The sequence below is a fragment of the Achromobacter sp. K91 genome (genome assembly GCF_003576205.1).
Classification (GTDB): domain Bacteria; phylum Pseudomonadota; class Gammaproteobacteria; order Burkholderiales; family Burkholderiaceae_B; genus Achromobacter; species Achromobacter aegrifaciens.
Genome location: NZ_QWFB01000042.1, coordinates 1 through 56,836, shown reverse-complemented (window position 1 = coordinate 56,836; position 56,836 = coordinate 1). Strand labels below are relative to the sequence as shown.

The 56,836-nt window shown below is 66.7% G+C and carries 51 protein-coding genes, 6 tRNA genes and 1 pseudogene (1 of these 58 cut by a window edge); 31 read left to right on the top strand and 27 right to left on the bottom strand.

What is annotated here, in order from left to right:
- From DXK93_RS21425 to tkt, 4 genes are all read right to left on the bottom strand, one after another.
- A protein-coding gene (locus DXK93_RS21425; RefSeq protein ID WP_082400760.1) for a SulP family inorganic anion transporter crosses the window boundary here: on the bottom strand, positions 1–411 show its start. It extends 1,278 nt beyond the left edge of the window; the window shows 411 of its 1,689 coding nt (coding positions 1–411); its start codon is at positions 409–411; the stop codon falls past the left edge of the window.
- A 157-nt stretch (positions 412–568) separates the two neighbouring features.
- Entirely contained in the window at positions 569–1,765 is a 1,197-nt protein-coding gene (locus tag DXK93_RS21420) for a phosphoglycerate kinase (RefSeq protein WP_119451049.1), read from the bottom strand.
- Between the two features lie 92 nt (positions 1,766–1,857).
- Positions 1,858–2,868: a type I glyceraldehyde-3-phosphate dehydrogenase gene (gene gap / locus DXK93_RS21415; RefSeq protein WP_013395726.1), complete on the bottom strand. Its 1,011-nt coding sequence runs from the start codon at positions 2,866–2,868 to the stop codon at positions 1,858–1,860.
- Between the two features lie 14 nt (positions 2,869–2,882).
- Complete coding sequence (gene tkt, locus DXK93_RS21410; protein ID WP_119451048.1) at positions 2,883–4,919, bottom strand: transketolase; 2,037 nt, start codon at positions 4,917–4,919, stop codon at positions 2,883–2,885.
- Between the two features lie 265 nt (positions 4,920–5,184).
- Here tkt and DXK93_RS21400 point away from each other — a divergent pair, with 265 nt between their 5' ends.
- A complete protein-coding gene (locus DXK93_RS21400) occupies positions 5,185–5,916 on the top strand; it encodes a 16S rRNA (uracil(1498)-N(3))-methyltransferase (protein ID WP_054451533.1) in 732 nt (243 codons plus the stop codon).
- A gap of 10 nt (positions 5,917–5,926) precedes the next feature.
- On the opposite strand, the gene DXK93_RS21395 is transcribed toward DXK93_RS21400, so the two are convergent.
- The 4 genes from DXK93_RS21395 to DXK93_RS21380 all read right to left on the bottom strand — a co-directional run bounded on the left by DXK93_RS21395 (position 5,927) and on the right by DXK93_RS21380 (position 10,922).
- Positions 5,927–6,394, bottom strand: a complete 468-nt coding sequence (locus DXK93_RS21395) for a barstar family protein (protein ID WP_054451534.1) — start codon at positions 6,392–6,394, stop codon at positions 5,927–5,929.
- The gene (locus DXK93_RS21390) at positions 6,391–7,623 is read right to left on the bottom strand and encodes a patatin-like phospholipase family protein (RefSeq protein ID WP_082400761.1); all 1,233 of its coding nucleotides are present in this window, start codon (positions 7,621–7,623) and stop codon (positions 6,391–6,393) included. The genes DXK93_RS21395 and DXK93_RS21390 overlap by 4 nt, the downstream gene beginning before the upstream one ends.
- Entirely contained in the window at positions 7,604–9,892 is a 2,289-nt protein-coding gene (locus DXK93_RS21385) for an NADP-dependent malic enzyme (protein ID WP_119451047.1), read from the bottom strand. Before DXK93_RS21385 ends, DXK93_RS21390 begins: the two co-directional genes overlap by 20 nt.
- Positions 9,893–10,034: 142 nt before the next feature.
- A complete protein-coding gene (locus tag DXK93_RS21380; protein ID WP_119451046.1) occupies positions 10,035–10,922 on the bottom strand; it encodes an FAD-binding protein in 888 nt (295 codons plus the stop codon).
- A gap of 42 nt (positions 10,923–10,964) precedes the next feature.
- On the opposite strand from DXK93_RS21380, the gene DXK93_RS21375 reads away from it, so the two are divergent.
- Positions 10,965–12,125 (top strand): pyridoxal phosphate-dependent aminotransferase, encoded by a 1,161-nt coding sequence (locus DXK93_RS21375; RefSeq protein WP_054451536.1) that lies wholly within the window; start codon positions 10,965–10,967, stop codon positions 12,123–12,125.
- Between the two features lie 72 nt (positions 12,126–12,197).
- Here the strand turns inward: DXK93_RS21375 and DXK93_RS21370 are convergent, their stop codons facing one another.
- Positions 12,198–13,016 carry a lytic transglycosylase domain-containing protein gene (locus DXK93_RS21370; RefSeq protein WP_054451537.1) on the bottom strand — a complete coding sequence of 273 codons (819 nt, stop codon included), beginning with the start codon at positions 13,014–13,016 and terminating at the stop codon, positions 12,198–12,200.
- An 81-nt stretch (positions 13,017–13,097) separates the two neighbouring features.
- Here DXK93_RS21370 and ubiD point away from each other — a divergent pair, with 81 nt between their 5' ends.
- Complete coding sequence (gene ubiD / locus DXK93_RS21365; RefSeq protein ID WP_119451045.1) at positions 13,098–14,642, top strand: 4-hydroxy-3-polyprenylbenzoate decarboxylase; 1,545 nt, start codon at positions 13,098–13,100, stop codon at positions 14,640–14,642.
- Between the two features lie 43 nt (positions 14,643–14,685).
- Here ubiD and DXK93_RS21360 read toward each other — a convergent pair whose 3' ends face one another.
- From DXK93_RS21360 to DXK93_RS21315, 10 genes and pseudogenes are all read right to left on the bottom strand, one after another.
- Positions 14,686–15,699: a CAAX protease gene (locus DXK93_RS21360; RefSeq protein WP_233564584.1), complete on the bottom strand. Its 1,014-nt coding sequence runs from the start codon at positions 15,697–15,699 to the stop codon at positions 14,686–14,688.
- A 172-nt stretch (positions 15,700–15,871) separates the two neighbouring features.
- Positions 15,872–16,240, bottom strand: coding sequence for a hypothetical protein (locus DXK93_RS21355; protein ID WP_054451539.1), 369 nt, complete (start codon positions 16,238–16,240; stop codon positions 15,872–15,874).
- 3 nt (positions 16,241–16,243) lie between these two features.
- The gene (locus DXK93_RS21350) at positions 16,244–16,660 is read right to left on the bottom strand and encodes a phage holin family protein (protein WP_054451540.1); all 417 of its coding nucleotides are present in this window, start codon (positions 16,658–16,660) and stop codon (positions 16,244–16,246) included.
- Between the two features lie 69 nt (positions 16,661–16,729).
- Positions 16,730–17,047, bottom strand: a complete 318-nt coding sequence (locus DXK93_RS21345; RefSeq protein WP_013395739.1) for a YqjD family protein — start codon at positions 17,045–17,047, stop codon at positions 16,730–16,732.
- 83 nt (positions 17,048–17,130) lie between these two features.
- Entirely contained in the window at positions 17,131–17,856 is a 726-nt protein-coding gene (locus DXK93_RS21340; protein WP_082400762.1) for a hypothetical protein, read from the bottom strand.
- 128 nt (positions 17,857–17,984) lie between these two features.
- Entirely contained in the window at positions 17,985–20,714 is a 2,730-nt protein-coding gene (locus DXK93_RS21335; RefSeq protein ID WP_199728320.1) for a nitrate reductase, read from the bottom strand.
- 21 nt (positions 20,715–20,735) lie between these two features.
- Positions 20,736–21,938, bottom strand: a pseudogene (locus DXK93_RS21330) (NAD(P)/FAD-dependent oxidoreductase); the annotation flags it as partial.
- An 8-nt stretch (positions 21,939–21,946) separates the two neighbouring features.
- Complete coding sequence (locus DXK93_RS21325) at positions 21,947–22,822, bottom strand: ABC transporter ATP-binding protein (protein ID WP_119451043.1); 876 nt, start codon at positions 22,820–22,822, stop codon at positions 21,947–21,949.
- A 4-nt stretch (positions 22,823–22,826) separates the two neighbouring features.
- Positions 22,827–23,657 (bottom strand): nitrate ABC transporter permease, encoded by an 831-nt coding sequence (gene ntrB, locus DXK93_RS21320; protein ID WP_119451042.1) that lies wholly within the window; start codon positions 23,655–23,657, stop codon positions 22,827–22,829.
- Between the two features lie 24 nt (positions 23,658–23,681).
- Positions 23,682–24,983 carry a CmpA/NrtA family ABC transporter substrate-binding protein gene (locus tag DXK93_RS21315; RefSeq protein ID WP_054451544.1) on the bottom strand — a complete coding sequence of 434 codons (1,302 nt, stop codon included), beginning with the start codon at positions 24,981–24,983 and terminating at the stop codon, positions 23,682–23,684.
- A gap of 367 nt (positions 24,984–25,350) precedes the next feature.
- Here DXK93_RS21315 and DXK93_RS21310 point away from each other — a divergent pair, with 367 nt between their 5' ends.
- Entirely contained in the window at positions 25,351–25,962 is a 612-nt protein-coding gene (locus DXK93_RS21310) for an ANTAR domain-containing response regulator (RefSeq protein WP_225588907.1), read from the top strand.
- A 103-nt stretch (positions 25,963–26,065) separates the two neighbouring features.
- Positions 26,066–27,481, top strand: coding sequence for a siroheme synthase CysG (cysG, locus tag DXK93_RS21305; protein WP_119451041.1), 1,416 nt, complete (start codon positions 26,066–26,068; stop codon positions 27,479–27,481).
- Positions 27,482–27,551: 70 nt separating this feature from the next.
- Here cysG and upp read toward each other — a convergent pair whose 3' ends face one another.
- The 3 genes from upp to DXK93_RS21290 all read right to left on the bottom strand — a co-directional run bounded on the left by upp (position 27,552) and on the right by DXK93_RS21290 (position 31,146).
- Entirely contained in the window at positions 27,552–28,190 is a 639-nt protein-coding gene (upp, locus tag DXK93_RS21300; protein ID WP_054451547.1) for a uracil phosphoribosyltransferase, read from the bottom strand.
- A gap of 186 nt (positions 28,191–28,376) precedes the next feature.
- Positions 28,377–29,801 carry a D-alanyl-D-alanine carboxypeptidase/D-alanyl-D-alanine-endopeptidase gene (gene dacB / locus DXK93_RS21295; protein ID WP_370127277.1) on the bottom strand — a complete coding sequence of 475 codons (1,425 nt, stop codon included), beginning with the start codon at positions 29,799–29,801 and terminating at the stop codon, positions 28,377–28,379.
- A gap of 187 nt (positions 29,802–29,988) precedes the next feature.
- On the bottom strand, positions 29,989–31,146 hold the full coding sequence (locus tag DXK93_RS21290; RefSeq protein WP_119451039.1) for an ABC transporter substrate-binding protein: 1,158 nt from the start codon (positions 31,144–31,146) through the stop codon (positions 29,989–29,991).
- Positions 31,147–31,381: 235 nt separating this feature from the next.
- Between DXK93_RS21290 and DXK93_RS21285 the strand changes: the two genes are divergently transcribed.
- The 6 genes from DXK93_RS21285 (at position 31,382) to secF (ending at position 37,963) form a co-directional block, all read left to right on the top strand.
- Positions 31,382–32,197 (top strand): IclR family transcriptional regulator, encoded by an 816-nt coding sequence (locus tag DXK93_RS21285; protein ID WP_054451550.1) that lies wholly within the window; start codon positions 31,382–31,384, stop codon positions 32,195–32,197.
- A gap of 134 nt (positions 32,198–32,331) precedes the next feature.
- Positions 32,332–33,390 carry a tRNA preQ1(34) S-adenosylmethionine ribosyltransferase-isomerase QueA gene (queA, locus tag DXK93_RS21280; RefSeq protein WP_119451038.1) on the top strand — a complete coding sequence of 353 codons (1,059 nt, stop codon included), beginning with the start codon at positions 32,332–32,334 and terminating at the stop codon, positions 33,388–33,390.
- Positions 33,387–34,523: a tRNA guanosine(34) transglycosylase Tgt gene (tgt, locus tag DXK93_RS21275; protein WP_054451552.1), complete on the top strand. Its 1,137-nt coding sequence runs from the start codon at positions 33,387–33,389 to the stop codon at positions 34,521–34,523. Before queA ends, tgt begins: the two co-directional genes overlap by 4 nt.
- Positions 34,524–34,637: 114 nt before the next feature.
- The gene (gene yajC, locus DXK93_RS21270) at positions 34,638–34,982 is read left to right on the top strand and encodes a preprotein translocase subunit YajC (RefSeq protein ID WP_054451553.1); all 345 of its coding nucleotides are present in this window, start codon (positions 34,638–34,640) and stop codon (positions 34,980–34,982) included.
- 111 nt (positions 34,983–35,093) lie between these two features.
- Positions 35,094–36,974: a protein translocase subunit SecD gene (gene secD / locus DXK93_RS21265; RefSeq protein ID WP_054451554.1), complete on the top strand. Its 1,881-nt coding sequence runs from the start codon at positions 35,094–35,096 to the stop codon at positions 36,972–36,974.
- A gap of 53 nt (positions 36,975–37,027) precedes the next feature.
- The gene (gene secF, locus DXK93_RS21260; protein ID WP_054451555.1) at positions 37,028–37,963 is read left to right on the top strand and encodes a protein translocase subunit SecF; all 936 of its coding nucleotides are present in this window, start codon (positions 37,028–37,030) and stop codon (positions 37,961–37,963) included.
- A gap of 46 nt (positions 37,964–38,009) precedes the next feature.
- Here the strand turns inward: secF and DXK93_RS21255 are convergent, their stop codons facing one another.
- On the bottom strand, positions 38,010–38,345 hold the full coding sequence (locus DXK93_RS21255; protein ID WP_147400259.1) for a hypothetical protein: 336 nt from the start codon (positions 38,343–38,345) through the stop codon (positions 38,010–38,012).
- 120 nt (positions 38,346–38,465) lie between these two features.
- On the opposite strand from DXK93_RS21255, the gene DXK93_RS21250 reads away from it, so the two are divergent.
- From DXK93_RS21250 to DXK93_RS21230, 5 genes are all read left to right on the top strand, one after another.
- Positions 38,466–38,780: a helix-turn-helix transcriptional regulator gene (locus tag DXK93_RS21250; protein ID WP_054451557.1), complete on the top strand. Its 315-nt coding sequence runs from the start codon at positions 38,466–38,468 to the stop codon at positions 38,778–38,780.
- On the top strand, positions 38,777–39,136 hold the full coding sequence (locus DXK93_RS21245) for an SRPBCC domain-containing protein (protein ID WP_054451558.1): 360 nt from the start codon (positions 38,777–38,779) through the stop codon (positions 39,134–39,136). Before DXK93_RS21250 ends, DXK93_RS21245 begins: the two co-directional genes overlap by 4 nt.
- Positions 39,137–39,180: 44 nt before the next feature.
- Positions 39,181–39,786, top strand: a complete 606-nt coding sequence (locus DXK93_RS21240; RefSeq protein WP_054451559.1) for an ATP-dependent Clp protease proteolytic subunit — start codon at positions 39,181–39,183, stop codon at positions 39,784–39,786.
- Between the two features lie 70 nt (positions 39,787–39,856).
- Complete coding sequence (locus DXK93_RS21235; protein ID WP_054451560.1) at positions 39,857–40,534, top strand: VOC family protein; 678 nt, start codon at positions 39,857–39,859, stop codon at positions 40,532–40,534.
- 51 nt (positions 40,535–40,585) lie between these two features.
- Positions 40,586–41,296 (top strand): alanyl-tRNA editing protein, encoded by a 711-nt coding sequence (locus DXK93_RS21230; RefSeq protein WP_119451036.1) that lies wholly within the window; start codon positions 40,586–40,588, stop codon positions 41,294–41,296.
- A gap of 338 nt (positions 41,297–41,634) precedes the next feature.
- Here DXK93_RS21230 and DXK93_RS21225 read toward each other — a convergent pair whose 3' ends face one another.
- On the bottom strand, positions 41,635–42,396 hold the full coding sequence (locus DXK93_RS21225; RefSeq protein WP_119451035.1) for a phosphatase PAP2 family protein: 762 nt from the start codon (positions 42,394–42,396) through the stop codon (positions 41,635–41,637).
- A gap of 171 nt (positions 42,397–42,567) precedes the next feature.
- Here DXK93_RS21225 and miaB point away from each other — a divergent pair, with 171 nt between their 5' ends.
- From miaB to lnt, 5 genes are all read left to right on the top strand, one after another.
- Complete coding sequence (gene miaB / locus DXK93_RS21220) at positions 42,568–44,001, top strand: tRNA (N6-isopentenyl adenosine(37)-C2)-methylthiotransferase MiaB (RefSeq protein WP_054451562.1); 1,434 nt, start codon at positions 42,568–42,570, stop codon at positions 43,999–44,001.
- Complete coding sequence (locus DXK93_RS21215; RefSeq protein ID WP_054451563.1) at positions 43,998–45,023, top strand: PhoH family protein; 1,026 nt, start codon at positions 43,998–44,000, stop codon at positions 45,021–45,023. The genes miaB and DXK93_RS21215 overlap by 4 nt, the downstream gene beginning before the upstream one ends.
- Positions 45,013–45,486: an rRNA maturation RNase YbeY gene (gene ybeY / locus DXK93_RS21210; RefSeq protein WP_119451034.1), complete on the top strand. Its 474-nt coding sequence runs from the start codon at positions 45,013–45,015 to the stop codon at positions 45,484–45,486. The genes DXK93_RS21215 and ybeY overlap by 11 nt, the downstream gene beginning before the upstream one ends.
- Positions 45,487–45,723: 237 nt before the next feature.
- Positions 45,724–46,614: an HlyC/CorC family transporter gene (locus tag DXK93_RS21205; protein ID WP_054451565.1), complete on the top strand. Its 891-nt coding sequence runs from the start codon at positions 45,724–45,726 to the stop codon at positions 46,612–46,614.
- The gene (gene lnt / locus DXK93_RS21200) at positions 46,611–48,239 is read left to right on the top strand and encodes an apolipoprotein N-acyltransferase (protein WP_119451033.1); all 1,629 of its coding nucleotides are present in this window, start codon (positions 46,611–46,613) and stop codon (positions 48,237–48,239) included. The genes DXK93_RS21205 and lnt overlap by 4 nt, the downstream gene beginning before the upstream one ends.
- 7 nt (positions 48,240–48,246) lie before the next feature.
- Here the strand turns inward: lnt and DXK93_RS21195 are convergent, their stop codons facing one another.
- Positions 48,247–49,302 carry an aldo/keto reductase gene (locus DXK93_RS21195; protein WP_119451032.1) on the bottom strand — a complete coding sequence of 352 codons (1,056 nt, stop codon included), beginning with the start codon at positions 49,300–49,302 and terminating at the stop codon, positions 48,247–48,249.
- A 353-nt stretch (positions 49,303–49,655) separates the two neighbouring features.
- Here DXK93_RS21195 and DXK93_RS21190 point away from each other — a divergent pair.
- The 9 genes from DXK93_RS21190 (at position 49,656) to DXK93_RS21150 (ending at position 54,274) form a co-directional block, all read left to right on the top strand.
- Positions 49,656–49,731: transfer RNA gene (locus tag DXK93_RS21190), tRNA-Ala, on the top strand.
- 39 nt (positions 49,732–49,770) lie between these two features.
- A tRNA-Glu gene (locus tag DXK93_RS21185) sits at positions 49,771–49,846 on the top strand.
- A gap of 64 nt (positions 49,847–49,910) precedes the next feature.
- Positions 49,911–49,987, top strand: a tRNA-Asp gene (locus tag DXK93_RS21180).
- Between the two features lie 102 nt (positions 49,988–50,089).
- Positions 50,090–50,165 (top strand) — tRNA-Ala (locus DXK93_RS21175).
- A 39-nt stretch (positions 50,166–50,204) separates the two neighbouring features.
- Positions 50,205–50,280 (top strand) — tRNA-Glu (locus DXK93_RS21170).
- A 71-nt stretch (positions 50,281–50,351) separates the two neighbouring features.
- A tRNA-Asp gene (locus DXK93_RS21165) sits at positions 50,352–50,428 on the top strand.
- 215 nt (positions 50,429–50,643) lie between these two features.
- Positions 50,644–52,137 (top strand): PAS domain S-box protein, encoded by a 1,494-nt coding sequence (locus DXK93_RS21160; RefSeq protein ID WP_119451031.1) that lies wholly within the window; start codon positions 50,644–50,646, stop codon positions 52,135–52,137.
- 245 nt (positions 52,138–52,382) lie between these two features.
- On the top strand, positions 52,383–53,402 hold the full coding sequence (gene bioB, locus DXK93_RS21155) for a biotin synthase BioB (RefSeq protein WP_054452235.1): 1,020 nt from the start codon (positions 52,383–52,385) through the stop codon (positions 53,400–53,402).
- Positions 53,399–54,274, top strand: a complete 876-nt coding sequence (locus tag DXK93_RS21150) for an EamA family transporter (RefSeq protein WP_054451569.1) — start codon at positions 53,399–53,401, stop codon at positions 54,272–54,274. Before bioB ends, DXK93_RS21150 begins: the two co-directional genes overlap by 4 nt.
- Positions 54,275–54,290: 16 nt before the next feature.
- Here the strand turns inward: DXK93_RS21150 and DXK93_RS21145 are convergent, their stop codons facing one another.
- A complete protein-coding gene (locus DXK93_RS21145; protein WP_054451570.1) occupies positions 54,291–55,673 on the bottom strand; it encodes an MFS transporter in 1,383 nt (460 codons plus the stop codon).
- 86 nt (positions 55,674–55,759) lie between these two features.
- Positions 55,760–56,263: a peroxiredoxin gene (locus tag DXK93_RS21140; protein WP_054451571.1), complete on the bottom strand. Its 504-nt coding sequence runs from the start codon at positions 56,261–56,263 to the stop codon at positions 55,760–55,762.
- Between the two features lie 245 nt (positions 56,264–56,508).
- Between DXK93_RS21140 and DXK93_RS21135 the strand changes: the two genes are divergently transcribed.
- Positions 56,509–56,836, top strand: a 328-nt coding sequence (locus DXK93_RS21135) for a hypothetical protein (protein ID WP_119451030.1), incomplete at its 3' end; no start/stop codon positions are given.

The following is a 56,836-nucleotide window of genomic DNA, read 5'->3' as shown; positions in this document are numbered from 1 at the left end:
GTAACCGATCAGCACCGGCCGCGACAGCAGGTTGGCCAGCACGCCCAGCCGCAGGGCGCGCGCGATCAGGCAGCCCACCCCCACCGTCAGGGCGATGCCGGTGGCGGCCACCAGCCGGTCTTCCGGCGTGGTCAGCGCCATGCCGGTCAGGGTGGCGGCGATCAGGGTGCAGGTGGCAGTATCGGGCCCGACGATCAAGGTGCGCGACGAGCCGAACAAGGCATAGCCCAGCATCCCGGCGATCGCCGCCCACAGGCCCGCCACCGGCGGCACGCCCATCATGGCGGCATAGGCCAGGCCCACCGGGAGCGCCACCGCCGCCACGCTCAGGCCGGCGGTGATGTCACGCCGCGCCGATTCCCGGGTGATGCCGCGGAAATTGTTGAGGCCGGGAATGAAGCGTAGGTTCATGGTGCTGCGGAGAAATCGGGGATGAAGCGAGCCCGGGGCGCGCCGGTTTGCGCCAAGGCTACACCAAGCCGGCCAAACCTGGGCAGCCTGGATCAAGGCGCCGGCATAAAAAAAGCCGCCCCATCGGGGCGGCTTCGGCCTTGCATGGCAAGACGTATTACTTGGCGTAGCGGGCTTCCAGCACGGCCACGGCAGGCAGGGTCTTGCCTTCCAGGAATTCCAGGAAAGCGCCGCCGCCGGTCGAGATATAGCCCACCTGCTCGCCGATGCCGTACTTGGCAATGGCGGCCAGGGTGTCGCCGCCGCCGGCGATCGAGAAGCCTTCCGATTCGGCGATCGCCCGCGCCACCACTTCGGTGCCGTTGGCGAACTGGTCGAATTCGAACACGCCGACCGGGCCGTTCCACACGATCGTGCCGGCCTGCTTCAGGATCTCGGCCAGTTGCGCCGCGGTCTTGGGACCGATGTCCAGGATCATGTCGTCGTCGGCCACGTCTTCGGCCGCCTTGACGGTGGCTTCGGCGTCGGCGCCAAAGGACTTGGCGCACACCACGTCCACCGGAATCGGCACGGCCGCGCCGCGCTGCTTCATGATGTCGATCACGGCGCGCGCCTGGTCGACCTGATCGGGTTCAGCCAGCGACTTGCCGATGGACAGGCCGGCAGCCAGCATGAAGGTGTTGGCGATGCCGCCGCCCACGACCAGCTGGTCGACCTTGTCGGCCAGCGATTGCAGGATCGACAACTTGGTCGACACCTTGGAGCCGCCCACGATGGCGACCAGCGGACGCTTGGGCTCGTGCAACGCGCGGCCCAGGGCTTCCAGTTCGGCGGCCAGCAGCGGGCCGGCGCAGGCCACGGGTGCGAAACGCGCGATGCCGTGGGTGGTGGCTTCGGCGCGGTGGGCGGTGCCGAACGCATCGTTGACGTAGACGTCGCACAGCGCGGCCATCTTCTTGGACAGCGTTTCGTCGTCTTTCTTTTCGCCGACGTTGACGCGGCAGTTTTCCAGCAGCACGACCTGGCCGTGATCGACCTGGACGCCGTCGACCCAGTCGCGCACCAGCTGCACAGGCATGCCCAGCAGTTCGGACAGGCGCTGGCCGACCTTGGCCAGCGAATCGGCTTCGGTCAGCACGCCTTCCTTGGGACGGCCCAGGTGGGAGGTGACCATGACGGCGGCGCCGGCGTCCAGCGCCATGCGGATGCCGGGCACCGAGGCGCGGATGCGGGTGTCTTCGCTGATGCGGCCGGCGTCGTCGAACGGCACGTTGAGATCGGCGCGGATGAACACGCGCTTGCCGGACAGGGCGCCGGACTTGGCCAGCGCGGACAGAGTGTTGACCTTGGACATATTTGGATTCCTACGATGGGCGTACAAAGGGGACGAACCCATTTTCCGCATACGCGGAAAACAAATCCGTCCCCTCTAGCTAGCCGTGTTGCTTACTTGGCCGACATCAGCGCGACGGTGGTGTCGAGCATGCGGTTCGAGAAGCCCCACTCGTTGTCGTACCAGGACGAGACCTTGACCAGGCGGCCCGAAACCTTGGTCAGCGACGCGTCAACGGTGCTGGAGGCCGGGTTGTGGTTGTAGTCGACCGAAACCAGGGGCTCGGTGTTGTAGTCCAGGATGCCCTTGAGCTCGCCTTCCGAGGCGGCCTTCAGGATGCCGTTCACTTCTTCGGCGGTCGTGTCGCGGCTGGCCACGAACGACAGGTCGACCAGCGACACATTGATGGTCGGGACGCGGATGGCGTAGCCGTCCAGCTTGCCGTTCAGTTCCGGCAGCACCAGGCCCACGGCGGCGGCAGCGCCGGTCTTCGTGGGGATCATGCTCATGGTGGCCGAACGCGCGCGGCGCAGGTCTTCGTGGTAGACGTCGGTCAGGACCTGGTCGTTGGTGTAGGCGTGGACGGTGGTCATCAGGCCGTTTTCCAGGCCCAGCTTGTCGTTCAGCGGCTTGACCAGCGGGGCCAGGCAGTTGGTGGTGCACGAAGCGTTGGAGATGACGGTGTCGGTGGCCTTCAGCACGCCGTGGTTCACGCCGTACACGATGGTGGCGTCAACGTCCTTGCCGCCGGGGGCCGAGATGATGACTTTCTTGGCGCCGCCCTTGATGTGCGCGCCGGCCTTTTCCTTGGTCGTGAAGAAGCCCGTGCACTCCAGCACCACGTCGACCTTCAGCTCGCCCCAGGGCAGCTCGGCCGGGTTGCGGTTGGCCAGCACGCGGATCTTGTCGCCGTTGACGACCATGAAGTCGCCGTCGACTTCGACGGTGCCCGGGAACTTGCCGTGGGCGGTGTCGTAGCGCGTCAGGTGCGCGTTGGTCTTGGGATCGCCCAGGTCATTGATGGCGACGATTTCGATATCGTGCTTCTTGCCACCTTCGTAGTGGGCACGCAGGATGTTGCGGCCGATGCGACCGTAACCGTTGATGGCGACGCGAATGGTCATGACTAAGCTCCTTTTTACAAAACTTGCTTGACGGTCTCGGCCACCTTGTCGGCGGTCAGCCCGAAGAACTTGAACAGTGCGCCGGCCGGCGCGGATTCACCGTAGCGGTCGATGCCGACGACGGCACCTTCCAGGCCCACGTACTTGTGCCAGAAGGCGGTAACCCCGGCTTCGACGGCCACCCGCGGCAGGCCCTTGGGCAGCACGGATTGCTTCCAGGCGGCGTCCTGGCGGTCGAACACGTCGGTGCTGGGCATGGAGACCACGCGCACGGCGATGCCGTCCTTGGCCAGCTGCGCCTGCGCGTCCAGCGCGATGGCGACTTCCGAGCCGGTGGCGATGATGACTGCGCGGGCGCCTTCGGCATCGCGCAGCACATAGCCGCCGCGGGCGATGGCCTCGACGGTGGCGGCGTCGCGCTGCACGAACGGCAGGTTCTGGCGCGACAGCAACAGGGCCGTCGGGCCGCCGTCGTGCACGTCCATGCCGATGCTGGTCGGGCGCGTCACGGCCGCGTTCCAGGCCACGGCGGTTTCAGCCGTATCGCAAGGACGCCACAGCGACAGGTTGGGGATCAGTCGCAGGCTGGCTGCGTGCTCGATCGACTGGTGGGTCGGGCCGTCTTCGCCCAGGCCGATGGAATCGTGGGTGAACACGTGGACCACGCGCTGCTTCATCAGCGCGGCCATGCGGATGGCGTTGCGCGAGTAGTCGGAGAACGTCAGGAACGTGCCGCCGAACGGCAGGTAGCCGCCGTGCAGGGCCACGCCGTTCATGATGGCGGCCATGCCGAATTCGCGCACGCCGTAGTTGATGTGGCGGCCGAACTGGATGCCCTTGTCGCCGGCGCGGACGGCGGCAACGCCCTTCCAGTCGGTGAAGTTGGAACCGGTCAGGTCGGCCGAGCCGCCCAGCATTTCCGGCAGCAGCGGCGCCAGCGCGGTGATGGCGAACTGCGACGCCTTGCGGGTGGCGACGGTTTCGGCCTTTTCCAGCGTGGCGTCCAGGAACGCCTTGAACTGTTCGGCGTAGCCGGCGGGCATTTCGCCCTTCATGCGGCGCTTGAATTCAGCGGCTTCGGCGGGGAATTCGGTGGCGTAGGCGTCGAACGCCGACTGCCATTCAGCCTGGGCGGCGGCGCCCTGCTTGCGGCCATCCCAGCCGTCGTAGATGTCTTGCGGAATCTGGAACGGTTCCGACGACCAGCCCAGCGCGGCGCGGGTGGCGGCGATCTCGTCCTTGCCCAGCGGCGCGCCGTGCACGTTGTGCGTGCCGGCCATGTTGGGCGAACCCTTGCCGATGACGGTGCGGCAGACGATCAGCGTGGGTTTTTCCGATTGCGAACGCGCGGCCTTGATGGCGGCGTCCACGGCGGCGACGTCATGGCCGTCGATGCCGCGGATCACGTTCCAGCCGTAGCCTTCGAAGCGCTTGGCGGTGTCGTCGGCAAACCAGTGTTCCACGTGGCCGTCGATGGAAATGCCGTTGTCGTCATACAGCACGACCAGCTTGCCCAGCTTCAGCGTGCCAGCCAGCGAGCAGACTTCGTGCGAGATGCCTTCCATCAGGCAGCCGTCGCCGGTGAAGGCGTAGGTGTGGTGGTCGACGATGGTGTGGCCGGACTTGTTGAATTCAGCAGCCAGCAGCGCTTCGGCCAGCGCCATGCCCACAGCATTGCCCAGGCCCTGGCCCAGCGGACCGGTGGTCGTTTCCACGCCCGGGGTGATGCCCACTTCGGGGTGGCCCGGCGTCTTGGAATGCAGCTGGCGGAAATTCTTCAGTTCTTCGATCGGCAGGTCGTAGCCGGTCAGGTGCAGCAAGGCGTAGATCAGCATCGAGCCGTGGCCGTTGGACAGCACGAAGCGGTCGCGGTTGGCCCAGGCGGGATCCTTGGGATTGTGACGCAGGTTGCCGGCCCACAGGGCTTGGGCGATTTCCGCCATGCCCATGGGAGCACCCGGGTGCCCGGAGTTCGCTTGTTGCACGGCGTCCATCGCGAGGGCGCGGATGGCATCCGCCAAGGCAAGTTTAGGGGCGGTCGGATTGCTCATTCGGAAGGCTCTTTGAAGCTGGCGGGCCTACGGTCAAAATAGGGGCCAGTTGAGTAGGTTGCGAAGCATGGGATTTTAGCATCCAGGGGTTTCCCCGACGCCATCGGCCATAAGGCGGCCCGTGCTAGGCTAGCTTTCTGAGGACAAGTGCCCCCACGCCGCGCCCGCTGCGCGGGCTAGCTGCCCCCCAAGGGGGCGTTTTTGCCTTGGGACGGCCCGGCGGCAAAAGTATCCTTCTCCACATCAAATCAGTTCTCGCACATTTATGTCAGCCCCCCGCTTCTTCTGCGATATCCCCCTGAGTACCGGCGCCCGCGTGGCGCTTCCCGAAGCCCTGGCGCACCATGCGCTGCGCGTGCTGCGCCTGCGCGCGGGCGAGGCCGTCGCGCTGTTCAACGGCCAGGGCGGCGAGTATCCCGCCACGCTCGAAGTGGAAGGCAAGGCTGGTTTTGCCCAGTTGGGCGAATTCCTGCCGCGCGAGGCCGAACTGGGCGGACGCGTCACCCTGGTGCAGGGCCTGCCTTCCGGGGACAAGATGGACTGGGTGGTGGAAAAGGCCGTGGAGCTGGGCGCCGCGCGCGTCAGCCCCATCGCCGCCCAACGCAGCGTGCTGCAGCTGTCGGGCGCCCGGCTCGACAAGCGCGTGGCGCACTGGCAGCGCATCGCGCAGTCCGCCAGCGAACAATGCGGCCGCAACCGGCTGATGACGGTGGACGCGCCGCTGACCCTGGCCGAATGGCTGCAACAGCCCGCCGAGGGCCTGCGCCTGCTGTGCCACCCGGAAGCGCAGGACGATCTTGCCGGCGCGCTGCGGGCCGCCCCCGGCCTGCAGGCGCTGACCCTGCTGGTGGGGCCGGAAGGAGGATGGTCGGACAAGGAATTGGCCCAGGCCCGCGAGGCGGGCGTGCAGGCGGTGCGATTCGGCCCCCGGGTGCTGCGCACCGAAACCGCGGGGCTGGCGCTGCTGTCAGCGGCCAGCGCGCTACTGGCCTGGTAGAACGGCCGGGTCAGTGGTCTTCGCCGTAGGGCGCTGCCGCTACCCCGGGCTCGGGGTCCGGATGGCGTCCGGCGTGTTCGATGACATACGAAAAAACGCGGCCGTTTTCGCGGGCGAAATCGGCCGCGTCGGAGCAGACGGTTTCGATGCGGCCCGAGTCTTCTTCCAGTGCCGGATCGCCCGAATGCAGCTTGTACAGCCACAGCACCACGCCGGTCTTGTGGTCCAGCACGGTATCGCACAGGCAGTCGTAGAGGGCGTCCAGGTTGCCGCCGAAGTATTCGGGGAAATCCACTGCCTTGACGATGGCGCGCAGCACCGCGGAACGGCTGCGGGCAGGATCGCAATTGGCGACGAACAGGGCCAGGCCAAGCTCATGGGCGGCGTCCACCACGGCCTTCTTGTCCAGCCCGTCATGGGCCAGCGCACCGCCGCGCATCAGTTGCCGCTGCAGAGTAGATTGGCCATTGCGCGTCATGCCTGAGCCCCCTTGAAAAAGGCGATCACTTCGTCGTTACGCTGCATCGTATCGGCATAACCCAGTTCAATCAATCGCTTGGTGTAGCTGGATTCAAATAAGAGGTAGGACATCAGCGAACCGCCGCCGGGACGGTCTGGATCGGACGATACACCGAGTACGCGGAAAAGAGCACGGGCCTGGGCCGGCATATCCTGCAAATGTTCCAGCGCCATGACGTCCAGCGACTGGCTGGGCGTGATCGTCAGGACCTCGATGCGGCGCGCATGCCCGTGCTGCGCGCCTTCCGGGCCGGACTGATCCATCAGGAAGTTGATGCGCTCCAGGCGCTCGACGTCGGCCGACAGGCCGTCCAGGAAGATGCTGGCCAGCGCATGCCCGCCGACCTGGGCCAGCGACGGGTAAGGCGGCGAGTCTTCGCGGTTTTCCGGGTGGGTTTCGTCGCGGAAACCCGTGCCGATCACCAGCACGCGATGCGCGCCCAGGTGAATGGCCGGACTGATGGGCGCGAGCTGGCGCATCGAACCGTCGCCGCACCACTCCCCCTTGCCGTGCACCTGCACCTGCCGGGCCGGAAAGACGAAGGGGATGGCGGACGAAGCCATCAGGTGGTCGATGCCGATGGGCGTGGGCAACGCCAGGCGCAGATAGCGGTGCCAGGGCTCGATGGGCGTGTGCGCCTGGTAGAAGGTCAGGTGCTCGCCGCTGGTGTAGCCCGAGGCCGTGATCGCCAACGCCGACAGCGCGCCGGTTTCCAGGTTGGTGCGCAGATGCTGGAAGTCCAGCACCCGCTCCAGCAGAGCCTGCATGGGACTGTTGTCCAGCAGCGAATGGGGCCGCTTGCGCGTCAGGCCCGAGTACATCCACCCCAGCGACAGCAGGCCCAGCCAGCGCACGCCGGTACGGATCAGGCCGGGCGCGTCGGCCCGGTAGATCATGTCGGTATTCAGGGAAGACCACAGCCGGCGGATGCGGCGCACGCCCAGATGGGGCCGGTCGGCGCGGCAGGCCAGCGCGGCGGCATTGATGGCGCCGGCGGACGTGCCGCAGATGATGTGAAAGGGATTCTGGAAACGCGAATGCCAGTCCGGATCCAGCAATTCCATGATGGCGCTGAGCACGCCCACCTGATAGGCGGCGCGAGCGCCGCCTCCGGTCAGGACCAGGCCGGTCGGCGTGCGCGGGCACGCCGGACCGGGTGGCGTCACGTCAACGCGGCGTATTGACATCGACCACCGTCATCGCGGTCATGTTGACGATGCGGCGCACGGTGGAGCTGGAGGTCAGGATGTGCACCGGTGCGTTGGCGCCCAGCAGGAACGGACCCACCGCAACGTTGCTGCCTGCGGCGGTCTTCAACAGGTTGTAGGCGATGTTGCCCGAGTCCACGTTCGGGCACACCAGCAGATTGGCCTGACCCTTGAGCGTGGACGACGGCAGGATGCGCATGCGCAGCGCTTCGTCCAGCGCGCAGTCGCCATGCATTTCACCGTCGATCTCGAGTTCCGGCGCGGCCTGGCGCACCAGTTCCAGCGCGCGGCGCATCTTCGCGCCCGAGGCCGAACTGCCCGAACCGAAGTTCGAGCGCGACAGCAGCGCGACCTTGGGCGCCAGGTACATGCGGCGCATCTCGTTGGCGGCGGCGATGGTGAATTCGGCGATCTGCTCGGCCGAAGGTTCATCGTTGACGTGCGTGTCCACCAGCACCACCGTGCGCTCGTTGAGCAGCAGGATGTTCATGGCGGCATACACGTTGTGGCCGGGACGGCGGCCGATGACCTCGTCCACGAAGCGCAGGTGATCATGGTAGGCGCCGACCGACCCGCAGACCATGCCGTCGGCGTCGCCCAGGCGCACCATCATGGCGCCGATCAAGGTCATGCGGCGGCGCATTTCCACACGCGCCATTTCCTTGGTGATGCCGCGGCGGCACATCAGCTCCCAGTACGTGGTCCAGTACTGGTGGAAGCGTTCATCGTATTCGGGATTGGTGACTTCGACGTCTTCTCCGAGGCGCAACCGCAGGCCCAGCTTTTCGATGCGGGTCAGCAGTACCGACGGACGGCCCACCAGGATGGGACGGGCCAGGCCTTCATCGACGATCACCTGCACCGCGCGCAGCACGCGCTCGTCTTCGCCTTCAGCGAACACGATGCGCGCTGGGCCGCCCTCGCGCACGATCCGCTTGGACGCCGAGAACAGCGGCTTCATGAAGGCGCCCGAGTGGTACACGAACTGCTGCAGCTGCTCTTCGTAGGCTTCCAGGTCCGCCAGCGGACGCGTGGCCACGCCGCCTTCCATCGCGGCCTTGGCCACCGCCGGCGCAATGCGCACGATCAGGCGCGGATCGAAAGGCTTGGGGATCAGGTATTCAGGGCCGAACGAAATATCGAAGGTGCCGTAGGCCGCGGCCACGACTTCGTTCTGTTCTTCTTCCGCCAGCTCGGCGATGGCGTACACCGCCGCCTTTTCCATTTCACGGGTGATGGTGGTGGCGCCCACATCCAGCGCGCCGCGGAAAATGTACGGGAAGCACAGCACGTTGTTGACCTGGTTCGGATAGTCCGAACGGCCGGTCGCCATGACCACGTCGTCGCGCACCGATTGCGCCAGTTCCGGCAGGATCTCGGGCGTGGGATTGGCCAGCGCCAGGATCAGCGGGCGCGGACCCATGGCCGCGACCATTTCCGGCTTGAGCACGCCGCCCGCCGACAGGCCCAGGAACACGTCGGCGCCCTGGGTCACTTCGGCCAGCTTGCGGGCGTCGGTCTTTTGCGCGAAGCGCGCCTTGTCCGGATCCATCAGCGCCGTGCGGCCTTCGTAGACCACGCCTTCGATGTCGGTGACCCAGATGTTTTCCAGCGGCAGGCCCAGGTCCACCATCAGGTCCAGGCAGGCCAGCGCGGCGGCGCCTGCGCCCGAGGTCACCACCTTCACCTGCTTGATGTCCTTGCCCACGACCTTCAGGCCGTTGATGAAGGCGGCGGACACACAGATCGCGGTGCCGTGCTGGTCGTCGTGGAAGACGGGGATCTTCATGCGCTCGCGCAGCTTGCGCTCGACGGTGAAGCACTCCGGGGCCTTGATGTCTTCGAGGTTGATACCGCCGAAGGTGGCTTCCAGGCCCGCGATGATCTCGACCAGCTTGTCCGGGTCGGTCTCATTGATTTCGATATCGAAGACGTCCAGGCCGGCGAACTTCTTGAACAGCACCGCCTTGCCTTCCATCACCGGCTTGGAAGCCAATGCGCCGATGTTGCCCAGGCCCAGCACCGCGGTGCCGTTGGTGATCACGCCCACCAGGTTGCCGCGCGCCGTGTAGCGGTACACATTGGCCGGATCGGCCACGATTTCTTCGCAGGCCGCCGCCACGCCAGGCGAGTACGCCAGGGCCAGGTCCCGCTGGTTGGTGAGCTGCTTGGTCGGCGTGACCGAGATTTTGCCGGGGCGTCCAAGCTCATGATATTCAAGGGCGGCTTTGCGGAGATTGGCATCCATAGGGGCGGCTACTGGCTAGAGTGTGTGACACGAAAGGGGGGAATTCTATTCCGATGGCGGGCGCCGCGATACCTCGGCAATGCCCGCCTGCCCCTTGGATAAGCGGGCTCGTCCCATGTTAGCGCCGGCTTACAAATTGTCGCTATTCCGCGATGTGGAATGAAAGAAAACGTCCATCGGGGTCGAACAGGGCCTTCACCCGAGAGTCCAGGCGGGTGGTAGCCAGCCCCGGCGGCTCGTTCGGGCAGGCAGGAGCGTGCGGCGCCGGCCCGGCGTCTGCCAGTGTCACCGACTGCACCCAGGCCAGCGTGCCGCCATGCCCCAGCAGCAGATGCGCCAGGTTGACGGTGGCGGGCGGTTCCGGCTTGAGCGCGTCCAGCCGGTAGCGGCCCAGCCAATGCTCGCCGTCCCGGGTGGCGAAGGCGTCCCCCCCAGACGCCAGCTGGAACAGCGCCGGCACCAGGCGCTGCACGGTGGCGGAACGCAAGGGCTGGACGTCCGACTCGCCGAACGGCCCCAACGTTTCCTCTATGCCGTCAGCCAGCATCACGTCCAGCGCCACCACGCCGGAGTCGGCGCAGCGCCCGGCGGGCCAGTGGGCCTTGGCCGCCAGCCATGCAGCCAGCGTCAAGCCCCCGGGCAGGCCGGCGAACTGGCGCAGCCCGGCCTGCGCCAACATCGCCAGCGGCGTGCCCGGCTGCGCGCGCCAGCGCCCGGTTTCGCCGGACAGGCGCACCAGGCCGGTCATGGCGGACGGGTCCACCGTGAGGAGCGGACCATGGACGGTCTCGAAAGGCCCTTCGGCGCCCGCCAGCGCCAGCGTCACGCGGTACTCGGCGCACAGCGTGCGCGCGTGCGCCACATCCGCGTCGCGCGCGGGCGTCAGCAGGCCCCGCGGGCCGCCCTCTCCCGCCTCGCCCGAATCTCGGACAGATCCCTGACAGAGCAGGCTCAACCGCTCCATGAAGGCCGACCACGGGCTGCGGGCCGGACGACGGCCCAGGAGGAAAGCGCGCCGGGATGGCTGCATGACTACAATTCCTTTTTCGCTACAAACGCCTTCGAGAATCCGATGCCCCGCCTTGCCCATCGCACCAATGACTTCCTGACCTTCCAGGTAATGGAACTATTCAAGCAGGCGCAAGCGCTGCAGGCGGCCGGCAAGGACATTATCAGCCTGGGCATCGGCGAACCGGACTTTACCGCGCCCCCCCAGGTCGTGGAAGCGCTGGAGCGCGCGGCGCGCGCCGGCCTCAGCGGCTACAGCCCCTCGGCCGGCCTGACGCCGCTGCGCGAGGCCATCGCCCAGTTCTACCACGAGCAGTTCGGCGCCAGGATCAACCCGGCTCGCGTGATCGTCACCGCGGGCGCCTCCGGCGCCCTGACGCTGGCCTGCGCGGCGCTCGTCAACCAGGGCGGAGAAGTGCTGATGCCGGATCCGTCCTACCCCGCAAACAGCAATTTCGTGCTGGCGGCGGGCGGCGTGCCGCGCCTGATCCCCAGCACGGCGGCCAAGCGCTTCCAGCTGTCGGCGCAGGACGTGGCCAGCCACTGGACGCCCGCCACCCAGGGCGTGCTGGTCGCCTCGCCCAGCAACCCTACCGGCACCTCCATCGACCATGGCGAGCTGGCCGAGCTGCTGGCGCAGGTCCGCGCCCGCGACGGCTTCGCCATCGTCGATGAAATCTACCTGGGACTGTCCTATGAAGGCCAGCCGCGCTCGGCCCTGACGCTGGACGACGACGTCATCGTCATCAACAGCTTCTCAAAGTACTTCCACATGACGGGCTGGCGCCTGGGCTGGATGATCGTGCCCGAGGACATGGTGGCGCCGGTGGAGAAAATCGCCGCCAGCCTGGCGATCTGCGCGCCCACGCTGGCCCAGCATGCCGCGCTGGCCTGCTTCCAGCCAGGAGCAATGAAGACCTTCGAGCACCGCCGCGAGGCCTTCAAGCAGCGCCGCGACTACCTGCTGCCGGAATTCGAGCGCATGGGGATCCAGGTGCCGGTGAAGCCCGACGGCGCCTTCTATATTTATGCCGACATCGCCAACCTGGGCATGGATAGCGCCGCATTCTCGCAGCGCCTGCTGCTGGAGGCCGGCGTGGCCGCGGTGCCGGGCCTGGACTTCGGTCCGGCCCACGGCAAGCACACCATGCGCTTTTCCTATGCCACGGGCCTGGACCGTCTGGAAGAGGCCGTCGCCCGCATCGGCCGGCTGCTGCAGGGTTGAGTTCGACAGCCAAACCGCGAAAAACAAAGCGCGTCCCTAGGGACGCGCTTTGCATTCAGGCCAGGACGGGAATCAGTCGCGCGCCAGCGCGATCCCGGAGGCCAGCGCCAGGCGGCGGCGTTCCGCCTGCACCTTGGCGCCGTAGCCGTTGTCGTCCGGTCCGGTGGCGCCGACGTAGCATGCCAGGCCGCCATCGACCGAGCCGCGGCGATTGATGCAATCGCGCAGGATCGTGGCTCCGACCCCGATATTTGCGGCCGGGTCCAGCGCGGTCTTGCCGACCGCGTCGAATTTGTCCTGGTGCACGCTGGTCATCACCTGCATCAGTCCCTGGGCGCCCACGTGGCTTTCGGCCAGCGGGTTGTAGCGGGACTCGATGGCGATCACGGCCAGCACCAGCAGCGGGTCCAGCTTCTTTTCGCGGCTTACCTTGTACACGGTGTTCAGCAGCGGGCCGGTGGCGTCATACGCGACCTTGTACTTGCGCGAAATATAGTTGCGCAAGGCTTCTGCCTGCGGGCCAGTGGCGCTCATCGCAACGGGCTTGGGCGCCGCAGGCGCGACACGGGCGGGCCCCAGCATGCCGGTGGCATTGCTGGCGGGAGCAGAAGGAACGGCCATGGCAATTGCCGACGACATGTCGGAACCCAGTTCGGAACCGGCTTCGGATTCGGTGCCGGTTTGCATGGATGTAGGCGCTAGGGCGGTCAACAAGGCTTTGTGCACTTGCAATGCCTGGTCGCGCAAACCAGGCAGGGCGAATCCCATGCTTACCGTCACAATGACCGCAATGCCCAGATAAACGGAGCAAATGCGCAGGGACTCGGCAAGATATTGGTGCACTCCTTGGGCCAGGCTTCGGAACAGGCTGGCCACTGACGCATCGGGCATAAAACCTCCTGCGTTAAAAAGAGGGAGTCAATGTTAACCTCTCTGTCTACCCAATATGTAACCAAATAGCTGGGATCTGTAGTGAAATACCGCGACCTTAGAGACTTCATCGCCCAACTTGAACGCATGGGCGAGCTCAGACGCATCGCTGCGCCGGTGTCCACCCGGCTGGAAATGACTGAAATATCCGACCGCGTCCTGCGTGCGGAAGGCCCTGCCCTGCTGTTCGAAAACGCACAGCACAATGGCCAGACGGCGCAGATGCCGGTGCTGGCCAACCTGTTCGGCACCCCGGCCCGCGTCGCCCGCGGCATGGGCGCCGACGACGTCAGCGCCCTGCGCGACATCGGCGAACTGCTCGCTTCGCTGCGCGAACCCGAAGCGCCCAAGGGCCTGCGCGATGCGTTGGCCAAGGTCTCGATGCTGAAGTCCACGCTGTGGGACATGAGCCCCAAGAACGTCAAAAGCCCCGCCTGCCAGGAAATCGTCTGGGAAGGCAAGGACGTCGACCTGAACCGCCTGCCGATCCAGACCTGCTGGCCCGGCGACGTGGCTCCGCTGTTGACCTGGGGCCTGGTGATCACGCGCGGCCCCAACGCCCGCCGCCAGAACCTGGGCATCTACCGGCAGCAATTGCTGGGCCCCAACAAGCTGATCATGCGCTGGCTGTCGCACCGCGGCGGCGCGCTGGATTTCCGCGACCACGCCCTGGCGCATCCCGGCACGCCCTTCCCCATCGCCGTGGCCCTGGGCGCCGACCCCGCCACCACGCTGGGCGCGGTCACGCCGGTGCCCGACAGCCTGTCCGAATATCAGTTCGCCGGCCTCTTGCGCGGATCCCGCACCGAGGTTGCCAAGGCGCTGGGCAGCGACCTGTCCGTGCCGGCCTGGGCCGAGATCGTGCTGGAAGGCCACCTGCTGCCGTCATCCGACCCGCGCGCCATCGCACCCGTCGTGCCCGAAGGCGTCAACCCGCCGCCGAACACCGATTACGAAATGGCGCTGGAAGGTCCCTACGGCGACCACACCGGCTACTACAACGAGCAGGACTGGTTCCCCGTCTTCACGGTGGAGCGGATCACGATGCGGCGCAATCCCATCTACCACTCCACCTACACCGGCAAGCCGCCCGACGAGCCCGCCGTGCTGGGCGTGGCGCTCAACGAGGTCTTCGTGCCGCTGCTGCGCCGCCAGTTGCCCGAGATCGTGGACTTCTACCTGCCGCCGGAAGGCTGCAGCTACCGCCTGGCAGTGGTGTCGATCCGCAAGCAGTATGCCGGCCACGCCAAGCGCGTCATGTTCGGCCTGTGGAGCATCCTGCGCCAGTTCATGTACACCAAGTTCATCGTGGTGGTGGACGAGGACATCAATCCGCGCGACTGGAAGGAAGTGGTCTGGGCGATGACCACCCGCATGGACCCGGTGCGCGACACCTTGCTGGTGGAAAACACGCCCATCGACTACCTGGACTTCGCCTCGCCGGTCTCCGGCCTGGGTGGCAAGATGGGCATGGACGCCACCAACAAATGGCCCGGCGAGACCAATCGGGAATGGGGCACCCCCATCACCATGGATGCGGACGTCAAGAAGCGGGTGGATGAGATGTGGGGGCAGCTGGGGCTGTAAACAGCGGGCGGGCGCAGCGCCCCTCCGATATGCAACCTGGATTTCAGCGGGGCAGGATCAGAAAATGCTGATCCTGCCCTGGATCCAGCCGGGCGACCAAGGCACTGTTCTCCTGCGCACTGCGCGCAACCAATCCCGTCAGCACGGCCAACGAATTGACCCGATGCGTCTGCGCCAGATGCTGAAAGCGTCTGATTTCAGCCGACGAGCAAGCCCGTCGCGCATTCCGCAATAGGCCATTGGCCTGCAATAGCCGCAGGTTTTCCGGGTGGATCAGTTCCAGCAGACTTTCTGCCTTTGCCGCCTTTTCCTCCAAGTGCTGCACGGCATCCGTCTCGGTCAGCACGCCGTAGCGCTTCCAAGCCGGCTCATGGTGAAACAGGCGATTGCGGAAGTCGCGCAGCGTGGCGACCAGATCGTGCACATGAGCAAGCATCGCGCCAGCCTGGCGTAGCGGCCATTTTCCACGAAACACGGCGGACAAATGCCTGGGCCAGATCAGTCCGCGCCCCAAGAACTCCCCGTCCAGCAGAAACTCCCAGGTCGAGAATTCCGTCTTGGCGATGATGCCATGGTGCTGCGGCGTCACGTTGCCGCGCACGGCATGGCGACGGCGCTGCTCGGCAACATGGTTGCGGGTCGCCTTGGCGAAGTTCTCGCGCACGGCCTGCACCGCGTGCGGCGCGTCCACGCCCGCTGCGAAGGAGCGATAGCGTAGTTTGCCGCCCGCCCACCAGAATCGTCCCAGGTCGGCCACCAGCGCCTGGTCGATGGCGTTGCGCAGGGTGACCTCTACCGCGCCCATCAGGGGGTACAGGGCACCGCAGGCATGCGCATTCCATAGATACGCCCCCACCAGCTCCATGTCATTCGCCGGCTGGAATACGCTCTGATAGCTGCCGATGCGTTCGTTGGTGATGAGCGTATCGATCAGCAGTGGACGGTACTGCAATGTATGGGGCATATCGCCGAACCTGGAAGAAGGGTCAGGCCGTCGCCGTTGACGGTGGCCGATGGAAATACATACAATCTTCGTAAGGTTGGTGATGGCTTCCAATGGGCGCAAGCCTACGACCCATCATGTAAGACCTGATACCCACCCCGGCCTGGAGCCGGGGCTTTTGCTTTCTGGCTGGCCCGAATCGGCAAGCAGAACGTTGCGCCAGCCCCAGCATAAAAAAACCCGCCAAAAACAATGGCGGGTTTTTTTGTTGGGCGAAGCCGCAGCCTCAGCGCTTGCCAGCGTCCAGATCATCATCACGGCGCGAGTTCTGCCAGGCCTTGAACAATTGCCAGCCGACAAAGGCGCCGCCGGCGATCTTCAGAAGCTTGGAGCGCTTGCCGCCGCGCATGATCATGGCGGACAGCGATGAACTGACGATGGGATAGCGACGCGCCAGGCTGATTGCCTGCAAGGCCCAGCGCGATGCGCCTCCGGAAGCCAGACCCGGCAGCAGCCCCTTGAGGAGCGCGGCCGGTTCCAGCTTGCGTCCGGTGGACGCGATGCTCTGCGCCAGCGATTCGCGTTCGATGGCGGCGCGGGCGCGCAGCAGTTCGATGCGCACGGCGCGGTCGACGGTGGGAGACCTTTTCATCATGCTTCAGCCCTCCTCGCGCCGGCGCGCCTGCGCTTCGTCGTCGTCCTGCGCGTCGCGCACCCGATCCAGCAATTCGGCGTCGCGCCCAAGCTCTTCGAGCGTGGCCGCGAACGGCGGCGCGCCGTAGACCAGCCCGCGGCGCACCGCCACCAGCAAGGCCACGCCAACCAGACCGTAGAAACCCGCCAACAGGCCCAGGGCCAGATAGCGGTCTTCAGTGGGCCAGAACGCCACCGCGACCGTGACGGTGAAGACCAGTACCGCCAGCGTCAGGAACAGCAGCGCAGCAAACGCCATGCCCAAGAGCTTGAGCAGGCGCGCCTTTTCGTCCGCTGCTTCCAGCGCCAGCAATTCCAGGCGCGTGCGCAACAGCCCGACCACGCTGGAGGCAACGCCGAAAACAGATTTTCGTAGACCCATGGCTGAGAAGGACGCCGGGCGGGAAGCGCGGCCTTGCGCCCGCGCCGCCCGCCCGGATGTCCTGCCCTATCAGCGGCGGCTGATCAGCAAGCCGAGCAGCAGGCCGGTCACGCCTGCGATGCCGATGGCTTGCCAGGGATTGTCGTGCACGTAGTCGTCGGTCGCGCGGGCAGCCTTGCGGCCGCGTTCCAGCACGGCGTCCTGCGCTTCGTACAGGGCTTCACGCGTGCGCTTCAGGGACGTCAGCGCACGGTCGCGCAATTCGTTGGCCTTGTCGCCCGTGCTGCTGGCAGCTTCGCGCAGCAGGCTTTCGGCGTCATTCAGGCTGGACTTGACACTGTCGATGAGTTTTTCTTTTGCGACTTCTTCGGATTTTCTCGTGGCCATTATTTGAGCTCCTGTTGTGTGTCAATGACGGAACCATCATACCAGCCGCCATGCGGGAGACACGGCGCGCTTGCTACGGTGTGCTACTTGATTTGCGTAATCTCAACGGCGGATTTGACGCCGCCCTGATCGATGTCCTGCTTCATCACCAGATTGATCGCCGGACAGTACCAGTCCGTCACGGTGGTGTTCATGCCGGGGATGGGAATGGTCAGGCCCTGGAACGTGGCCATGGTGGGATCCGAATTGCGGGTGTAGGTAATCGGATGGCAGGACTGCGCGCCCAACGCGGTGCTCACCGAAGTCTTCTGCCCCACGGTTTTCTCGCCGATGCGCACCGTGGTGCTGGGCTGGCCGCCGACGGGCGCCTCCTTGCCGATCTTCAGGCGGAACGACGAGCCGGGCAATTTCTGGCCGGCGCTGAGTTTGCCGTCATAGGCGAAGAGACCCAGCATGCGCAGGTCGAACTGGCCTTCGGAAGGCTTGGGCGCTTCGCCCGCGGAGGCATAGCGCAGGAAGGTGGCCTGGCCGCCCTTGACCGTCATCAGGTAATCCAGCTTGGACTTGCCCGGGGGCAGGCCCGCATAGCTGAACGTGGCCACGCCCTGCACGCGCGCGCGGCAGTTGTCGCCATTGCTTTTTGTAACTTCGGCGAAAGTAAGGTCGGCGCCCAGCGCCAGATTGCCGCTGCCGGTCAGTTGCACCGCGCCACCGTCATGCATGAACTGCGCATCGCACACGCCGGCCTGCGCCGCAGCGGCCGCGCCCAGCGCGCCCACCGTAAAAACCAGGGATGCCATTTTTCGCATCGTCACAAGCCACTCCATGAATCCGGATAAAAACCGCCCGCGCCTGGCGCATGGCTGGCTTGATACTACACCGGTTGCGAGACGCGGCGCGTGTCGGAACGTGTCGGCCGCAGCCAAGCTGGCGGCGGCTACGCTGGTGCGGCGGCGCGCGCGGCGCGGCCGATCAGGGCCTGGATCTCCGGCACGCAGGAACCGCAGCCGGTGCCGCAGCCCAGCGCAGTCTTCAAGGCCGCCAGATCGCAGCCCCGGGCGATGCCGGCAAGGATCGCGGCCTCGCTCACGCCATTGCAGACGCAGACCGTGCGCGAGCGGACCGCGCCCGCAATCCGTCCGGTCAGCAGCGCCGCCACGCTGGCCGGCGCATCGCCGCCGCCGGCCCAGGACAACAGCGCATCCTGCGCCCGCAGATCGCCTGCCAGCAGAAAGCCGCGCAAGGCGCCTTGCTCCACCTTCACCCTGCGCATCTGGCCGCGCGCGGGATCGTCGAAAGCCACGTCGGGCAGGCGCAGGTCCAGCGCATCCGCCATCGCATCCAGGACCTCTGCCGACGGCGCGGCGGGGGCTGCCAGACGCATCCGCACGCCACCTGCGCCCGCCGGCAGCACGACCGCGTAGTCGAAGCGCCGCAGCCAGGGCTCCAGCCGCGCGCGCAACACGACGCTGTCGCCCTGCAGCCAGCCTGCGGCCTGCCACGCCAGGCCGGCCGGTTCGGCGGACACGGCGCTGTGCTTGAGTTCCGGCTGGCGCGACAGGGGATCGGCAGCCGGATTGGTCAGCGCGTTGACCCCATGTCCCGCCATGTAGGCGCTGCCCCAATGCATGGGCAGGAACACCAGTCCCTCTGCCAGCGAGTCGTCTTCCTGCACGGGTAGCACCACACTACCCCGGCGCGATGCCAGCCTGGCCAGCGCGCCGGCTTCGAGCTTGAGCCGGCGCATGTCCTCGGGATGCATGGACACCCAGGGTTCCTCGACATGCTGCGTCAGCGCGCGGGCCAGGGATGTGCGCGCCATGGTGTGCCAGTGGTCGCGCAAGCGGCCGGTGGTGAGCCGCAGCGGATATTCCTGCGTAGCGGCTTCGGCGACTGGGCGGTAATCCACATCGCAGAAACGGGCGCGTCCGCTGGCGGTGGGGAACATGCCATCGGCATACAGGCGCGCAGTACCCTGCCCTTGCCGATACGGCCATTGCTGCGGTCCGTGCGCATGCAGCGCCGCGTAATCCAGCCCGCTGTAATCCAGGTCCCGGCCCGCGGTCGTGCGGGCATGCTCGGCAAAGACCTCGCTTTCGTCCCGGTAGGCGAATAGCGCCGCCTTGGGCGGGGCTATGCGGGCGGCCAGGCGCAGCGCGACCTCCTGTGCCAGCCGCCAGTCCGGCAGCGCGTCGCCAGGCGGATCGATCGCGGCGTGCACCCGGCTGATGCGCCGTTCCGAATTGGTCACGGTGCCGGACTTCTCGGGCCAGGTCGCGGCGGGCAGCACCAGGTCGGCGTAGGCCAGGGTCTCGGTGCCTGCATACGCCTCCTGCACGATGACGAAGTCGGCGCGCTCCAGCGCCGCGCGCACCCGGGCCTGGTCCGGCAGGGACTGCGCCGGGTTGGTGGCCGCGATCCACAGCACCTTGATGCGCCCATCCAGCGCCGCGTCGAACATCTCCAGCGCGGTGACGCCCGGCGCCTGCGGCAAGGCGTCCACGCCCCACAGTGCGGCCGTCGCCTCACGGTCGGCCGCCGACGCGGGATCGCGGTGGCCCGGCAGCAGCGTGGCCATGCCGCCCGCCTCGCGCCCGCCCATCGCGTTGGGCTGCCCCGTCAGCGAAAACGGCCCCGCCCCCGGCTTGCCGATCTGCCCGGTCGCCAGATGCAGATGTATCAGGGCGGCGTTCTTGTCGGTGCCGCTGGTCGACTGGTTCAAGCCCATGGTGTAGAGCGACAGCGCCGCGCCGGCCGCGCCGAACCAGCGCGCCGCCTGGACGATGTCCTCCGCCGGCACGCCGCAGATCTCTTGCGCCGCTTGCGGCGTGTACCGCCGCGCGCGCGCCATCAAAGGCTCGAAGCCTTCCGTATGCCGCTGGATGTAGCCGTGGTCCAGCAACCCCTCCTGCTCCATGACATTGAGCATGGCGTGGAACAAGGCCACATCCGTACCCGGCGCCAGCTGCAGGTGCAGATCGGCGAAGGCCGCGGTATCGGTGCGCCGCGGATCCGCGACGATCACCTTGATGCCAGGACGCCGCGCCCGCGCGGCCTCCAGCCGCCGGAACAGCACGGGATGCGCATAGGCCATGTTGGAGCCGGCGATCAGCACCGTGTCCGCCAGGTCCAGGTCCTCGTAGCAGGCCGGTGGCGCATCCGCGCCGAGCGTGCGCTTGTAGCCCGAGACCGCGCTGGACATGCACAGGCGCGAATTGGTGTCGATGTTGTTGGTGCCGGCCAGCGCGCGAGCCAGCTTGTTGAAGACCGCGTAATCCTCGGTCAGCAACTGCCCCGACAGGTAGAAGCCCACCGCGTCCGGGCCATGCTGCGCGATGGCGTCGGCCAGCCTGGCCGCGGCGATATCCAGCGCCTGGTCCAGCGCGATGGCGCGCCGGGGGTGGGCACGCGTCTCGCGCCATTGCGCCGACAGCACACGCGCGCCATCGCGCCGCACCGTGTCCGCCAGCGCCAGGCCCTTGCTGCAGAGCCGGCCATGGTTGGCGGGATGCTGCTCGTCGCCGCGCACGCGCAGCACCGCGCCATCGCGCGCTTGCACCCGCACGCCGCAGCCGGTGCCGCAATAGCAGCATACCGACGCCACTTCGCGCACGCCTTGCGGCGCTGCGTCCGCGATATGGATCCGGCGAATCATGGGCGCGTCCATCCCTTATTCCTCCGCCGCGCCTTCGCCGTGCATGAGCCGCTCGCGCAATGCGCCGATGCGCCGGCCCTCGCGGATCAAGCGCACATACCAGGCGCTATCCGCCGTGTCGCCGTACAGGCAGGCGCCCACCAGCTTGTCGTCGCGGATCACCAGTTTCTTGTAGACGCCGCCGGGCGTATCGGCCAGCGTGATCGACTCGGTCTGTTGCCCTCCGGCGAAATCGCCGGCGGAAAACAGGTCGATGCCGGTGACCTTGAGCCGGGTCGACGTCACGCTGCCTTCGTAGCGGCCAATGCCGTGCAGCGCCAGATGGTTGGCCGCCACCTTCGCCTGCTCATACAACGGCGCGACCAACCCATAGGCGGTGCCGCGATGGCTCACGCACTCACCCACCGCGTAAATGCGCGGGTCATAGGTCTGCAAGGTGTCGCTGACCACCACGCCGCGGTTCACATGCAGCCCGCAACGTTCGGCCAGTTCCGTGTTGGGTCTGACGCCCACCGCCATCACCACCAGGTCCGCCGGAATTTCTGCGCCGTCCGCGAAGCGCAGCGCACGCACCCGCCCGTCGGCCCCGCCCAGGATCTCGCGGGTCTGGCGCCCCAGCAGGAACTTCAGGCCGCGCGCCTCCAGGCCGCGGCGCAGCATGGCCGCGGCGCCGCCGTCCAGCTGCCTGTCCAGCAGCGCTTCCCCCAGATGCACCACGGCCACGTCCATGCCGCGCGCGGCCAGGCCGTTGGCGGCCTCCAGGCCCAGCAGGCCGCCTCCTATCACCACTGCGTGCCGGTAGCGCGAGGACGCCTCTATCATCCGGTTCACGTCGCCAATATCGCGAAAGGCGACGACGCCGTCCAGATCACTACCGGGCACCGGCAGAATGAACGGATTCGAGCCCGTGGCCAGCAACAGCCGGTCATAGGGCGTCTCTGACCCATCGTCCGCCAGCACGGTACGACGGGCGCGGTTGACGCCCACGACCTTGCGGTTCAACAACAGGCGGATGCCGTGGCGGACGTACCAGTCCTCATCGTTGAGCACGATATCCCGCAAGCTCTGTTCGCCGGTCAGCACCGGCGACAGCAGGATGCGGTTGTAGTTGGGATGCGGCTCGGCGCCGAATACCGTGATCTCGTACAGGTCGGGCGTCAGCTTCAGCAGCTCTTCCAGCGTGCGTATGCCCGCCATGCCGTTGCCGACCACCACCAGCTTCTGCTTCGCATCCATGGCGGTCCCTACGCGGCGGCGCGCGACGCCCCGGCCTCGGCCAGCGGCTGCAGGTCCGCATCCAGCGCCGCGTTGGCCTGGAGCGCCGCCTGCGAGCGCTCGGGATTGCCATGGCGGCGATGCAGGAAGTCGACCACCGCGGCCCGGCACGCCAGATAGGCCGCGTCATTGGCCAGCCGTACGCGGTCGCGCGGACGGGACAAAGGCACGGGCAGGATTTCGCCGATGGTCGCGGCCGGGCCGTTGGTCAGCATCACGATACGGTCGGACAACAGTACGGCTTCGTCGACGTCGTGCGTGACCATGACGGTGGTGGTGTGCGTCTTGGCGACGATCTTCAGCAATTCGTCCTGCAGGTGCGCACGGGTCAGCGCGTCGAGCGCGCCAAAGGGCTCGTCCATCAGCAGCACGCCCGGTTCGATCGCCAGCGCACGCGCGATGCCGACGCGCTGCTTCATGCCGCCGGAAATCTCGCGCGGCAGCTTGTTCTGCGCTGGCAGCAGGCCCACCAGATCCAGCGCCGCGCGTGTGCGCTCGACCAGCTGCGGGCGCTTCTCCTGGCCGCCGAACACCCGCTCCACCGCCAGGTACACGTTCTGGAAGCAGCTCAGCCAGGGCAGCAGCGAATGGTTCTGGAACACCACGGCGCGGTCCGGGCCGGGGCCCGTGATCTCGCGCTCCGCGCACAGCAGCACGCCGCTGGTGGGGCGGGTCAGGCCGGCGATGAGATTGAGCAAGGTCGATTTGCCGCAACCGGAATGGCCGATCAGCGTAATGAACTCGCCCTGCTCCACGGTCAGGTCGATGTCGCGCAGTGCCACGAAAGCGCCCTTGCGGGTGTTGAACGTCTGGCCCACGCGCTCGATGCGTACGTATTTCTTCATGGCGCTATTCCTCGGTATAGGTGTAGCGGCGGGCCAGGGCGACCAGCAGGGGTTCCAGCAGCAGCCCGACGATGCCGATCACGAAAATGGCGATGACGATGTGCTCCACCTTCAGGTTGTTCCATTCGTCCCAAAGCCAGAAGCCGATACCCGTGCCGCCGGTCAACATTTCCGCCGCCACGATCACCAGCCACGCGGTGCCGATCGACAGGCGCACGCCGGTCAGCATGTAGGGCAGCACGGCGGGCAGCAGCACCTTGGTGGTCACCTTCCATTCGGACAGGTTCAGCACCCGCGCCACGTTCAGGTAATCCTGCGGCACGCGCGCCACGCCGACCGCGGTGTTGATGATCATCGGCCAGATCGAACAGATGAAGATGGCCCAGATGGCGGCCGGGTTGGCCGCCTTGAACAGCAGCAGCCCCAGAGGCAGCCAGGCCAGCGGCGACACCGGCCGCAGCAGGCTGACGATGGGCGAAAACATTGCCCGCACCGCCGCATAGCGGCCGATGGCAAAACCCGCGGGGATGCCGACCAGCGCGGCCAGGCCGAAGCCCACCGCCACGCGCTGCAACGATGCCAGCAGGTTCCAGCCTATGCCCTTGTCATTGGGGCCGTTGTCGTAGAACGGATCGGAAAACAGCTCGACGGCGGCGCGCCAGGTCACGCCTGGCGTGGGAATCTCCGGTATCCGCATCGCCACCACCTGCCACACCAGCACAAACAGTGCGAAGCCCGCCACGGGCCCCACCACGGCCCGCAACGCGGATTCCAGGCGCTCGCGCCAGAGGGCGAGGAGTTCATCGCCGCGGCTCATACTCGTTGCGTCAGACATTGCATGCCCCTTTCGTATCGGCGCTCAGGCCTTGACCTTGAATCCGTCGGCGTAGGCGGCAGGGTTGCTGCCGTCCCAGACCACGCCGTCGATGAGTTTCGAACTGCGCATCTCGCTGGCCGGCAACGCCGCGCCAGCGGCCTGCGCGGCCTGCTTGTAGAGGTCTATCCGGTTGATCTGTTTCGCCATCGCCAGATAATCGGGATGCTCCTTCAGCAACCCCCAGCGCTTGTGCTGCGTCAGGAACCACATGCCGTCGCTCAGGTACGGGAAATTGGCGGCGCCGTCGGCGTAGAAGCGCATGGCGTGCTCGTCCGTCCAGCTTTTCCCCAGCCCATCGTCATAGCGGCCCAGCATGCGATCGACGATGCCGCTCGCGTCCGTGTTGACATAGGACTTGGCCGCGATGGTCTCCGCGGTTTTCTGGCGGTTGGCGGGCGAGGCGTCGATCCATTTGCTGGCCTCCAGGATGGCGGCCGTGACTGCGCGCGCGGTGTTCGGGTGGCGCGACACGAAGTCCGCGCTCGTGCCCAGCACCTTTTCGGGATGGTCGGTCCAGATGCCCTGCGAAGTGACGGCGGTGTAGCCGATCTTGTCCAGGATGGCGCGCGCCCCCCAGGGTTCGCCCACGCAGTAGCCGTCCATGTTGCCCACGCGCATGTTGGCGACCATCTGCGGCGGCGGCACGGTGATGACCTTGGCGTCCTTCATGGGATGGATGCCGTAGGTCGCCAGCCAGTAGTAAAGCCACATCGCGTGCGTGCCGGTGGGAAAGGTCTGCGCAAACGTGTACTCGCGCTTGTCGGACGCCATCAGCTTGGCCAGCGATTCGCCGTCGCGCACACCCGCCGCCAGCAGCTTGTTCGACAGCGTGATGGCCTGGCCGTTCTGGTTCAGGCTCATCAGCACGGCCATGTCCTTCTTCGGCCCGCCTATGCCCAGGTGCACGCCGTAGACCAGGCCGTACAGCACGTGGGCCATGTCCAGCTCGCCGTTCATGAGCTTGTCGCGCACGGCGGCCCAGGACGCTTCCTTGGACGGCGTGATCGTCACGCCGTGCTTCTTGTCCAGGCCCAGCACCGAAGCCATCACGACCGAGGCGCAGTCGGTCAGCGGAATGAAGCCGATCTTGACCTCGGTCTTCTCGGGCGCGTCGGTGCCGGCGGCCCAGGCGCCGGCACGCACCAGCGGATCGACCAGCGACAGCAGGCTGGCGCCGGCCACCGCGCGCGCCGTGCCGCAAAGCCATTTACGGCGTGCGGCGTTGGCGCTGAGATCCCCGGCCGCGGCGGCTTCTGTGGAGGGGCTACGGGTCGATGGCGTCATGCATGGCTCCTGGCAAAAAAAAACGTCCCGCGCGCCCCGGATTCCCATCCGGTGGCGCTGCGGAACGTCGTTGTCCCTTGCCGCAGGTCGCGGCGCGTTGCGTCGGGCAACCTTCGTTGGCCGCCCGCTTTCACTGAAGCAAACGCTGTGCCAGAAAGAAAAAAACATGGCCTGAAAGGCCGCCAGCCCGCGCCCCCGCTGACGCTGCCTCGCCAATCGGCGCGCACTCCGTGTTGACGGAAAACAGGGTGCGACCCAACTTGGTGCACCTCCGGTTGCGGCAGTGCACCATCCGCGTGCGGAGTGCGCTCCGCGGCTGTGCGCGACTGGCGGCCCGCGCGGCGCAACACGATGGCATGGAACTTGCATGACTGAAAGCATCAGGGGGAATCTCATGCTCAAGGTCATGCTGCTCAACGATGGCGAGGGACGCGCGGCGTCGCTGCGGCAAACGCTGGCCGCAGCGGGCGTACATGTCGTGGCCGAAATGGCGCCGGACATGGATCTGGCCGCCGCCATCGCCCAAGCTGCACCCGATGTGGTGTTGATAGACAGCGACGCCCCCGGCCGCGACACGCTGGAGAACGTATGCGTGGCCAGCGAACACAGCGACCGCCCGGTCGTGATGTTCACCGACAACGGCAATCGCGAAACCATACGCAGCGCCTTGCGCGCAGGCGTCGCGGCCTACGTGGTCGGCGACGTGCCTGCCGGACGCATCGAGCCGCTGCTGACTGTGGCGATCGAGCGCTTCGCCATGGAGAAGTCGCGGCGCGAAGAACTGCGCGAAGCGCAATTGCGCCTGGCCGACCGCCAATGGGTGGAAAAGGCCAAGGGCATCCTGATGAAGGCGCGGGCGATTTCCGAAGATGAGGCCCACGGCCTGTTGCGCCAGCGCGCCATGCAAAGCCAGAAGCGGCTGGGCGAAGTCGCGCGGGAGGTCGTGGAAATGAGCGCGTGGCTGGGCAAGGCCACTTAATAAGCTTTGGTTATATGGAACAAAGAAATCAAAAGTTGTGGGGATGAAGCCCCCTTCCTATGATCCAACGACACTATGCCGGGTACGCCCGAGGCTGGCATTCATGAAGCTTTTCCCGATTTTTGCCGATTTGAAAGACAGGCTGGTCCTGGTGGTGGGCGGCGGCGCCGTCGCCGAACGCAAGACGCTGTCCCTGCTGGAAGCCTCCGCCGACGTGCTGGTGGGAGCGCCGGAACTGACGCCCACCCTGGCCGCGCTGGCCGCCGAAGGCCGCATCCGCCATTTGTCCGGCCGATTCGATCCCGCCTGGCTCGACGAAGTCTGGCTGGCGGTCGCCGCCACCGACGACCGCGAGACCAACGCCGCCGTCTCGGAGGCTGCCGGCGCCCGGCGCATCTTCAGCAACGTGGTGGACGATCCTGAGCTGTCGTCCTTCCAGGTGCCCTCCATCGTCGACCGCTCGCCCGTGATCGTCGCCATTTCCTCGTCCGGCGTGGCGCCGGTGCTGGCGCGGCGCATCCGGGAACGCATCGAATCGCTGTTCGACCATACCCTGGGCCAGTTGGCCGGACTGGCCGCCAGCTACCGCAAGCGCATCCGCGCCAGCCATCCCGACCTGGGCGCGCGCCGCCGCTTCTACGACTGGCTGCTGGACGGCCCGGTGGCCGGCTTCCTGCGCCAGCAGCAGCCGGCCCAGGCCGAAGCCGCGTTGGCGGGGGCCTTGGCGGCGCCGCGAACGCCCGACGCCGGCAGCGTAGTGCTGGTGGGCGCCGGCCCCGGCGACCCCGGCCTGCTGACGCTGAAGGCATTGCGCGCGCTGAACGAGGCCGACGTCATCCTGCACGACCGTCTGGTCAGCGCCGACGTCATGTCGCTGGCGCGCCGCGACGCCGAGCGCGTATCGGTCGGCAAGCTGCCCGGCGAAGACCATAACGCCACCCAGGCCCGCATCCACAGGCTGATGGTCGAGCACGCGCGCGCCGGCCGCCGCGTGGTGCGGCTCAAGGGCGGCGACGCCTTCATCTTCGGCCGGGGCGGAGAGGAACTGGAATACCTGCGCGCGCACGGCGTGCGTTATGAAGTGGTGCCCGGCATCACCGCCGCGCTGGCCTGTGCGGCCTATGCCGGCATCCCGCTGACGCACCGGGAACACGCCCAGTCCGTCCGCCTGGTCACCGCGCATTGCCGCGAAGACGAGGACAACCTGGACTGGCCTGCCCTGGCCCGTGAAAAGCAAACCCTGGCTTTCTACATGGGCGTGGGGCAACTGGATCTGCTGACTGGCCGCCTGCTGGCCCACGGCCGTTCTCCCGACACGCCGTTCGCGCTGATCGAGAACGGCAGCCGGCCCGAGCAACGCGTGCTTTCGGGCACGCTGGAACAGCTGCCGGCCCTGGCCGCCGAACACGCGATCCGCTCACCCGCGCTCTTGATCGTGGGCGAAGTGGCGGGATTGGCTTCGCAATTGCAGTGGTTCGGCCAGCACCTGGACGGACGCCTGGAGCGTCTGGCAGCCTGAGGGGCCGGGGGCCCAATGCAAAACGCCAGCCTGCGGGCTGGCGTTTTTGTTCGTGGCCGTACCCCGGCCGCTATTCCGTCTTCTGCGTGGTGCCGAAGATGCGGTCGCCGGCGTCGCCCAGGCCAGGCATGATGTAGCCGTGTTCATTCAGGCCGTCGTCGATGGACGCGGTGTAGATGTGCACGTCGGGGTGCTTGGCCAGCACGGTATCGATGCCCACGGGCGCGGCGACCAGCACCAGGGCGCGGATTTCCTTGCAGCCCGCGCGCTTGAGCAGGTCAATCGCGGCGACCATCGAACCGCCGGTGGCCAGCATCGGGTCGACGATCAGCGCCAGGCGCTGGTCCAGTTCGCCCACCAGGCGTTCCAGGTAGGTATGCGCTTCCAGCGTTTCTTCATTGCGGGCCACGCCCACCACGCTGACCTTGGCGCCCGGAATCAGGCTGAGCACGCCGTCCAGCATGCCGATGCCGGCGCGCAGGATGGGCACCACGGTGACCTTCTTGCCTGCGATCTTTTCGACTTGCACCGAACCGCACCAACCTTCGACGGTGGCCGGCGCCAGCGGCAGGTCCTTGGACGCTTCATAAGTGAGCAGCGCGCCCACTTCCTGGGACAGCTCACGGAAGCTCTTGGTGCTGAGGTCGGCGCGGCGCATGATCCCGAGCTTGTGGCGGATCAGCGGATGGCGGATTTCGTGCACGGGCATGTGCGTAACTCTCCAGAGTATTGATAGACAGGGTATTCGCCTCAGGCGGAACCATGACGGCGCGGCGCGCTTTGCATCGCCCAGCCGTCGAGCCACATTTGAGGATCGTAATCGGTTTGGAAGGGAATTGTTATTGACCGCCCGCAGGATGATCCGAAGATACTCGCCGGCGAGGCGGAGGCATGTTTATTGTTCAGTGAGCCAGGCGATCAGGGCGTCGTCGAAGGCCCGCACGGCGCCCGCCTGTTCATGGTTGACGATGCTGACCACCACATAGCGCTTGCCGCTGGCGCCCAGCACGTAGCCCGCGATGGAACGCACGTCGCGCAGCGAGCCTGTCTTCAGGTGGGCCATGCCCGCCGTGCCGTCGCCCTTGAGGCGGCGACGTACCGTGCCGTCCACTCCCGCGATCGCAAAGGATGAAATGTACTCGGGCATGACCGGCGAGTTCCAGGCCACGGTCAGCATCGACGCCAGGCTGTCGGCCGACACCCGCGCGTCGCGCGACAGGCCGGCGCCGTTGTCGATGACCAGCTCGGGCATGTCCAGGCCCTGCCTGGCCAGCAGCCCCTTGGCCACGGCTTCGCTGCTGGAGACCGTGGCGGGCCGGCGGCCGCGCTCGGCGCCCAAGGTCAGCAGCAAGGTGCGCGCCATGACGTTGTTGCTGCGCTTGTTGATCTGGCGGATCGCCTCGGCCAGCGTGGGCGAATCATGCGAGGCCAGCACCACCGCGTCGGGCGGCACCATGCCGGAACGGACCTGACCCTTGAACGTGCCGCCCAGCTCCTTCCAGAGCATGCGGAACACTTCGGTGGCGTACTCGGGCTGGGACAGCGCCAGGCGATACAGGCTGAATTCGCCGCAGGAGCCGGCCACCTTGCCGTTCACGCGGATGGTCACGCCCTGCTGGGTGATCACCGGCTCGGTCGTCACCACCGGGGGGCCCGGGCAACGGGCATCGCTCCATTCGACGCGGCCCTCGATCTTCAGGCCCGGCAGCGGCGGATCGATCAGTGGCACCCATTTATTGGCGGCGGGGTCCGGCGTGAAGAGCAGCCGCATCGCGCCAAAACCCACCATCAGGGCGTCCGGACTGGCGTTGTAGGCCCGGTCCGGGGCGCCGTCGAAGGCGCCCGGGTCGGTCGCGACCTGGCCGAAGATGCTGCGGTCGATGACCAGGTCATTGATCTGCTTGACGCCGCGCAGGCGCAGTTCGCGCAGCAGCACCCACAGGTCCTGCAGCAGGAATTGCGGATCGCCGCCAGCCCGCAGGTACAGCGGGCCGCTCAGCACACCCTTGGCGTCGGGACGCGCGCCCGGCGCCGTCATGAATTCGGTGCGCCAGACGTAGTTGGGCCCCAGCTCGGACAACGCGGCCCAGGTCGTGACCAGCTTCATCACCGAGGCGGGATTGCGCGACTCCTTGGCGTTCAGCGCCACCAGGCGCGGCCCGCCCACCTCCTGCACCACCAGGGACAGGGAACTGTCGGGCAGCTTGCTGGCTTTCCAGGCATTCACCACGTTGGGCGGCAGGCCGGGCACCTGCGCCCAGGCCGCGCCCGCCACCGCGGCCAGCAGCCCGCCGGCCAGCCATCGCTTCAGCCCGCCCATACGCTTATACGCTTGTCCCGTCATGCCACGCCCACCCGGTTGCTCGTCCTGCAAAACCGAGAGCATACAAAACCTGGACGAATTGCGGCGTGGGAGGCCCTCCCACCGTCAGCCCCGAACAAGCAAAAAAGGCCTCTTGAGGACGCGGCAGATACATATTGCATGCGCAACGCCGGGGCCTTCCTCCTTATTTCTGCAGTCTCCACTTGCCGGAAGCCACGGTCGCCATCACCAGCGCCCGCTCATCCAACCCGTTGTGGTCGGTGGGACTCATGTTGACCACGCCGGTCGCGGTGGGCAGGTTCTTGACGTTCTCCAGCGCATCGCGCAGCGCCGCCCTGAATTCGGGCGTGCCGGGCTTCGCGGTCTTCAGTGCCACCGGGATGGCCTGCTGCAGCAAGAGGCCGACGTCCCAGGTATAGGCGGCGAACAGGGACACGCTGCCCGCCCCGTTGGCCGCTTCATACTTCTTGGCGAAGGCCTGGGCGGTGGACTTGACGGGGTTGGTATCCGGCAGCAGGTCGGCCACCATCACCGGTCCCACCGGCACCCAGGCGCCCTCGCAGGCATCGCCGCAGACCCGCAGGAAGTCGTTGTTGGCCACGCCGTGGTTGAAATAGATCTTGCCCTTGTAGCCGCGTTCGCGCAGCGCCCGCGCCGGCATCGCGGCGGGCGTGCCGGAGGCGCCGACCACCACGGCGTCAGGCGCCGCGCCGATCACCTTCAGGGTCTGGGCCACGGCGGACGTGTCGGTGGGCGCGAAGGCTTCCTTGCCCACCACCTCGATGCCATGCTTCTTGGCCGCCTTCTCGATTTCCACCCAGAAGGTTTCGCCCAGCGCGTTGTTGAAACCGATGAAGGCCAGCTTCTTCACGCCGTTGGCCGCCGCATGCCGCGCGATGCCCTCGGCCATCAGCGAATCGGAGTGCGGAGTCTTGAACACCCAGCGGCGCTTGTCGTCCATCGGCTCGATCAGCCGCGCCGACGAGGCCAGCGTAATCACCGGCGTGGCGCCGCTGGCCACGGTGTCCAGCATGGCCATGGTGTTGGGCGTGGTGGTGGACCCGACGATCAGGTCCACCTTGTTCTCCGAGATCAGCTTGTGGGAATTGCTGACGGCGCGAGTGGTGTCGGAAGCGTCGTCCAGCACCACGTACTCGACCTTTACGCCCCCGATCTCGGTGGGCAGCAGGCTGATCGTGTTGCGTTCGGGGATGCCCAGCGAGGCCTGGGGACCGGTGGTGGACAGGGTGGCGCCGATTTTCACCTGGGCCAGCGCGGGCGCGGCGCCCGCTGCCAGCAGGGCGGCCAGCGCGGTGGCCATGAGGGTACGACGAGGGGTCATGCGGAGTCTCCTTGGATACGCGGATGTCTTATGCTTTGCGCCGATCCGCTACGGCGTGGAACTCTGTTTATACGGCGGGGAACCCGGCTGGCGGGCGCCTCGGTGGCCCGCTGCGGGTTTGTCCGCACGGCCTCGCAGCGCGGCGCGGCTGCGTTCTTGCTGGTCTCCACGTTGCCAGTGACTGGCAAGCGCTGTATTTTTTAGTGATACACGTATTCTAATAAGAGACAAACTCATGTCAACAGATAGCAGCACGGGGATCCAATCAGCCGAAATCGCCCTGGACGTGCTGACGCGGCTGGCCGAATTGGGCGGCGCCCTGTCCGTTTCCGAGCTCGGCCGCAGCCTGGACATGCCGCGCGCCAAGGTGCACCGTTACCTGGTGTCGCTGGAGCGGCGCGGCTATGTGGAGCAGGACGCGGCCAGCGCCCGCTACCGGCTGGGCCCGCAGGCGCTGCACACCGGACTGGCGGCGCTGGCCGAAGTGGATTTCGTGAAGCTGGCGGCCGGCAGCCTGGACGGCCTGAGCGCCGCCATCGGCCAGACCGTGTTCATCTCGGTCTGGGGCCAGCACGGTCCCACCATCGTGCAATGGCGCGACGCGCGGCTGCCGGTGACCGTCAACGTGCGGGTGGGCTCGGTGCTGCCGCTGCTCAACAGCGCCACCGGCCGGGTCTTCGCCGCGTGGCTGCCCGAAGCCCTGGCCCTGCCGCGGGCGCTGTCCGAATGGGAGGCGCTGCAGGCGCATGATCCCGAGGCCGCCCGCAAGCTGGATGCGACTGAACCGCCCGCCGATCTCGCCGCCGCGCTGCGCCGCCAGTGGCAGGCGACCCGCAAGCGCGGCTACGCCAGCGTCAGCGGTCACCTGCTGCACGGCATCAATTCGGCCTCGGTGCCGGTGCTGGATGCCCAGGGTCATCTGGCCGGCGCCATCACCAGCCTGGGACTGCACGGGGGATTCGACCTGTCGGCCGACGGCGAACCGGTGCGGGCGCTGACGGCGGCGGCCGCGGATTGCTCGCGCCGGCTGGGCTGGAGCCCGGCGCGCTGAACCCAGCCGGGAGGCCCATCCGTCCCCAGGACAGGCAGCCCGATCTTGCGGGCGCTTTACAATACAGGGTTGCCCCGGGCCTGCCTGGCCCGTTTCCGCCCTCTTTTTGCCGCCCTTGCCGGACGGATAGCCGCGTGTCCCAGCCCCTCACCGTCGCCGATTTCAATTACGAACTGCCGCCCGAGCTCATCGCCCAGGCGCCCGCCGCCGAACGCACCGGCAGCCGCCTGCTGCACCTGGACGGCGCGGGCCAGCTGCACGACCGGCAGTTCGCCGACCTGGCCTCGCTGCTGCGTCCGCAAGACCTGCTTATCTTCAACGACACCCGCGTCATCAAGGCGCGGCTGAACGGCCACAAGATCACTGGCGGCAAGATCGAGGTGCTGGTCGAACGCATCACCGAACCCGACCGCGTCCTGGCCCATGTGCGCGCCAGCAAGTCGCCCGGTCCGGGCATGGTGCTGCGCCTGGCCGACGCCTTCGAAGCCACCGTGCTGGGCCGCGAAGGCGAACTCTTCGACATCCGCTTCCCAGGCCCCGCGCTGGACCTGCTGGACGCGCACGGCGCCACCCCGCTGCCGCCCTACATCACGCACGAAGCCGACACCGGCGACGACGAGCGCTACCAAACGGTCTACGCCCGCGAGCCCGGCGCCGTGGCCGCGCCCACCGCCGGCCTGCATTTCGACCAACCCACGCTGGACCGCCTGGCCGCGATGGGCGTGGAACGCGCCTTCGTCACGCTGCACGTGGGCGCGGGCACCTTCCAGCCGGTGCGCGTGGACAACCTGGCCGACCACGTCATGCACGCCGAATGGTTCACCGTGCCGCAAGCCACGGTCGACGCGATCGCCGCCGCCCGCAGCCGCGGCGGCCGGGTCGTCGCCGTCGGCACCACCAGCGTACGCGCCCTGGAATCCGCCGCCGCCCAGACCGAAGGGCGCACCGCCCCCGGCCTGCCGCTGGCCGCCGCCCAGGGCGATACCCGCCTCTTCATCACCCCCGGTTACCGGTACCGCGTCATCGACGCCCTGGTCACCAACTTCCACCTGCCCCAGTCGACCCTGCTGATGCTGGTGTCGGCGCTGGCCGGCGTAGAACCGATACGCCGCGCCTACGCCCACGCCGTTGCCGAGCGCTACCGCTTCTTCAGCTATGGCGACGCCATGTTTATCGAGTCCCCCGCCCCATGACCGGACTGAATTTCGAACTGCTCGCCACCGACGGCGGCGCCCGCCGCGGCCGCATCACGCTGAACCACGGCGTGGTCGAGACGCCCATCTTCATGCCTGTGGGCACCTATGGCAGCGTCAAGGCCATGATGCCGCACGAACTGAAAGAGATCGGCTCGCAGATCGTGCTGGGCAACACCTTCCACCTGTGGCTGCGCCCGGGCACGGAAATCATGGAAAAGCATGGCGGCCTGCATGGCTTCATGCAGTGGGACAAGCCCATCCTGACCGACTCCGGCGGCTTCCAGGTGTTCAGCCTGCAAGGCATGCGCAAGATCACCGAGGAAGGCGTCAAGTTCGCTTCCCCGATCGACGGCGCGCGGCTGTTCCTGACGCCGGAAGAATCCATGCGCATCCAGCGCTCGCTGAATTCCGACATCGTCATGGTGTTCGACGAGTGCACGCCCTATGAAATCGACGGCCGCCCCGCCACCGTCGAAGAGGCCGCCCGCTCCATGCGCATGTCGCTGCGCTGGGCGCGCCGCTCACGCGAGGAGTTCGACCGCCTGCAGAACCCCAACGCCCTGTTCGGCATCGTCCAGGGCGGCATGTACGAAGCCCTGCGCGACGAATCCCTGGCCGGGCTGCAGGAGATCGGCTTCCACGGCTACGCCATCGGCGGCCTGTCGGTCGGCGAGCCCAAGGAAGACATGATGCGCATCCTGGCGCATGTCACGCCCAAGCTGCCGGCCCAGGCGCCGCGCTACCTGATGGGCGTAGGCACGCCGGAAGACCTGGTCGAAGGCGTGAGCCGCGGCGTCGACATGTTCGACTGCGTCATGCCGACCCGCAACGCCCGCAATGGCTGGCTGTTCACGCGCTTTGGCGACGTCAAGATCCGCAACGCCAAGTACCGCGACGACACCCGACCGCTGGACCCCAGCTGCAGCTGCCATACCTGCGCGAATTTCTCGCGGGCCTACCTGCACCACCTGCAGCGCGCCAACGAAATCACCGGCGCGCGCCTGAACACCCTGCACAACCTGCATTTCTATCTGACCATCATGAAGGAAATGCGCGAAGCCATCGCCGAAGGCCGCTTCGACGCCTGGCGCGCGCAGTTCGCGGCAGACCGGGCGCGGGGGGTGGATTAGAATTTCAGGACCTATATACAATAGTCGGCTTGCCCTATCCATGGCTCGCGCGGGGATGGGCGCAGAAAAACACTAGATACAAACACCCAAACAGACTAAACGCAGGAGAATTCAATGTCCGTTATCGATACCGCCAGCCTCGTCGTGGCTCAGGCCGCCGCCCCCGAGGGTAACGCGCTGATGGGCATGCTGCCCATCATCCTGATGTTCGTGATCCTCTACTTCCTGATGATCCGTCCCCAGATGAAGCGCCAGAAGGAACACCGCAACCTGATCGCCGCCCTGGCCAAGGGCGACGAAGTGGTCACCGCCGGCGGCATGCTCGGCAAGGTCACCAAGGTCAACGACAGCTACGTCACCGTCGAAGTCTCCGAACTGGCCGACAAGCCGGTCGAAGTGATCATGCAGAAGTCCTCGGTCTCGACCGTGCTGCCCAAGGGAACCATCAAGGCCCTGTAAGCGTCCCACAGGAGCCCCCATCGGGCTCCTGTTGCTTGATGGCCCTGTCGCCGCCCGCCGCGCTTGCCGCCCGGGCGGCCCTTTCATCACTTTTACATGAAGTAGCCGGCAATGAACCGCTATCCCCTTTGGAAGTACATTACGGTCCTGGTCGCGGTCATCATCGGCCTGCTGTACACGCTTCCCAACTTCTACGGCGAATCCCCGGCCGTCCAGGTTTCCAGCGCCAAGGCCACGATCAAGGTCGATCCCGCCATGCTGAGCCGGGTCGAACAGATCCTGACCGACGCCAAGATCCCCAATGAAGGGGTCTATTACGAACAGAACGGCACGCTCGGCACCGTGCGCGCCCGCTTCACGTCGACCGACCTGCAGCTGCAGGCGCGCGACCTGATCGACAAATCCCTCAACACCGTCGCCGGCGACCCCCACTACACGGTCGCGCTGAACCTGCTGCCCGCTTCGCCCGCCTGGATGCGCGCGCTGGGCTGGTTCGCGCCCAAGCCGATGTACCTGGGCCTGGACCTGCGCGGCGGCGTGCACTTCCTGCTGCAAGTGGACATGCAGGGCGCCCTGACCGCCCGCTACGACTCCCTGGCCGCCGACGTGCGCTCCGTGCTGCGCGACCAGAAGGTCAACGTGGCCGGCGTCGAACGCTCGGGCATGGCCATTGCCGCCACCTTCGCCAATACGGACGACCGCGACCGCGCCATTTCCACGCTGCGCAGCCGCCTGCCCGACCTGGAATTCACCGAGCGCATGGAAAACGGCAAGCCGCTGCTGATGGCTGCGCTGAACCCGGCCGCCGTCACCCGCGTGCAGGATTCCGCGCTCAAGCAGAACATCAACACGCTGCACAACCGGATCAACGAACTGGGCGTGGCCGAACCGGTCATCCAGCAGCAAGGCGCCGACCGCATCGTGGTGCAGCTGCCCGGCGTGCAGGACGTGGCCAAGGCCAAGGAACTGCTGGGCCGCACCGCCACGCTGGAAATCCGCATGGTCGACGACTCCCCCGCCGCGCAGGCCGCGTTGCTGGGCGGCAGCGTGCCTTTCGGCCTTGAACGCTACAACGACCGCGACGGCCGTCCCATCCTGGTCCGCCGCCAGGTCATCCTGACCGGTGAAAACCTGCAGGACGCTCAGCCCGGCCGCGACTCGCAGACCCAGCAGGCCGCCGTCCACCTGACCCTGGACTCCAAGGGCGCCCGCATTTTCCGCGACGTCACCCGCGACAACATCGGCAAGCGCATGGCCATCCTGCTGTTCGAAAACGGCAAGGGCGAAGTGGTCACGGCCCCGGTCATCCGCGGCGAAATCGCCGGCGGCCAGGTGCAGATCTCGGGCAGCATGAGCTCCGAAGAGGCCGCCGACACCGCGCTGCTGCTGCGCGCCGGCGCCCTGGCTGCGCCCATGTCCATCATCGAGGAACGCACCATCGGCCCGAGCCTGGGCGCGGACAACATCGCCAAGGGCTTCTACTCGACGCTGTACGGCTTCCTGGCCATCGCTGCCTTCATCATCCTGTACTACCACCTGTTCGGCGTGTTCTCCACGATCGGCCTGACCATGAACGTGCTGCTGCTGCTGGCGCTGCTGTCCATGCTGCAGGCCACGCTGACCCTGCCGGGCATCGCGGCAATCGCGCTGACGCTGGGCATGGCCATCGACTCGAACGTGCTGATCAACGAGCGGATACGCGAGGAACTGCGCGCAGGCGCAAGTCCGCAGCAAGCCATCCATCACGGCTTCGAACGCGCCTGGGGCACCATTCTCGACTCGAACCTCACCACGCTGATCGTGGGCCTGGCGCTGCTGGCCTTCGGTTCCGGCCCGATCCGGGGCTTCGCCGTGGTGCACGTGCTGGGCATCCTGACCTCGATGTTCTCGTCGGTGGTGGGTGTGCGCGCGCTGGCCAACCTCTGGTACGGCCGCAAGAAGAAGCTCACGTCGATCTCCATCGGTGAAGTCTGGAAACCGAAGACCAACTGAACATGAGCGCGGGCGGCCCGGCCGCCCGCCACAGATAAAGCCTAAGGCGAAAAATGGAATTTTTCCGTATTCACCGCACCATCCCGTTCATGCGCCACGCGCTGGTGCTGAACATCATCAGCCTCGTCACATTCCTGGCGGCTGTTTTCTTCATCGTCACGCGCGGCTTCCACCTGTCGATCGAATTCACCGGCGGCACGGTCATGGAAGTCAACTACGCCCAGACGGCGCAGCTTGAAAACGTGCGCGGCGTGGTCTCCAAGCTGGGCTACACCGACTTCCAGGTGCAGAACTTCGGCACCTCGCACGACGTCATGATCCGCCTGCCGTTGCAGGAAGGCCAGACCTCGGCCACGCAGAGCGAAACCGTCATGGCCGCGCTGAAGACCGCCGACTCCGGCGTCGAACTGCGCCGCGTCGAGTTCGTGGGCCCGCAGGTGGGCCAGGAGCTGCTGCACAACGGCCTGATGGCCCTGCTGGTCGTGGTCATCGGCATCATGGTCTACCTGGGCTTCCGCTTCGAATGGAAGTTTGCCGTCGCCGGCGTGATCGCCAACCTGCACGACGTGGTGATCATCCTGGGCTTCTTCGCCTTCTTCCAGTGGGAATTTTCGCTGTCGGTGCTGGCGGGCGTGCTGGCGGTGCTGGGCTACTCCGTGAACGAATCCGTGGTCATCATGGACCGGATCCGCGAGAACTTCCGCAAGTACCGCAAGGCGGACGTGCATGAAGTCATCAACAGCGCCATCACGCAGACCATCTCCCGGACCATCATCACCCACGGTTCCACGCAGATGATGGTGCTGGCCATGCTGTTCTTCGGCGGCCCCACCCTGCACTACTTCGCCATGGCCCTGACCATCGGCATCTGGTTCGGCATCTACTCGTCGGTGTTCGTGGCCGCGGCCCTGGCCATGTGGCTGGGCGTCAAGCGCGAAGACCTGGTCAAGCCGGTCAAGAAGGAAGGCGAGGAAGGCGAAGCCGCCTGATCCGTTTCCGCTTGAAGACAAACCCGCCGCAATCACGGCGGGTTTTTTATTGCGCGGCGCTTGCCGTCTTACGCCTGGCCAGGCGCCGCAGGGCCAAACCGCTCGGAACCACGGCGAATTGCAGCAAGCCGGCGTAGAGCCAGGCCCAGGTCCAGCGGAAACGCCACGGAATGAATTCAGGCACCCCGTTGTCGTCGAAGTACGGGTCATGAATGACCAGCGCCAGGCCGACCAGATACGAAAGCACAAGGCATCCCGCCACGAACAGCCACCGCCGCGTAGCCGGGGCCTTCCAACCATCACGCCGGCCATGCACGGCGCCGGCCGCCAGGCTGATCAGCAGGCTGGCCGCGAACAAGACGGGGAATAGAAGAAAAGCCACGGCGTCGCTCCCGACTGCAGGTCCGGCGCCATTGTGCCAGCCGCAATCGCAAATGGCTCTCGGACACGCACAGGGTGCTTTCCACTTGACCAACACATAAGTATTGACTAATGTGTTGTCATGCTCGAAACCGACATCTTCAAGGCCCTGGCCGATCCGACCCGCCGTGCCATCTTCGAAAAGCTCGCCGCCGGCGGCATGAACGCCAGCGCCCTGCGCGTCGGCATGGAGATCAGCCAGCCAGCCATGTCGCAGCACCTTGCGGTGCTGCGCAAGGCCCGCCTGGTGCGCGAGGAAAAACAAGGCCGTTTCGTGAACTATGAAGTCGACCCCGACGGGCTTGCGCTCATCGCCGGATGGCTGGCGAAGTACCGCGCTTACTGGCCGGCCCGCATCGAAGCCCTGAACGCCCTGCTCAAGGACATGGACCAATGAAGCCGACCGCGCCGCAAGACCCGCCCCAGGACATCGTGCTCGAATACGAACTCGACGCGCCGCCCGAAAAAGTCTGGCGCGCCATCAGCATCCCCGAATTCCGCGAGCAATGGCTGCCTGGACGGGCGCTGGCCAGCGCCGAACCCGCGGACGCGACGCCTGCCGAAGAAATCCAATACCGCATGCGCGACGAGGAGCCGCCTTTCCTCGAAAGCCTGGTGACCTTCCAGATCCGACCCGTGGCCGACGGCCGCACGCTCCTGCGCATCATCCACGCGCTGGACGACGCGCGGTTCGAACGCCGCGGGCGCCCGGCCGCCAACGACGCCGGCCCCTTCCTCATGCGCGCCGCCTGAACCCGGCCCAAGCGCAAGGCAATCGCAACCCAGGAGATTCGTCCATGCAGGACGTGATGCAATACGTACCCATGGTGGTCGAGCAGTCCGGCCGCGGCGAGCGGTCCTTCGACATCTATTCGCGACTGCTGCGCGACCGCATCATCTTCCTGAACGGCGAAGTCAACGACTCGGTGTCGGCGCTGGTCTGCGCCCAGCTGCTGTTCCTGGAATCCGAGAACCCCACCAAGCCCATCCATCTCTACATCAACTCCCCTGGCGGCGTCATCACCAGCGGCCTGGCCATGTACGACACCATGCAGTTCATCACTGCGCCGGTGCACACGCTGTGCATGGGCACGGCGCGCTCCATGGGCTCGTTCCTGCTCATGGCGGGCGAACCCGGCGAACGATGCGCGCTGGCCAATGCCAGCGTGCACGTGCATCAGCCTTTAGGCGGCTTCCAGGGCCAGGCCTCGGACGTGCTCATCCACGCCGAGGAAATGCGCAGGACCAAGGACCGCGTCACGCGCGTCTACGCCCAGCACTGCGGACGCAGCTACGAAGACGTAGAGCGCACACTGGACCGCGACTGCTACATGAGCGCGGAGGAAGCGCTGGAATGGGGCCTGATAGACCGGGTGCTGAAGCGCCGGGACCTGGGCGTCTGACACTGTACCGCCCGCCCCCGTCGCGCTGTACGGGTACGGATCCGCGCGGATTCGCTACCATAGCCGGACCATGAAACTCGTCATCGATCACCTCGTCATCGCCGCCGCGGACCTGGACAGCGGCACCGAATACGTCGCAGCACTGCTCGGCATCGCCCCCTCGGGCGGCGGCGCGCATCCGCGCATGGGCACCCACAACCGGGTGCTGGGCATGGCCGGCGGCATCTACCTCGAAGTCATCGCCATCGATCCTCAGGCCCCGGCGCCTGCGCGGCCACGTTGGTTCGGGCTGGATCAGGACGCCGTCCGCGCCCGCATCGCCCAGGGTCCCTACCTGGCGCATTGGGCGGCGCGGGTCGAAGCGCCGCTGGATCTGACGCGTATGCAGGCGGAGCATCCCGCACGCATCCCGCCCGCCATTCCCATGGAACGCGGGCAGTTGCGCTGGCGGCTGACGGTGCCCGACGACGGCAGCCTGCCCGCCTGGCGCGAAGCGGGCCATGCGGCCGGCGACGGTCTGCTGCCCACGCTGATCCAGTGGGACGTGGCCGACTACCCCGGCGTCAGCCTGCCGCGCCAGCACCTCACACTCAAGCAACTGTCCGGCAGCCATCCGCAGGCCGGGCTGCTGCGCCAAGGGCTGGCCTGGCTGGGCGCGGATCACCTGATCCAGGTGGAACAGGTCGACGGCCCGCCGCGCCTGAGCGCACAGATCGAAACGGCCGGCGGCCTGAAGATCCTGGCCTGATCGTCCGCCCCGCCTTGCAAAAAAAATCCAGAACATCCGGAGACCCTTTACATGAATGCCACCCGCAAGCGATTCGACGAAGACCCTTACCTGGACCAATGCGAGGCCACCGTGATCGCGGTCAGCCCCGAGGGCGTCGAACTGGACGAGACTGTCTGCTACGCACGCAGCGGCGGCCAGGCAGGAGACAGCGGCACCTTGACGCTGGCCGACGGCCGCGCGCTGACGCTTGCCGACACCGTCTACGCCGAAGACCGCAAGCGCATCCTGCACGTGCTGGAAGGCGACATCGCCCCGCAAATGGGCGAGCGCGTTTCGGTGGCCATAGACTGGCCTCGCCGCCACCGCCTCATGCGCCTGCACACCTGTCTGCATCTGCTGGGCGCGCTGGTGCCCGCGCCGGTGACCGGCTGCAATATTTCGCCCGACTCCGCCCGCATCGACTTCGACCTGCCCGAATCCACACTGGACAAGGCCGACCTGACCGAACGCCTGAACGCCCTAATCGACGCCCGCACCGGCGTCAGCATCAACTGCATCACGCCCGAGGAACTGGCCGCCGAACCCGACCTGGTGCGTACCGTGGGCGCTGCGCCCCCGGCCGGCACCGCCAGCATACGCATCGTCGAGATTCCCGGCGTGGATCGCCAGCCCTGTGGTGGCACGCACGTGGCCAACACCGGCGAGATCGGCGCGGTGATCGTTACGAAGATCGAGAAAAAGAGCCGCACCAACCGGCGCGTGGTGGTGAATTTCGCGTAAGGCGTAGTCTGGAGCCCGCCCCTGGCCGGAATCATGTATGTGTTGTTCGGCCGCCCGCGCGGCCGAACAACACGGGCAGCCCACGACTCGCCCCCGACCACAGCTCCAGCAGCGCAACTAGCCAAGACGCACGTAGCCCGTCGTCGCGGGCGGCGTGGCGGCTCGCAACCTCGATGCGCCCGAGGGAATCTGAAGGAAAGGCCGAAGGCCTTGACGAAGATGACGACGGGGGAGTCCGGAGCGAACGCTCCGGACCGCAATCGTGGGCGCGAGCCGCCACGCCGCCCGCGACGACGGGCGACCTACGAAGCACAACCCAACGCCAGCAACAGCAGACCTTACTTCTTCCACCAGCGCCAGGGCGCGCGCAGGGGCCATTGGTAGCTGGCGCCCAGCACGCGGGGCGCCAATACGTGCCCGACCAGCACCGCGATGCCCGCGGCCGTCATCACGTCCGACAGGTAGTGGTCCAGGTTGACCAGCCGGCTCATCGCCACCAGCGCCGCCAGCAGCAGGAAGACCCAGCGCCAGCGCGGCGCCAGGATGCCCAGCACCACTGCCACGGCAAATGCCGCATAGGTGTGGCTGGAAGGGAAGGAGTTGTACAGCTGGGCGCGCGAGAACGACTCGCCCACCCCGTAGATGCCTTTTTCGAAGAACAGCTCGGGACGCGCCCGCGCCACCGAACGCTTGAGCACCAGCACCACCAGTCCGCCTACCGCCAGGGTCGACAGCATCAGCAGGCTGCCGCGCGCCATGCTGGCGTAGCTCATGCGTACCGGATTGCGCCAGCCGCGCGCCAGGCCGACCAACCCGATCACGTAGAAGGCCAGCGCCACACCGATATAAGGGCCGCTTTCGCCGAGTTCACCGATCCATTCGAAGGATTCGTTCACGCCTTCAGATACCGACTGCTTGATCCACACCGCCAGCGGCAGGTCCACCCACAACGCGCACGCACTGGCGGCCAGCGCCAGGGCGCAGCCCAGCAGCACCCAGGTCAGCGCGGAAAAGGGGTTGCGGAACTGGTCCGGCGCGGGGCCGGCTGAGGCGTCGGATACGGGAGCGGCCGCCGAAGGCGTCAGGGGATTGCTGTTCATCGATACCGCTATCGGGAAATGAGAAACGTTCCTGGGCTGCAAAATCAGCCCAGCACACTATCGTAACGGCCTGCGCGCGCCAGACCAAGAAGCAAATGCGGGCAAGGGTTAAAATCCCGGGTTTCCTACCATTCTCTGCCCCCGGGATCTACACCCGTCACGGCGACCATCATGCAAGAAACCACCCTCAAGCGCGCCGACGCCGCGCCCGACGGCGCCAGCGCCGCCCTCCCCGCCGCGGACGCCGGCTCCCCCCGCAAGCTGTACATCCGCACCTTCGGCTGCCAGATGAACGAGTACGACTCGGACAAGATGGCCGACGTGCTGCGCGGCGACCAGGGCCTGGAACTCACCGACAACCCGGAAGACGCCGACGTCATCCTGTTCAACACCTGTTCGGTGCGCGAGAAGGCGCAGGAAAAGGTCTTCTCGGACCTGGGCCGCGTGCAGCACCTGAAGAAGACCAATCCCAACCTGGTGATCGGCGTGGGCGGCTGCGTGGCCAGCCAGGAAGGCGAAGCCATCGTCAAGCGCGCGCCCTACGTGGACGTGGTGTTCGGTCCGCAGACGCTGCATCGCCTGCCCGACCTGATCAAGCGCCGCCGCGACGAAGGCCGCTCGCAGGTGGACATCAGCTTCCCCGAGATCGAAAAGTTCGACAACATGCCGCCGCCCCGCGTGGACGGCGCCACGGCGTTCGTCTCCATCATGGAAGGCTGTAGCAAGTACTGCAGCTTCTGTGTCGTGCCCTACACGCGCGGCGAGGAAGTCTCGCGCCCCTTCGAGGACGTGCTGGTGGAGGTCGCCGACCTGGCCGACCAGGGCGTGAAGGAAGTGACGCTGCTGGGCCAGAACGTCAACGCCTACCGCGGCCGCATGACCGACAGCGACGAGATCGCCGACTTCGCCATGCTGCTGGAATACGTGCACGAAATCCCGGGCATCGAGCGCATCCGCTACACCACCTCGCACCCCAAGGAAATGACCCAGCGCATGGTGGACGCCTACGCCCGCCTGCCCAAGCTGGTGTCCTTCCTGCACCTGCCGGTGCAGGCCGGCAGCGACCGCGTGCTGGCGGCCATGAAGCGCGGCTACACCACCCTGGAATTCAAGTCGGTGGTGCGGCGCCTGCGCGCCGCCCGCCCCGACCTGACGCTGTCCTCGGACTTCATCGTGGGCTTTCCCGGCGAAACCGAGGAAGACTTCGAAAAGACCATGAAGCTGATCGAGGACGTCGGCTTCGACACCTCGTTCTCGTTCGTGTATTCGCGCCGCCCGGGCACGCCCGCCGCCGACCTGCACGACGACACGCCGCAGGACGTGAAGCTGCGCCGCCTGCAGCGCCTGCAGGCGCTGATCAACGAGCAGGCGGCCACGATCGCCCGCAACATGGTCGGCACGCGCCAGCGCCTGCTGGTCGAAGGCCCCTCGCGCCGCGACCCGAACGAACTGATGGGCCGCACCGAGAACAACCGCATCGTGAACTTCGCCGCGCCCGCGCGGCTCATCGGACAAATGGTCGACGTCATCATCACCGAAGCGCACACCAATTCGCTGCGCGCCCGGGTCGCCGACGTGGACCGCACTCCCCAAGAGGCCGAATGACCACTCCCCGCTCCCGCGCCCGCCGCAGCATGCCCATCGTCGTCACCCTGGACGGCGACAACACCCATCTGGCCAATCTCTGCGGCCCGCTGGACGAAAACCTGCGGCAGCTGGCCGACGGCATGAACGTCAAGCTCTCGCGCCGCGGCAGCCGAGTCACCATCGAAGGCGAACTCGCGGAACTCGCCGGCCGGATACTGCGCCGCTTCCACGAACAGGCCGTGCACCGCGCCCTGTCGGTCGACGACATCCAGCTCGGGCTGGTCGAGATCGGCGTCGGGCGGCAGGAACAGGAACTGAAGGAAGAGCAGGCCCGCGAGGCCGACCCGCTGCCCGCCCTGGACGACGAAAGCGACAGCATCGCCCTGCGCACCAAGCGCAGCGACCTGCGTCCGCGCACGCCGCGCCAGCGCGACTACCTGAACAACATCCTCAAGCACGACATCACCTTCGGCGTCGGTCCCGCCGGCACCGGCAAGACCTGGCTGGCCGTGGCCTGCGCCATCGACGCAATGGAGCGCGACACGGTGCAACGCCTGGTGCTGACACGCCCCGCGGTCGAAGCCGGCGAACGCCTGGGCTTTCTGCCGGGCGACCTGGCGCAGAAGGTGGACCCGTACCTGCGCCCGCTGTACGACGCGCTGTACGACCTGATGGGCTTCGAAAAGGTGCAGCGCCTGTTCGAAAAGCAGACCATCGAAATCGCGCCGCTGGCCTACATGCGCGGCCGCACGCTCAACCACGCCTTCGTCATCCTGGACGAAGCGCAGAACACCACGCCGGAACAGATGAAGATGTTCCTGACGCGGATCGGCTTCGGCAGCAAGGCGGTCATTACCGGCGACCCGTCGCAGGTGGACTTGCCGCGTGGCCAGGACAGCGGCCTGGCGCATGCGGTGAAGGTGCTGCACGACGTGCAGGGCATCGCCACCACCCGATTCACCAGCCGAGACGTCGTGCGCCATCCCCTGGTCGCCCGCATCGTCGACGCCTACGACCGCGCCGCAGAAGATGAAACCTGAACTGTCCCTGTCCGTGCAATACGGCGTCGAGGAAGCCCGCCTGCCCCGCTGGCGCCTGCGCCGCTGGGCCGAACGCGCGCTGGCGGGCGCGGCCGACGACGGCCTGGTCGCGTTTTCCGCGGCGGAGCTGAGCTTGCGGCTGGTTGGCGCGGCCGAAGGCCGGCGCCTGAACCGCGACTTCCGCGGCCGCGACTATGCCACCAATGTGCTGACCTTCGAATACGGCGTGGATCCGCTGGGCGTTGCGCGCGGCGACATCGTCATGTGCGTGCCGGTGCTGGTGCGCGAGGCCCGCGAACAGCGCAAGGCGCTCCTGGACCACGCCGCCCATCTCACCATCCACGGCGTGCTGCACGCGCTGGGCTACGACCACATCAAGGCCCGCGACGCCAAGCGCATGGAGGCCCTGGAGACCGCCACGCTGGCCGCCATGCGCATCGCCGATCCTTACATGGCAGCCTGACGCGCGGACTCGGGTCAACCCTGAGAAAAATTGGCCCCCACGCTGCGCGCCTTAGGCGCTTGCTGCCCCCCGAGGGGGCGATTTTTGCCTTGGGGCGGCCCGGCGGCAAAAATTGCCGAAAAATGGCGTCCAGCAAGGCGCAGATGGCGGCGGTTCCCCTCATTTTGAGGGCCGCCGTTACAAATTGCAGGCCAGTATCGGTTATGCTGGGCCCTCCATAACTTGTCCTCCCGGACGATGTCTGACCCTTATCCTGCTCCCGAAGCGACGCCTGCTCGCTCCTCCAAACCCGCCGCCAAATCCCTTCTAGACCGCCTGCTTTCCCTCGTGCGCCGCGAGCCCGAGGACCGCGAAGGCATCAAGGCCGTTCTGGAAGCCGCGCACGAACGCCAACTGCTCGACGCGGAATCCTACAAGATGATCAAGGGCGCGCTCGCCGTGTCCGAAGGCACTGTGGGCGACATCATGGTCCCGCGTTCGCGCATGGATTTGCTGGACGTCACGCAGCCCATTCCCTACCTGGTCGCCTCGGTCATCGAGACCGCCCACTCGCGCTTCCCCGTCTACGAAGGCGATCGCGACAACATCATCGGCATCCTGCTGGCCAAGGATCTGCTGCGCTGCATGCTGGAACCCGGCATCGAGGTGCGCACGCTGGTGCGGCCCGCCGTCTTCATCCCCGAATCCAAGCGCCTGAACGTGCTCCTGCACGAGTTCCGCGCCAGCCGCAACCACCAGGCCATCGTCATCGATGAGCATGGCGGCATTTCCGGCCTGGTGACGATGGAAGACGTGCTGGAACAGATCGTCGGCGATATCGAAGACGAATTCGACGAAACCGAGGAAGACTCGATCTTCCCCGAAGGCGAAAACCAGTGGCGCGTCCTGGCGGCCACCGACATCTCGCACTTCAACGACGTGTTCGGCTGCCAGTTGCCCGACGACGAGTACGACAGCGTCGGCGGCTGGATGGGCGGACAGCTGGGCCGCATCCCGCGCCGCGGCGACATCGCCGAATTCGACGGCCTGCGCCTGGAAGTGGCCCGCGGCGACGCGCGCCGCGCCATCTGGCTGCGCGTCAAGCGCAACGCCGCACCCCAAGCCCCCCGCTCCTCCGAAGACGCATGACCCAGTCCCCGCGCAGCCATAAACTGCGCGGCGCCGCCGGCCTGGTGCTGGCGGGCGCCGTGCACGCCCTGACTTTTTCGCCCGGTCCCCTGCCGGATTGGGCCTTGGCGGCCACACAGGTCCTGATGCTGGCCATCGTTGCGCGCGTGACCCTGTATGCGCCCTCGGCGAAACAGGCCTGGCTGCGCGGCTGGCTGTTCAGCTTCGCCAGCTACTCGCTAGGCCTCTACTGGATTTTCATCAGCCTGCACCGCTACGGCGATCTGGCCGCGCCGCTGGCCGTGGCCGCGGTGCTGGCGCTGTCGGCCTTCCTGGCGCTGTTCCCGGCCACGGCCAGCGCGCTGGCGCGCCGCTACGCGCCGCTGGAGCCGGGCTCTCCGCCCTCCCGCATACTGTCGGGCACGCTGGCCTGGGCTGCGATGTGGGCGGCCTTCGAATGGCTGCGCGCCGTGCTGCTGACGGGCTTTCCCTGGCTCAATATCGGTTACGCGCAAGTCGATAGCCCCATCGCAGGCTGGGCGCCGCTGCTTGGCGTGCACGGCATGGCCTTCCTGGCCGCCTTCGTCGCCGCTGCCCTCGCCAGCCTCTGGCAGCCCTCGCGCAAAAGCGGGACTGGCTCGCGCCACGCCCTGGCCGCCGGTATCGCGCTGGCCCTGGCCGCCGCTGGCTGGCCGCTGTCCCGCATCGACTGGTCCACGCCGTCCGGCGATCCGCTGAACGTACGCCTGGTCCAGGGCAACATCGAGCAGTCGCAGAAGTTCGACCCCGCCCTGCTCGACCAGAGCCTGGTGCGCCACCTGGACCTGGCAGCCATGCCGCCGGCTCCCGGCGTGCCCGCGCCGCAGTTGATCATCTTGCCGGAAACCGTGCTGCCCATCTTCCAGGACCAGCTGGATCCGCGCGTCTGGGCGGTCTGGCGCGACCTGGCCGCCCAGCGCAATACCACCATCGCCATGGGCGTGCCGCTGCACGACCGCGTCAATGGCCGCGAGCGCTACACCAACAGCGTCATGGGCTTTGACGGCAATACCCCGGTCGAACAGCTCGTGGCCGGCACCACCGCCATGCGCTACGACAAGCGCCACCTGGTGCCCTGGGGCGAATACGTGCCGCCCGGATTCCACTGGTTCGTCGACATGCTGAACATTCCGCTGGGCGACTTCGATCGCGGCGCGGTACGCCAGACGCCCTTCGCGGTCGGCGGCCAGCACATCGCGTTCAACATCTGCTACGAAGACCTGTTCGGCCCCGACCTGTTGCCCGCGCTGCAACCCGGCCCCAACGGCGAACCGGGCGCGACGATACTGGTGAACGTGAGCAACCTGGGCTGGTTCGGCGACTCCTGGGCCTTGCGCCAGCATCTGCAGATCGGCCGCGTGCGCACCATGGAAACGGCGCGGCCCATGCTGACCTCCACCAACACCGGCATCACCGCCGCCATTGACGCCAAAGGCCGCGTCGCGGCCCAGCTCGCGCCGCTGCAGGCCGGTGTGCTGCCGGTGGCCGTGCAAGGCATGACGGGGCTGACGCCATACGCGCGCTTTGGCGACAAGACGGCACTGGCCCTGATCGGCCTGGCGCTGATCGCCGCGTTCGGCAGCGGCCGCAAGACGCGTCGCGCCTGAGGCGCCCTCAAGCGAACAGATTCGCCGGCAGCGCGCCGCTCTCCCCGGGCGGGCGCAGCGGCCCGCTTCCGGCGCCGGTACGCTCGATCGCGTCCGCGATGGCGTCCATGTCATCGCCATCCAGTTCCAGCGACGCTGCGCCCAGCAGTCCATTCACCTGAGCCGCGCTGCGGGCGCCCACGATCGCGCCCGTGACGCCGGGCCAGGCCAGCGTCCAGGCCGCCGCCACGGCCGCCACCGTGGCGCCGTGGCGTTCGGCGATGGGCTTGAACGCATCGGCCAGCGCCAGGTTGCGCTCGATGCCGGGCGAGGCGAACTCCGCGTTGCGCGCGCGCCAATCATCCGCCGGCAGAGCGCGGGCGCGCTCCACGCTGAAGGCGCCGGTCAGCAGGCCGGACTGCATCGGGCTGTAGACGATCACGCCCGTGCCGTTACGTTCGCACCACGGAATCAGCTCCGCGCCCGCGGCGCGCTGAATGGCCGAAAACGGCGGCTGCAGCGTATCCACATGCCCCAGCGCTTCTGCCTGCTGCAGCTGGGCAAGATTGTGGTTGGACAGGCCCACCGCCCTGACCTTGCCCTCCCGCTTCAGATCCAGCAGTTCCTGCCAGTACAGCTCCAGCGGCGTGCCATCGCCCGTCGGCCAGTGCATCTGGTAGAGATCGATGCGTTCGACGCCCAGCCGGCGCAACGAATCTTCGATTTCGCGCCGGATGCTGGCCGGCGCGCCGGTGCGCCGCGGCATCGCCTGCGGCTGTTCCGCAGACCAGGTCAGGCCGCACTTTGTGAACACGTAAGGCCGGGCGTCAGGCGCCATCTGCGCCAGCGCGCGGCGCACGATCTCCTCGGAATGCCCCAGGCCGTACACCGCCGCGGTATCGATCCAGTTGATGCCGCGCTCGACGGCCCGGCGGATCGCCGCCACCGAATCGGCGTCGTCCTGCGGCCCCCACCCCACCGCCCAACCGCTGCCGCCGATGGCCCAGGCGCCCAGCCCGATGCGGGTGATGTCCATGCCGCTCTGGCCCAGCGGGCGTGTGGGGAACGAAGTCTTGCTGCTCATGGCGATGTCCGTGTGTGCGGGTCCGGCGCAAAAAATGCCGGATCGACGAAAAAAATTTCCGCTCACGATAGCATTCTCACAAGTCTTTGATTTACTTGATTTCTGCATCAATCACGCTAGCTCAAGCTGAGCAATAAAAGCGCAAAATCGGCCCCAAAATGCCTTCCAGCCCCCTTTTTTTCACGACTTTTTAGCTTTTTGTCTCATCGCGACTTGCACACCCAATTTAGTTCGTGCATAATCTCGTTTCTTCGCCAACGGCACTAAACAAAACCGGCAACGAACTACGAAAAAGCACTCGGTAAAACGTGTGTTCGGTTTCGTAAAACGTTGAACGGGCTGATTAGAAAGACGGGGGTATAGCTCAGCTGGGAGAGCGCTTGCATGGCATGCAAGAGGTCAGCGGTTCGATCCCGCTTACCTCCACCAGTCAACGGCGAAGGATGCAGTACCAGTTTGCAAGTCCAAGTCCCCTTCGTCTAGAGGCCTAGGACATCACCCTTTCACGGTGAGTACAGGGGTTCGAATCCCCTAGGGGACGCCAGTTCTTCTGGCAGCAGTATGTAGTGATGCAGTTGAAGTGACAATGTAGTTGAGTACGCCGCTGCGGAGCGGTAGTTCAGTTGGTTAGAATACCGGCCTGTCACGCCGGGGGTCGCGGGTTCGAGCCCCGTCCGCTCCGCCAAAGCTCTCGCTCAGAGTCTTTCAAGAGCTCCGTTTTCGGGGCTTTTTTGCTTTATATAGTGTGAGACCTTGTTGTCTGTAGTTTGGGGCATCGAGGATCCTGGGGGGTATAGCTCAGCTGGGAGAGCGCTTGCATGGCATGCAAGAGGTCAGCGGTTCGATCCCGCTTACCTCCACCAGTAAGCAGTACGGTAGTAAAGTAGTTCTGTTTTGTTCAGGTCCCCTTCGTCTAGAGGCCTAGGACATCACCCTTTCACGGTGAGTACAGGGGTTCGAATCCCCTAGGGGACGCCAGTCTTTCTGGCATGTAGTACCAAACTGCCTTGACACCGCAGTGCATTGAAGAAGTCAGAGTAAACCGCTGCGGAGCGGTAGTTCAGTTGGTTAGAATACCGGCCTGTCACGCCGGGGGTCGCGGGTTCGAGCCCCGTCCGCTCCGCCAAGCACATCACGCAGTTCGCAAGCGCCTCGGCCTTGCCAGCCATAGAAAGCTCCGGTTTCCGGAGCTTTTTTGCATTCCGGCCCGCATCATCTAGCGGCAGCCATCTTCCCCGCCATTGCCCCCTACGCTCAGACTCGTCCATTTCGCCATCTGGACAGCCTTTCAGTGCGCCTTCATTCTCTTTGCGTCGTGCCCTGCGAAAAGAAGAGGACTACGTGACCGCGAACGCCGCCGCTCCCCATCCGCACCGCCAGCATCTGCAACGCATCATCGCAGGCCTGAACGAAGGCATCATCCTGCTCGAAGCGGACGGCGCCATCGCCTGGGCCAATGCCAGCGCGCTCAAGCTGCATGGCACCGATAACCTGGATGAACTGGGCGGCACGCCAGCCGGCTACCGCAAGCGCTACAGCCTCAGCTACCGCAATCATCACCGCGTGCCAGCGCGCCAATATCCGCTGGACCTGCTGGCCGCGGCCGAGCCGTTCGACGAACTGCTGCTGGACCTGGAACGCAAGGACGATGACGCGTTCCTGCGCAACATACGCGCCAGCGGCCTGAACCTGGACGGCAGCGAAGGGACCGACTACCGCGTCCTGATCCTGCATGACCAGACTGAGCAGATCAATGCCGAAGTACGCTTCGAGCGCGCCTTCGGCGCCAATCCCGCGCCCGCCCTCATCTGCCGCCTGTCCGACCTGCGCTATGTGAAGGTGAACCAGGGCTTCCTGGAGATGACCGGCTATGCACGCGACGCCATCGTGGGCAGGTCGGCCTATGAGCTGGACGTGCTGGACGGCGGCGACGACAAGGACAACGCGATCGCCAGCCTCAACGAGGGGCAGACCATTGCGCAGCGCGAGGGCGTGTTGAAACTGGCGGACGGCAGCGTGAAGTTCGTCATCGTCGCGGGCCAACCCATCGACATGCAGGGCGAGCCATGCATGCTGTTCACCTTCATCGACCTCGAGGCCCGCAAGCGCACCGAACTGGCCCTGCGCGAAAGCGAGGAACGCTTCTCCAAGACGTTCCGCCTCGCGCCCGTGCCCATGGCCGTCTGCGAGGGCGAGACCCTGCTGGCGCTGGACCTGAACGACGCTTTTGCCACGGCCGCCGGCGCCTCTGCGCAGGACGGCATAGGCCAGACGCTGACCGGATTGGGACTCCAGCTCGCCGAAGATCTGGAGGCCAGCCTCAAGCGCGGTGAAAGCGCCCGCAACCGCGAGGTGGCATTGGCTGCCCGGGACGGCAGCCGGCTGGATTGCCTGCTGTCGGCCGAACCCGTGACTATCGGCGGGCAGCCGCGCGTACTGCTGGCGGTCCAGGACATCACGGAACGCAAGCGCTCCGAGGCGGAACTGCTGACGGCGATCGAGGCCGTCATGCAGGACACTTCCTGGTTCAGCCGCAGCGTCATCGAAAAGCTGGCGCAACTGCGTGAGCCGGCGCCCGCCACCCGCGACGTGGCAGAACTGGCGCAGCTCACTTCCCGCGAACGCGAGGTGCTGGGCCTGATGTGTCAAGGCCATGACGACGAGGGCATTGCCCGGCAGTTGAAGCTGTCGCGCAACACGGTGCGCAACCACGTGGCCACGATCTACAGCAAGATCGGCGTGCACCGCCGCAGCGCGGCCATTGTGTGGGCGCGCGACCGCGGCATCACCGGGCATGAACAGGCGCAGACGCGAAACAAGCGCGCCAAGGGCTGACACCCCCCGACTATTTACAATTTGATTCAAAATAAACGACTGCCCGGCGTCCCCGAAGATGTGCGCCACTTAGAAGTCGACGCCCCTCAAAATCTTCCATTTCCCACAAAAATCACAGCAACAGGCCGTTAATTTCGGCTACGCAGCCTGCATTGCGCAAACCCTGCGCAGCTTCTTACGATCCGCCGATCCTGCCCTTGCCCGACAAGCGGCGCGATCCCCGCAAGACCGAAAGGAGCCCATCCGTGCAGACCGCCTACATTCCCGTCCCGACCGTCGCCAAACCGACCGCCGCCCCCGCCTGGAGCGCCGCCGACATCATGGCGCTCTACGAGTTGCCGTTCATGGATCTGGTGTTCCGGGCGCAGCAGACGCACCGCGCTCATTTCGATCCCAACGCCATCCAGCTGTCCAGCCTGCTGTCGATCAAGACCGGCGGCTGTCCCGAGGACTGCGCCTACTGCCCGCAGTCCTCGCACTACGACACCGGCCTGGACGCCGACAAGCTGATGCCCCTGGCGGACGTGGTGGCAGCGGCCCGCAAGGCCCAGGAAGGCGGCGCACAGCGCTTCTGCATGGGCGCCGCCTGGCGCAGCCCCAAGCCGCACCACCTGGAGGCGGTAGCCGAGATGGTCAGCGCGGTGAAGGCCCTGGGCCTGGAGACCTGCGTGACGCTGGGCATGCTGCGCGAGGGCCAGGCCGAACAGCTCAAGAGCGCGGGCCTGGATTACTACAACCACAACCTCGACACCTCGCCCGAGTTCTACGGCAAGATCATCTCCACCCGCACCTACCAGGACCGGCTGGACACGCTGGACCGGGTGCGCGACGCCGGCATCAACGTGTGCTGCGGCGGCATCGTCGGCATGGGCGAATCGCGCCGCGAGCGCGCCGGCCTGATCGCCCAGTTGGCCAACATGGAGCCCTATCCCGAGTCCGTGCCGATCAACAACCTGGTGCAGGTGGAAGGTACGCCGCTGGCCGGCGTCGAAGCCCTGGACCCGTTCGAGTTCGTGCGCACCATTGCCGTGGCCCGCATCGCCATGCCGCGCGCGGCCGTGCGCCTGTCCGCCGGCCGCGAAGCCATGGATGACGCGTTGCAGGCCCTGTGCTTCATGGCGGGCGCCAACTCCATGTTCTACGGCGACGCCCTGCTGACCACGGCCAATCCGCAGATGGAAGCAGACCAGCGCCTGCTGCAGCGCCTGGGCATGCGCATCGACGCCGCCCAGCACACGCACCACGACGCCACGGCATGCCGTTGACTCCCGGCCTCCTCTACCTGCTGGCCAGCGTCGCCTGCAGCGTCACCGTGGCCGTGCTGCTGAAGCTGGCGCGGCGCTATCAAGTCGACGTGCGCCAGGCCATCGCCATGAACTATGCGGTGGCCGCCCTGCTCTGCTGGGCCGTGCTGCGCCCGGACCCGGCGGCGCTGCTGACCCCACAGACGCCGTGGCTGGTGCTGGCCGCGCTGGGCGTACTGCTGCCCAGCGTGTTCCTGGCGATGGCGGCGGCCGTGCGCCATGCCGGCATCGTGCGCAGCGACGCGGCGCAGCGCCTGTCCCTGTTCATCCCGCTGCTGGCGGCCTTCCTGCTGTTCGGCGAACCGGTAAGCGGCCGCAAGCTGGCCGCGACCCTGCTGGCCGCCAGCGCCTTGTACTGCCTGCTGCGCCGCGCCCCCCGCGCGCAGACGCCGGGCGAGGACACGGCCGCAAGCAGCCGCGCCATGTGGCTGTGGCCGCTGGTGGTCTGGGTGGGGTATGGCGTCATCGACATCCTGTTCAAGCAGATGGCGCGCGCGGGCACCGCTTTCGCGGGCGGGCTGCTGCTGGCCTTCCTCATCGCCGGGGTGCTGATGCTCTGCTACCTGCTGTGGCGCCGGGTGCGCTGCCAGCTTCGGCACCTGGCCGCGGGTGCGGCGCTGGGACTGGCGAACTTCGGCAACATCCTGACCTACATCCGCGCGCACCAGTCGCTGCCCGAGCACCCCGCGCTGGTGTTCGCGTCCATGAACATGGGCGTGATCACCCTGGGCACGCTGGTCGGCGCACTGGCCTTCCGCGAACCGCTGACCCGGCTGAACCTGCTGGGCATCGCGCTGGCGCTGGCTGCCATCGTGCTGATGGCGCCCTGGTAAGGACGCGACCCCGGCCTCAGGTGCCGGTGCGCCTCTGGCGGCCGTCTTCAGCCGCGTCGTCCGCCACATCCGCCGCGGCATCGCCAGGCGGTTCCGCAGCGGGCGGCTCAGTGGCTGCCACGGGCGCCACTTCGGGCTGCACCATTTCCATGGCGATGTCGGTTGCAGGATCCACGCGCGGATCCAGCACCGCCGCGGCGGGCGAGCTCTGCAGCGTGTCCGGCATGGGCACGAAATGCGTGGGCGCTTCTTCCACCTGATGCGCGCCGGTGACGCGCGTGGGACGCACATGCCAGACCAGGATCAGGGCGCAGGCGGAGATGAACACGTAGTACATGCTGGGGCCGGCCAGGGACATCAGCACCCCGGCAATCATCGGCCCTACGCATGCACCGACCCCGTAGGTCATGAGCAGCACGGCCGACAGGCTGACCCGGCGCTCGGATTCCACGTGATCGTTGGCGAACGCCGCGCCCAGCGGGTACAGCGTGAACTGCAGTACGCCGAAGACACAGGACATGGCCACCAGCGCCCAGTACGGCAGCACGATCCAGCCCCACATGACCACCGGCAGCAGCACCAGCAGCAGCGCATTGAAGCGGATCAGACCGGCGCGGTTGATGCGGTCGGAAAGCCAGCCCATGGGCCATTGCGACAGCAGGCCGGCGGTCACTGCGGCGGCCACGAAAATCGCCGCCTGCGAGGTAGACAGGCCATGCTTGGCGCCATAGACGGCCGCCAGGCCATAGAACGCGCCGGAAAGGTTGCCGGCCACGAACAACACCGTCATCGACAGCGGCACGCGCCGCATAAAGAAGCGTATGTCCAGCGGCGCCGGCAGCGGCGTGGGCGGGTGCGAGCGCGCGGTGACGGCGATAGGCACCAGGCACAGCACCAGGCACATGGCCACCAGCGTCAGCGGCCGCAGGTCCAGCGTGGCATAGGCCGTCAGGGCCAGTTGGCCCAGCACGGTGCCCAGGCCGGACACGACCATGTAGACGGAGAAGACGCGCCCGCGCTGGTGATTTTCGGTCTGCTCGTTGAGCCAGCTTTCGATGACCATGAATTCGGTCACCATCACGATGCCCGAAATGACGCGGAACACCAGCCACAGCGGCATGGATTCGACCAGCGTCTGGGCCAGGATCATGCTGGTGGCCACCGCCGCACAGGCGACGAACGCCCGGATGTGGCCCACGCGGATGATGAGTTTGTGCCCCAGGCGGGCGCCGCACACCAGGCCCAGGTAGTAGCCGGCGATCAGGGCGCCGATCCACACCTCGCTGACAGACTGCGCTGTCAGCCTGAGCCCCATATAGGTGTTGAACAGACCCGTGCCGATGAGCATCAGCAAGGTCGCGAAGTAAAGCGACGAAAAGGAGGAAATGGTGGCGAGCATGGCGTCGGCAACCGCTGCTGGCGGCAGCGCAACAGGCCGCGAAAGCGGCCCGCTGCGCTAAGCGGTAAAACAGGAACTGCGTGGGATCAGACTTGCGACAGCATCGTGGCGGCGTCGCTGACTTCGAACTTGCCCGGGCCTTCGACGTTCAGCTGCTTGACCACACCGTCGACGATCAGGGCCGAGTAGCGCTGCGAGCGCACGCCCATGCCGCGCTGGATCAGGTCCAGCTCCAGGCCCAGTTCCTTGGTCCACAAGGCGGAACCGTCGGCCAGCATGCGGACCTTGCCTTCGGTCTTCTGCTCGCGGCCCCAGGCGCCCATGACGAACGCGTCGTTGACCGACACGCACCAGATTTCATCGACGCCCTTGGCCTTCAGGGCCGCAGCCTGTTCCACATAGCCCGGCAGATGCTTGGCCGAGCAGGTGGGCGTGAAGGCGCCCGGCAGGGCGAACAGCGCAATGGTCTTGCCGCGGGTCAGGTCGGCGACCTGGAACGCGTTGGGGCCCAGCGAGCAGCCGGCGGTTTCGGTTTCGATGAATTCGGTCAGGGTGCCGTCCGGCACGCGATCGCCGACTTTGATCGTCATGTAGATCTCCAGGAGGAATAGGGGCAATGCATTGGGGCAGGAGCGCCCCACAGGCTCCATCATAGTTCCTGCGGGGCCGCCTTGCTGGCCAGCCAGCGTCAGGGAAAGAAAGATGCACAGTCTGAAACGACTCCACACCAAGGCTACACGGGCGCGAAACGGCTGATTGCCATAATGTTGTGGTTGCAATCACCGCCCGCGCACGCCGCGCTGCCGGCTGGCGGGCATCTAGCGGAGATTCATCGATGCGCAAGATCTTGACCGGCCTGGCCCTGGCGCTGACCTCGGCCGCCACGGCCTGGGCGGCTCCCGATGCCGCCGAACAGGCCCAATACGACTCCTTCGTCATCGCAGCCGGCGCCTCCAACGGCGCCGCCCGCGCCTGCGGGGCTTCCGAACCCGATCTGGCCCAGCACCAGGCCACGGCCCGCAAGAACCTGCTGCAGTATGCGCAGGAATATGGCTTTCCTTCGGGCGGGTATGACGGGCTGTTCCAGAAGGGACAGGCGCAGGGAACGGCGATGATGGAAGAGATGAAGCGATCGGGGGTGGACCTGTCTCTTATACACATCT

Bases quoted from the DNA above. Each gene is read 5' to 3' on its own strand.
- DXK93_RS21420 (WP_119451049.1), bottom strand. From the start codon at position 1,765: ATGTCCAAGGTCAACACTCTGTCCGCGCTGGCCAAGTCCGGCGCCCTG.
- gap (WP_013395726.1), bottom strand. From the start codon at position 2,868: ATGACCATTCGCGTCGCCATCAACGGTTACGGTCGCATCGGCCGCAAC.
- tkt (WP_119451048.1), bottom strand. From the start codon at position 4,919: ATGAGCAATCCGACCGCCCCTAAACTTGCCTTGGCGGATGCCATCCGC.
- DXK93_RS21400 (WP_054451533.1), top strand. From the start codon at position 5,185: ATGTCAGCCCCCCGCTTCTTCTGCGATATCCCCCTGAGTACCGGCGCC.
- DXK93_RS21395 (WP_054451534.1), bottom strand. From the start codon at position 6,394: ATGACGCGCAATGGCCAATCTACTCTGCAGCGGCAACTGATGCGCGGC.
- DXK93_RS21390 (WP_082400761.1), bottom strand. From the start codon at position 7,623: ATGTCAATACGCCGCGTTGACGTGACGCCACCCGGTCCGGCGTGCCCG.
- DXK93_RS21385 (WP_119451047.1), bottom strand. From the start codon at position 9,892: ATGGATGCCAATCTCCGCAAAGCCGCCCTTGAATATCATGAGCTTGGA.
- DXK93_RS21380 (WP_119451046.1), bottom strand. From the start codon at position 10,922: ATGCAGCCATCCCGGCGCGCTTTCCTCCTGGGCCGTCGTCCGGCCCGC.
- DXK93_RS21375 (WP_054451536.1), top strand. From the start codon at position 10,965: ATGCCCCGCCTTGCCCATCGCACCAATGACTTCCTGACCTTCCAGGTA.
- DXK93_RS21370 (WP_054451537.1), bottom strand. From the start codon at position 13,016: ATGCCCGATGCGTCAGTGGCCAGCCTGTTCCGAAGCCTGGCCCAAGGA.
- DXK93_RS21355 (WP_054451539.1), bottom strand. From the start codon at position 16,240: ATGATGAAAAGGTCTCCCACCGTCGACCGCGCCGTGCGCATCGAACTG.
- DXK93_RS21350 (WP_054451540.1), bottom strand. From the start codon at position 16,660: ATGGGTCTACGAAAATCTGTTTTCGGCGTTGCCTCCAGCGTGGTCGGG.
- DXK93_RS21345 (WP_013395739.1), bottom strand. From the start codon at position 17,047: ATGGCCACGAGAAAATCCGAAGAAGTCGCAAAAGAAAAACTCATCGAC.
- DXK93_RS21340 (WP_082400762.1), bottom strand. From the start codon at position 17,856: ATGCGAAAAATGGCATCCCTGGTTTTTACGGTGGGCGCGCTGGGCGCG.
- DXK93_RS21335 (WP_199728320.1), bottom strand. From the start codon at position 20,714: ATGGACGCGCCCATGATTCGCCGGATCCATATCGCGGACGCAGCGCCG.
- DXK93_RS21325 (WP_119451043.1), bottom strand. From the start codon at position 22,822: ATGAAGAAATACGTACGCATCGAGCGCGTGGGCCAGACGTTCAACACC.
- ntrB (WP_119451042.1), bottom strand. From the start codon at position 23,657: ATGTCTGACGCAACGAGTATGAGCCGCGGCGATGAACTCCTCGCCCTC.
- DXK93_RS21315 (WP_054451544.1), bottom strand. From the start codon at position 24,983: ATGACGCCATCGACCCGTAGCCCCTCCACAGAAGCCGCCGCGGCCGGG.
- DXK93_RS21310 (WP_225588907.1), top strand. From the start codon at position 25,351: ATGACTGAAAGCATCAGGGGGAATCTCATGCTCAAGGTCATGCTGCTC.
- cysG (WP_119451041.1), top strand. From the start codon at position 26,066: ATGAAGCTTTTCCCGATTTTTGCCGATTTGAAAGACAGGCTGGTCCTG.
- upp (WP_054451547.1), bottom strand. From the start codon at position 28,190: ATGCCCGTGCACGAAATCCGCCATCCGCTGATCCGCCACAAGCTCGGG.
- dacB (WP_370127277.1), bottom strand. From the start codon at position 29,801: ATGGGCGGGCTGAAGCGATGGCTGGCCGGCGGGCTGCTGGCCGCGGTG.
- DXK93_RS21290 (WP_119451039.1), bottom strand. From the start codon at position 31,146: ATGACCCCTCGTCGTACCCTCATGGCCACCGCGCTGGCCGCCCTGCTG.
- DXK93_RS21285 (WP_054451550.1), top strand. From the start codon at position 31,382: ATGTCAACAGATAGCAGCACGGGGATCCAATCAGCCGAAATCGCCCTG.
- tgt (WP_054451552.1), top strand. From the start codon at position 33,387: ATGACCGGACTGAATTTCGAACTGCTCGCCACCGACGGCGGCGCCCGC.
- yajC (WP_054451553.1), top strand. From the start codon at position 34,638: ATGTCCGTTATCGATACCGCCAGCCTCGTCGTGGCTCAGGCCGCCGCC.
- secD (WP_054451554.1), top strand. From the start codon at position 35,094: ATGAACCGCTATCCCCTTTGGAAGTACATTACGGTCCTGGTCGCGGTC.
- secF (WP_054451555.1), top strand. From the start codon at position 37,028: ATGGAATTTTTCCGTATTCACCGCACCATCCCGTTCATGCGCCACGCG.
- DXK93_RS21250 (WP_054451557.1), top strand. From the start codon at position 38,466: ATGCTCGAAACCGACATCTTCAAGGCCCTGGCCGATCCGACCCGCCGT.
- DXK93_RS21245 (WP_054451558.1), top strand. From the start codon at position 38,777: ATGAAGCCGACCGCGCCGCAAGACCCGCCCCAGGACATCGTGCTCGAA.
- DXK93_RS21240 (WP_054451559.1), top strand. From the start codon at position 39,181: ATGCAGGACGTGATGCAATACGTACCCATGGTGGTCGAGCAGTCCGGC.
- DXK93_RS21235 (WP_054451560.1), top strand. From the start codon at position 39,857: ATGAAACTCGTCATCGATCACCTCGTCATCGCCGCCGCGGACCTGGAC.
- DXK93_RS21230 (WP_119451036.1), top strand. From the start codon at position 40,586: ATGAATGCCACCCGCAAGCGATTCGACGAAGACCCTTACCTGGACCAA.
- DXK93_RS21225 (WP_119451035.1), bottom strand. From the start codon at position 42,396: ATGAACAGCAATCCCCTGACGCCTTCGGCGGCCGCTCCCGTATCCGAC.
- miaB (WP_054451562.1), top strand. From the start codon at position 42,568: ATGCAAGAAACCACCCTCAAGCGCGCCGACGCCGCGCCCGACGGCGCC.
- DXK93_RS21215 (WP_054451563.1), top strand. From the start codon at position 43,998: ATGACCACTCCCCGCTCCCGCGCCCGCCGCAGCATGCCCATCGTCGTC.
- ybeY (WP_119451034.1), top strand. From the start codon at position 45,013: ATGAAACCTGAACTGTCCCTGTCCGTGCAATACGGCGTCGAGGAAGCC.
- DXK93_RS21205 (WP_054451565.1), top strand. From the start codon at position 45,724: ATGTCTGACCCTTATCCTGCTCCCGAAGCGACGCCTGCTCGCTCCTCC.
- lnt (WP_119451033.1), top strand. From the start codon at position 46,611: ATGACCCAGTCCCCGCGCAGCCATAAACTGCGCGGCGCCGCCGGCCTG.
- DXK93_RS21195 (WP_119451032.1), bottom strand. From the start codon at position 49,302: ATGAGCAGCAAGACTTCGTTCCCCACACGCCCGCTGGGCCAGAGCGGC.
- DXK93_RS21145 (WP_054451570.1), bottom strand. From the start codon at position 55,673: ATGCTCGCCACCATTTCCTCCTTTTCGTCGCTTTACTTCGCGACCTTG.
- DXK93_RS21140 (WP_054451571.1), bottom strand. From the start codon at position 56,263: ATGACGATCAAAGTCGGCGATCGCGTGCCGGACGGCACCCTGACCGAA.